At 44.2% G+C, this 57,671-nt stretch carries 53 protein-coding genes and 1 tRNA gene (2 of these 54 running past the window's edge); 47 read left to right on the top strand and 7 right to left on the bottom strand.

Going from position 1 to position 57,671, the window contains the following annotated elements; all coding sequences use genetic code 11:
- Positions 1–266 carry the 3' end of an alkaline phosphatase D family protein gene (locus NXZ84_RS11900; protein ID WP_258840548.1) on the top strand. The gene continues 1,693 nt to the left of window position 1, outside the view, so 266 of the gene's 1,959 nt are visible here — the last part of the coding sequence; its start codon lies beyond the left edge, outside the window; the stop codon is at positions 264–266.
- A gap of 220 nt (positions 267–486) precedes the next feature.
- The gene (locus tag NXZ84_RS11895) at positions 487–2,493 is read left to right on the top strand and encodes an alkaline phosphatase D family protein (protein ID WP_258840547.1); all 2,007 of its coding nucleotides are present in this window, start codon (positions 487–489) and stop codon (positions 2,491–2,493) included.
- Here the strand turns inward: NXZ84_RS11895 and NXZ84_RS11890 are convergent.
- The 3 genes from NXZ84_RS11890 to NXZ84_RS11880 form a co-directional block, all read right to left on the bottom strand.
- Positions 2,490–3,548, bottom strand: a complete 1,059-nt coding sequence (locus NXZ84_RS11890) for an LCP family glycopolymer transferase (RefSeq protein ID WP_258840546.1) — start codon at positions 3,546–3,548, stop codon at positions 2,490–2,492. The two genes, NXZ84_RS11895 and NXZ84_RS11890, sit on opposite strands and share 4 nt — an antisense overlap.
- 90 nt (positions 3,549–3,638) lie before the next feature.
- Entirely contained in the window at positions 3,639–4,298 is a 660-nt protein-coding gene (locus tag NXZ84_RS11885; protein ID WP_258840545.1) for a YigZ family protein, read from the bottom strand.
- Between the two features lie 102 nt (positions 4,299–4,400).
- Positions 4,401–5,510 (bottom strand): LCP family glycopolymer transferase, encoded by a 1,110-nt coding sequence (locus tag NXZ84_RS11880; RefSeq protein ID WP_258840544.1) that lies wholly within the window; start codon positions 5,508–5,510, stop codon positions 4,401–4,403.
- Between the two features lie 132 nt (positions 5,511–5,642).
- Here NXZ84_RS11880 and NXZ84_RS11875 point away from each other — a divergent pair, with 132 nt between their 5' ends.
- The 9 genes from NXZ84_RS11875 (at position 5,643) to NXZ84_RS11835 (ending at position 15,424) form a co-directional block, all read left to right on the top strand.
- Entirely contained in the window at positions 5,643–7,937 is a 2,295-nt protein-coding gene (locus NXZ84_RS11875; RefSeq protein ID WP_258840543.1) for a S8 family peptidase, read from the top strand.
- A 172-nt stretch (positions 7,938–8,109) separates the two neighbouring features.
- The gene (gene metK / locus NXZ84_RS11870; RefSeq protein WP_258840542.1) at positions 8,110–9,312 is read left to right on the top strand and encodes a methionine adenosyltransferase; all 1,203 of its coding nucleotides are present in this window, start codon (positions 8,110–8,112) and stop codon (positions 9,310–9,312) included.
- A 110-nt stretch (positions 9,313–9,422) separates the two neighbouring features.
- Positions 9,423–9,845 carry a hypothetical protein gene (locus tag NXZ84_RS11865; RefSeq protein WP_258840541.1) on the top strand — a complete coding sequence of 141 codons (423 nt, stop codon included), beginning with the start codon at positions 9,423–9,425 and terminating at the stop codon, positions 9,843–9,845.
- 79 nt (positions 9,846–9,924) lie between these two features.
- The gene (locus NXZ84_RS11860; protein ID WP_258840540.1) at positions 9,925–11,607 is read left to right on the top strand and encodes a hypothetical protein; all 1,683 of its coding nucleotides are present in this window, start codon (positions 9,925–9,927) and stop codon (positions 11,605–11,607) included.
- Positions 11,608–11,639: 32 nt separating this feature from the next.
- Positions 11,640–12,350 carry a ComFC family protein gene (locus NXZ84_RS11855; RefSeq protein ID WP_258840539.1) on the top strand — a complete coding sequence of 237 codons (711 nt, stop codon included), beginning with the start codon at positions 11,640–11,642 and terminating at the stop codon, positions 12,348–12,350.
- Between the two features lie 124 nt (positions 12,351–12,474).
- On the top strand, positions 12,475–12,750 hold the full coding sequence (locus NXZ84_RS11850; protein ID WP_258840538.1) for an HU family DNA-binding protein: 276 nt from the start codon (positions 12,475–12,477) through the stop codon (positions 12,748–12,750).
- Between the two features lie 251 nt (positions 12,751–13,001).
- The gene (locus tag NXZ84_RS11845; RefSeq protein ID WP_258840537.1) at positions 13,002–13,808 is read left to right on the top strand and encodes a basic amino acid ABC transporter substrate-binding protein; all 807 of its coding nucleotides are present in this window, start codon (positions 13,002–13,004) and stop codon (positions 13,806–13,808) included.
- Positions 13,809–13,958: 150 nt separating this feature from the next.
- Positions 13,959–14,651 carry an amino acid ABC transporter permease gene (locus NXZ84_RS11840; RefSeq protein ID WP_396654041.1) on the top strand — a complete coding sequence of 231 codons (693 nt, stop codon included), beginning with the start codon at positions 13,959–13,961 and terminating at the stop codon, positions 14,649–14,651.
- A 50-nt stretch (positions 14,652–14,701) separates the two neighbouring features.
- A complete protein-coding gene (locus tag NXZ84_RS11835) occupies positions 14,702–15,424 on the top strand; it encodes an amino acid ABC transporter ATP-binding protein (protein ID WP_258840534.1) in 723 nt (240 codons plus the stop codon).
- A gap of 17 nt (positions 15,425–15,441) precedes the next feature.
- On the opposite strand, the gene NXZ84_RS11830 is transcribed toward NXZ84_RS11835, so the two are convergent.
- A complete protein-coding gene (locus tag NXZ84_RS11830; protein ID WP_258840533.1) occupies positions 15,442–15,702 on the bottom strand; it encodes a hypothetical protein in 261 nt (86 codons plus the stop codon).
- A 137-nt stretch (positions 15,703–15,839) separates the two neighbouring features.
- Here NXZ84_RS11830 and NXZ84_RS11825 point away from each other — a divergent pair, with 137 nt between their 5' ends.
- The 21 genes from NXZ84_RS11825 (at position 15,840) to NXZ84_RS11725 (ending at position 41,084) form a co-directional block, all read left to right on the top strand.
- Complete coding sequence (locus NXZ84_RS11825; protein ID WP_258840662.1) at positions 15,840–16,040, top strand: cold shock domain-containing protein; 201 nt, start codon at positions 15,840–15,842, stop codon at positions 16,038–16,040.
- Between the two features lie 178 nt (positions 16,041–16,218).
- Positions 16,219–16,776, top strand: coding sequence for a ribosome hibernation-promoting factor, HPF/YfiA family (hpf, locus tag NXZ84_RS11820; RefSeq protein ID WP_258840532.1), 558 nt, complete (start codon positions 16,219–16,221; stop codon positions 16,774–16,776).
- A gap of 334 nt (positions 16,777–17,110) precedes the next feature.
- The gene (secA, locus tag NXZ84_RS11815; protein ID WP_258840531.1) at positions 17,111–19,630 is read left to right on the top strand and encodes a preprotein translocase subunit SecA; all 2,520 of its coding nucleotides are present in this window, start codon (positions 17,111–17,113) and stop codon (positions 19,628–19,630) included.
- Between the two features lie 47 nt (positions 19,631–19,677).
- Positions 19,678–20,785 (top strand): peptide chain release factor 2 gene (gene prfB / locus NXZ84_RS11810; RefSeq protein ID WP_258840530.1). Its coding sequence is split into 2 segments (ribosomal slippage): positions 19,678–19,749 and positions 19,751–20,785, totalling 1,107 coding nucleotides; the frame shifts between segments, so codons are not numbered across the junction.
- A gap of 29 nt (positions 20,786–20,814) precedes the next feature.
- Positions 20,815–21,597, top strand: a complete 783-nt coding sequence (locus NXZ84_RS11805) for an enoyl-CoA hydratase/isomerase family protein (RefSeq protein ID WP_258840529.1) — start codon at positions 20,815–20,817, stop codon at positions 21,595–21,597.
- 291 nt (positions 21,598–21,888) lie between these two features.
- Positions 21,889–22,218: a c-type cytochrome gene (locus NXZ84_RS11800; protein ID WP_258840528.1), complete on the top strand. Its 330-nt coding sequence runs from the start codon at positions 21,889–21,891 to the stop codon at positions 22,216–22,218.
- Between the two features lie 466 nt (positions 22,219–22,684).
- Positions 22,685–23,371 carry a cell division ATP-binding protein FtsE gene (ftsE, locus tag NXZ84_RS11795; protein ID WP_258840527.1) on the top strand — a complete coding sequence of 229 codons (687 nt, stop codon included), beginning with the start codon at positions 22,685–22,687 and terminating at the stop codon, positions 23,369–23,371.
- A complete protein-coding gene (gene ftsX, locus NXZ84_RS11790) occupies positions 23,361–24,263 on the top strand; it encodes a permease-like cell division protein FtsX (protein WP_258840526.1) in 903 nt (300 codons plus the stop codon). Before ftsE ends, ftsX begins: the two co-directional genes overlap by 11 nt.
- A 68-nt stretch (positions 24,264–24,331) precedes the next feature.
- Positions 24,332–25,438, top strand: a complete 1,107-nt coding sequence (locus tag NXZ84_RS11785; RefSeq protein WP_258840525.1) for a murein hydrolase activator EnvC family protein — start codon at positions 24,332–24,334, stop codon at positions 25,436–25,438.
- 207 nt (positions 25,439–25,645) lie between these two features.
- Positions 25,646–27,085, top strand: coding sequence for a S41 family peptidase (locus tag NXZ84_RS11780; protein WP_258840524.1), 1,440 nt, complete (start codon positions 25,646–25,648; stop codon positions 27,083–27,085).
- A 190-nt stretch (positions 27,086–27,275) separates the two neighbouring features.
- Positions 27,276–29,255 (top strand): excinuclease ABC subunit UvrB, encoded by a 1,980-nt coding sequence (gene uvrB, locus NXZ84_RS11775; protein WP_258840523.1) that lies wholly within the window; start codon positions 27,276–27,278, stop codon positions 29,253–29,255.
- Between the two features lie 4 nt (positions 29,256–29,259).
- Entirely contained in the window at positions 29,260–32,130 is a 2,871-nt protein-coding gene (gene uvrA / locus NXZ84_RS11770; RefSeq protein WP_258840522.1) for an excinuclease ABC subunit UvrA, read from the top strand.
- A 21-nt stretch (positions 32,131–32,151) separates the two neighbouring features.
- Positions 32,152–32,544 (top strand): phage holin family protein, encoded by a 393-nt coding sequence (locus tag NXZ84_RS11765; RefSeq protein WP_258840521.1) that lies wholly within the window; start codon positions 32,152–32,154, stop codon positions 32,542–32,544.
- Between the two features lie 77 nt (positions 32,545–32,621).
- Positions 32,622–33,557 carry an HPr(Ser) kinase/phosphatase gene (gene hprK / locus NXZ84_RS11760; protein ID WP_258840520.1) on the top strand — a complete coding sequence of 312 codons (936 nt, stop codon included), beginning with the start codon at positions 32,622–32,624 and terminating at the stop codon, positions 33,555–33,557.
- A gap of 73 nt (positions 33,558–33,630) precedes the next feature.
- A complete protein-coding gene (gene lgt, locus NXZ84_RS11755) occupies positions 33,631–34,662 on the top strand; it encodes a prolipoprotein diacylglyceryl transferase (RefSeq protein WP_396654040.1) in 1,032 nt (343 codons plus the stop codon).
- Positions 34,663–34,686: 24 nt separating this feature from the next.
- Positions 34,687–35,334 (top strand): HAD-IA family hydrolase, encoded by a 648-nt coding sequence (locus NXZ84_RS11750; RefSeq protein ID WP_258840518.1) that lies wholly within the window; start codon positions 34,687–34,689, stop codon positions 35,332–35,334.
- A complete protein-coding gene (locus NXZ84_RS11745; RefSeq protein ID WP_258840517.1) occupies positions 35,331–35,822 on the top strand; it encodes an acyltransferase in 492 nt (163 codons plus the stop codon). Before NXZ84_RS11750 ends, NXZ84_RS11745 begins: the two co-directional genes overlap by 4 nt.
- 70 nt (positions 35,823–35,892) lie before the next feature.
- Entirely contained in the window at positions 35,893–36,510 is a 618-nt protein-coding gene (locus NXZ84_RS11740; RefSeq protein WP_258840516.1) for a TetR/AcrR family transcriptional regulator, read from the top strand.
- A 142-nt stretch (positions 36,511–36,652) separates the two neighbouring features.
- Entirely contained in the window at positions 36,653–38,482 is a 1,830-nt protein-coding gene (locus tag NXZ84_RS11735; RefSeq protein WP_258840515.1) for a tetratricopeptide repeat-containing glycosyltransferase family 2 protein, read from the top strand.
- A gap of 56 nt (positions 38,483–38,538) precedes the next feature.
- Positions 38,539–40,377, top strand: a complete 1,839-nt coding sequence (locus NXZ84_RS11730; protein WP_258840514.1) for a glycosyltransferase — start codon at positions 38,539–38,541, stop codon at positions 40,375–40,377.
- A 20-nt stretch (positions 40,378–40,397) separates the two neighbouring features.
- Positions 40,398–41,084, top strand: a complete 687-nt coding sequence (locus tag NXZ84_RS11725) for a hypothetical protein (RefSeq protein ID WP_258840513.1) — start codon at positions 40,398–40,400, stop codon at positions 41,082–41,084.
- Positions 41,085–41,117: 33 nt separating this feature from the next.
- Here the strand turns inward: NXZ84_RS11725 and NXZ84_RS11720 are convergent, their stop codons facing one another.
- The gene (locus NXZ84_RS11720; RefSeq protein ID WP_309495874.1) at positions 41,118–42,230 is read right to left on the bottom strand and encodes a quinone-dependent dihydroorotate dehydrogenase; all 1,113 of its coding nucleotides are present in this window, start codon (positions 42,228–42,230) and stop codon (positions 41,118–41,120) included.
- A 197-nt stretch (positions 42,231–42,427) separates the two neighbouring features.
- On the opposite strand from NXZ84_RS11720, the gene NXZ84_RS11715 reads away from it, so the two are divergent.
- From NXZ84_RS11715 to NXZ84_RS11660, 12 genes are all read left to right on the top strand, one after another.
- On the top strand, positions 42,428–42,994 hold the full coding sequence (locus tag NXZ84_RS11715) for a non-canonical purine NTP pyrophosphatase (protein ID WP_258840512.1): 567 nt from the start codon (positions 42,428–42,430) through the stop codon (positions 42,992–42,994).
- On the top strand, positions 42,995–43,591 hold the full coding sequence (locus tag NXZ84_RS11710) for a type 1 glutamine amidotransferase family protein (protein ID WP_258840511.1): 597 nt from the start codon (positions 42,995–42,997) through the stop codon (positions 43,589–43,591). It begins immediately after the preceding gene.
- A 75-nt stretch (positions 43,592–43,666) separates the two neighbouring features.
- A complete protein-coding gene (locus NXZ84_RS11705; RefSeq protein WP_258840510.1) occupies positions 43,667–44,617 on the top strand; it encodes a ribose-phosphate diphosphokinase in 951 nt (316 codons plus the stop codon).
- Between the two features lie 60 nt (positions 44,618–44,677).
- Entirely contained in the window at positions 44,678–46,366 is a 1,689-nt protein-coding gene (locus NXZ84_RS11700; RefSeq protein ID WP_258840509.1) for a tetratricopeptide repeat protein, read from the top strand.
- A gap of 16 nt (positions 46,367–46,382) precedes the next feature.
- Positions 46,383–46,700 (top strand): thioredoxin family protein, encoded by a 318-nt coding sequence (locus NXZ84_RS11695; protein ID WP_258840508.1) that lies wholly within the window; start codon positions 46,383–46,385, stop codon positions 46,698–46,700.
- A gap of 128 nt (positions 46,701–46,828) precedes the next feature.
- Complete coding sequence (trxB, locus tag NXZ84_RS11690) at positions 46,829–47,797, top strand: thioredoxin-disulfide reductase (RefSeq protein ID WP_258840507.1); 969 nt, start codon at positions 46,829–46,831, stop codon at positions 47,795–47,797.
- Positions 47,798–47,843: 46 nt separating this feature from the next.
- Positions 47,844–48,335: a CBS domain-containing protein gene (locus tag NXZ84_RS11685; protein ID WP_258840506.1), complete on the top strand. Its 492-nt coding sequence runs from the start codon at positions 47,844–47,846 to the stop codon at positions 48,333–48,335.
- A 99-nt stretch (positions 48,336–48,434) separates the two neighbouring features.
- Positions 48,435–49,310, top strand: a complete 876-nt coding sequence (gene rapZ / locus NXZ84_RS11680) for an RNase adapter RapZ (protein WP_258840505.1) — start codon at positions 48,435–48,437, stop codon at positions 49,308–49,310.
- A gap of 15 nt (positions 49,311–49,325) precedes the next feature.
- On the top strand, positions 49,326–50,285 hold the full coding sequence (locus NXZ84_RS11675; RefSeq protein WP_258840504.1) for a gluconeogenesis factor YvcK family protein: 960 nt from the start codon (positions 49,326–49,328) through the stop codon (positions 50,283–50,285).
- 38 nt (positions 50,286–50,323) lie between these two features.
- On the top strand, positions 50,324–51,274 hold the full coding sequence (gene whiA / locus NXZ84_RS11670; RefSeq protein ID WP_258840503.1) for a DNA-binding protein WhiA: 951 nt from the start codon (positions 50,324–50,326) through the stop codon (positions 51,272–51,274).
- 34 nt (positions 51,275–51,308) lie between these two features.
- Entirely contained in the window at positions 51,309–51,572 is a 264-nt protein-coding gene (locus NXZ84_RS11665) for an HPr family phosphocarrier protein (RefSeq protein ID WP_258840502.1), read from the top strand.
- 323 nt (positions 51,573–51,895) lie between these two features.
- A complete protein-coding gene (locus tag NXZ84_RS11660) occupies positions 51,896–53,728 on the top strand; it encodes a monovalent cation:proton antiporter family protein (protein ID WP_258840501.1) in 1,833 nt (610 codons plus the stop codon).
- 54 nt (positions 53,729–53,782) lie between these two features.
- Here the strand turns inward: NXZ84_RS11660 and clpP are convergent, their stop codons facing one another.
- Positions 53,783–54,376 (bottom strand): ATP-dependent Clp endopeptidase proteolytic subunit ClpP, encoded by a 594-nt coding sequence (clpP, locus tag NXZ84_RS11655; RefSeq protein WP_258840500.1) that lies wholly within the window; start codon positions 54,374–54,376, stop codon positions 53,783–53,785.
- Between the two features lie 162 nt (positions 54,377–54,538).
- Positions 54,539–54,613: transfer RNA gene (locus NXZ84_RS11650), tRNA-Arg, on the bottom strand.
- Positions 54,614–54,869: 256 nt separating this feature from the next.
- Here NXZ84_RS11650 and rpoN point away from each other — a divergent pair.
- The 3 genes from rpoN to gap all read left to right on the top strand — a co-directional run.
- Positions 54,870–56,231, top strand: coding sequence for an RNA polymerase factor sigma-54 (gene rpoN / locus NXZ84_RS11645; RefSeq protein ID WP_258840499.1), 1,362 nt, complete (start codon positions 54,870–54,872; stop codon positions 56,229–56,231).
- 112 nt (positions 56,232–56,343) lie between these two features.
- Positions 56,344–57,387 (top strand): sugar-binding transcriptional regulator, encoded by a 1,044-nt coding sequence (locus NXZ84_RS11640; RefSeq protein ID WP_258840498.1) that lies wholly within the window; start codon positions 56,344–56,346, stop codon positions 57,385–57,387.
- 13 nt (positions 57,388–57,400) lie between these two features.
- Positions 57,401–57,671 carry the beginning of a type I glyceraldehyde-3-phosphate dehydrogenase gene (gap, locus tag NXZ84_RS11635; RefSeq protein ID WP_258840497.1) on the top strand. It continues 740 nt past the right edge of the window, so 271 of the gene's 1,011 nt are visible here — the first part of the coding sequence; the start codon lies at positions 57,401–57,403; the stop codon falls past the right edge of the window.

Genomic DNA, 57,671 nt, shown 5'->3' with positions numbered 1-57,671 from the left:
AAAAGATTTTTGGGACAGATTTCCTTACCACGGAATGGCTGATGAGAGAAGTGATCTCTGACAAAATTTATGATGAGAATCCATGGCTCAAGTTTTTCGATAGCACAACGCACGGTTATTGTATTATGGAAGTAAGCAAAAACAAAACGATTTGGTCTGCCTACCATGTGAAAAATATTCGCAAGCGCAGTGGCAATGAGAAAAAGTTATTATTCCAGTGTGAAGTACCGCGTGACCAAGCGGAAATACATGTGCTAAAAGATTGATGAACAAGTAAAGGACCCCTCCGCGGGGTCTTTTTTTTTGCAAAGAGACAAATATGTTTTCTAATTTTATAAAAAATTCACTTTTAAATATGAGGAACGGAGAGGAAATGGGGAGAAGTTTCTCGTACCTTTAAGGAGAGCTTATAAAAAATTTGCGTATATACGCATTAGAATTTACACTATTCTGCTAATCTATGCTAGTAACTTAAGGGGGGATTAGATGAATCGTCAAGAGAGTGTTAACCGTGGTAGGAGAGTCTTTCTTAAATCTTTATTAACCGGCTCGGCAATTGTTGTGGCACAAAGTATGGGTGGCGGGCTGTTGACACAAGTATTTGCTCAGACGGGTCAAGGGGGAGTAAAAAGGTATGATCTTCCGCAGTTTCAAGCACGTTTTATTGAAGGCGTAGGGTTTGAACAATCGGTTGCATCAGGTGATCCTACATCGAGCGGTGCCGTACTGTGGACGAGAGTAGATCCTGCTATCGCTGGTGGAGTGAGGGAGCGATCGTACGATGCGCAGTGGGTACAGTGGTTAGATCATTCATCTTCTCCACCGACGGAGACAATCAGAAATGCGATTATGGATGGGCAGTTCGTGCAACTTGAAGTATCGACACAACCATCGTTTTCACAGGTGGAGTTTCAGTGCTTTACTCCCATTTGGGGCGATTTTGACCAAGTGGTGAAAGTAGATGTGGATGGTCACCTCGATCCCAACCAAACGTATTATTATCGGTTTATCACAAAGTCTGGTCATGTAAGTCAGACTGGACGTTTTAAAACACTACCGCCAGAGGGTGCTTCACTTTCTTCCACTAAATTTGCGTATGTGAGTTGTCAGGATTATACCAGTGGGTATTATTACCCATATCGAATGCTAGCGGAGGAAGAATTGGATTTTGTCGTGCATCTAGGTGATTATATTTATGAATCAGTAAGTGATCCGTCATATCAAAACCCACTTCCAGATCGACAAATCCAGTTGCCTAGTGGAGAGGTAAAAGCCTACTCCTTGGAGGACTATCGTACAGTTTATCGCACAATGCGTGCAGATAATGATCTCCAGCGTTTGCATGAGCAACATGCGATGATAGCAATCTGGGATGATCATGAGTTTGCTAATAACTCTTATTTTCCAGCAGTTGCCCCTGATGATGAGTCTTCTTCAAATCCAACGCGGCGCCGTTGTGCAAACCAGGCTTGGTTTGAATATATGCCTGCTCGTGTTACTTTTGAGATGGAGCGTAACTTTTCGGATTTTCGTATCTATCGTTCATTTAAAGTAGGGGATCTTCTTGAGTTGATCTTAACGGATCAGCGTCTCTTTCGCAGTGCTCTACCTTGTGGGAATGATGTGTTAGATATCCACTTTACACGTGGATGTGAACAAATTTTTGCAGAGGATCAAAGTATGTTAGGGCATCCTCACAGTGGACAGCGAGATTGGTTTTTACAACAGATGATAACTTCAAAGAGGGTGTGGAAGGTATGGGCGAACGAAGTTCAGTTTACTCCACTTAAGCTGTTAGGACGCTATCTCAATCTGGATGCTTGGGATGGTTATAGTAGTGAACGAGAGTATATCACTTCTGAGATCAAGCGAGCGGGTGTGAAAAACTGGATTACGATCACGGGAGATCTGCATACTTATGAAGCGGGATTGATCAAGGAAGATTATAAGCATGATCACGATCGAGATGCCGTCGGGGTTGAGTTTATGGTAGGCTCTATCACCTCCTATCATTTAGCGGATATCGTGACGTTGATTCTTCCCAATTGGAAGAGGCTCTTTGAATTACTAAGAGGAAAGAAGGGGAGTAAGAAGTATTCACCAGCCTCTAGTCCTCTTCCTCTGACAGTGGTTGAAGAGATTTTAGTACAACCGGAGATGAGAAAAGAGATTGAAGATGAGATTGAAGATCAACGCAAACGAGCGATGAAAGAAGGGCGGGAACAAATTTTTGGAGAGGAGTTTTTAGAGAAAATTATTCGTTTTATCGTCAAAAGAATATTGGCAGGAGCAATATATGCAGCTAATCCATGGATCAAATGGTTTGATAGTACGACACATGGATATGCCATCTTGGAGCTGAGCCATCGGAAGGCAACGTGGTCCGCATATGGAGTGGAAGATGTACGAAAAAAGAAGAGCCCAAGGAAGAAGCTCCTCTTTCAATGTGAAGTTCCACGGGATCAAGTGAAACTAGATGTGCTAAAAGATTAATCGTCAACAGCAACTTCCTCCCTTTCAACTTCTCCGGTCGCTGTTCCCTCGACAGATTGGGCAGGGAGCTGGAGATGGGAACGGAGGAGGTTGCTTACACGTTGACGCTCTTCTAAGGCCACGACAAAGTAATCATAAGGACGTGCTTTGCCTGGAAGCTGAAGGGTCTGATTACTCCCTTGCAATTGCAAAGTCTCCTTTTTGTTATCGGGAATATCTTGATAGACTCCTTGGATTTCAAGGAGTTCACTTGCAGAAAACTGCATCCGTACATTGTCACCCACTGCACTCAACATATTATCTATTTTTGATAGTTGATTAAACTGTGACATCTTGCTCACCATGACATCAATCACTTGTTGCTGACGTTTGTTACGACCAGCATCTTGGTCTGGGTCCTCTTTGCGCATACGCACATAGGCGAGTGCTTCTTCTCCGTTGAGATGAACAGGTTGTCCAGCAGTAAAAGTGTGGGTTTTTCCAAATTGAGTAATGCTGAAACTAAGTAATGGGTTTACTTCAATACCATCAATAGCATCAATGGTGTCGACAAAACCCTGGAAATTAACAGTGGCATAGTAATCAATAGGGATATTCAGGTATTGTTGTACGGTTTCAACTGCATTCTTGGTGCGGGCATTGTCGTCGGAGAGATCCTCAACGCCATACGTGACAGAGGAATTGATTTTGTCGCGATGGCCATCTGTATTTGCGATATCGACGACCGTATCGCGAGGAATGCTTAACATTTTCATACTTTGCCCCTGTGGGTCGATCGAGGCGACGAGGATCACATCAGCCAGTCCTGCTTCTGCATCTTTACCAAGGAGTAAAACGGTGAAGGGCTCATCTAATGTTGCTTTCTCTTCTCGGAGATCTGACTTTTCCCATAAAGGTTCATGGGCTTCATTTACAGCATCAAATAATACATAGAGGGAGTAGAGAGCAAACGCAATGACTGCTAGCAGAAAAAGAGAAGAAGCGAGGAGGATTATTCGCTTACGCTTCTCTTTTTTTATACGATTTCCACGGCTGTGATCCCTTGAGTCCGGCATTTAGATCCCTCCTCTAACAATGGTTGGCGAATAAATGGGATATGATGAATTATACCCTTTTTTATCTCGATAGAATCCTAGAAGAGAGGATTAGTCAGTAGATGGGGAGTGAGATGGACGATATTTAATTTCACCCCAGGTAATGTGAGCCTGTCCGTTGGTATGTTGTGAGAGTTGGTCAAGTAACGGTCTTTCCTTCCCACAGGGAATCCAGACATTCCATGTAACCGCTGCCGCAAAGGCAGGAGCAGAAACTTCAAAAGGGGATCGGTGTAAGTCATATTCTATTTTTCCCATCTGTTCGTAGGAAACAGTAATAGTAAGACATTGCTGAAGTGTGAAGTGGCTAATACCAGCTGTCTGTATTACTGCTGATGCGGTTTGACCGTATGCTCGTACCAATCCACCAGAGCCCAACTTGACGCCTCCGAAGTAGCGCGTGACGACAATGACGGTATCCCAGAGGTGATGGGCATGGATGGTTTCTAAGATAGGTTTTCCTGCTGTTCCTGCTGGCTCACCATCGTCAGAAGCTTTTTGCGCTTCAGGTCCGCCGCCCTCTTTCGTTAGGTAGTAGGCGAAGCAATTATGGGAAGCACTCCAATGGTTCTTTCTGATCTTTTCAATAAACAGTTGCGCTTCTCCTTCTGTTTCCACTCGAGTGGCATACCCAATAAAACGAGATTTTTGAATGATGAGTTCTGTTTCCGCATAGCCACTGACGGTCCAGTATGACTGGGCTGATTTCATGTGTGGTTCTCTCCTTCATGTAAAAGAGGTCGACTGGTGTAGTCGACCTGGTTGGTTTGTTTACGTTTTTAGCTTGCGAGGGGTGCTAACGTTAACCTTCCCTTAAGGTGATGTCGTATTGGCTCCGTTGGTATCGCCGGGGGTGTTGGTACCACTGCTCCCGCTGGGGTCGTTCATTTCAGGTTCTGTTTCTTCTGGTTTCGGTTGTCCATCTACGGTTTGCGGTTCTTCGTTGAGATGATCTCGGAAGTTATCGCTGACGCGCTGTCGCTCTTCCTCTGATACGATGTAGTAGTAAATGTACTGTCCATATAGGTTTAGTTTTTGATTTTTCCCTTTTAATTCTAAGGTTTCTTTCTGAGTGTCGGGAATTGAGCTATATATCTCCTTTAGTTTAGGGATATCTTTTATTGCGATATCTCTTTGGAAATTATTCCCTATAGAACTTATGATATCATCAGCTTTAGTAACACTTTCAAACGAGGTTAGTTTGTCTACTAGTTGGTCTAAGACTTCTTGTTGTCGTCTGTTTCTTCCCGCATCTCCATCAGGGTCTTGTTTGCGCATACGTACATAGGCAAGGGCTTCTTCCCCATTTAGTTGTGTAGGAACACCCTCAGTATAGGTGTGATATTTACCGAACTGCTTAATACTGAAGGAGAATGATGGGTTAACTTCGACCCCTCCAAGCTTATCAACAACATCGACAAATCCCTGGAAGTTGATAAAGGAGTAGTAATAGATAGGTACGTTAAAGTAATTTTCTACGGTTTCAATGGTGTTTTGAATCGGATCTACATTATTTTGCGTGCCATATACGGCAGCGTGATTAATTTTATCTTTGCCATTGGTATTGGCGATATCCACCAGTGTATCGCGTGGGATACTAAGTGTTTTCATTGTTTTCTTTTCCGGATTAACGGTGATCAGCATGAGGACGTCAGGGCGCCAACTCTTCTCCATGCTTTTTACATCGGCACCGATAAGCAAGATGCTAAAGGGTTCTTTCATTTCTTTTGCTTCTTCTTTATGATCGGACGTATCGCGCTCAAGCGGCACAAAGCTCTTGTTTACCGCATTGGCTAAGGTGATGCCATAATAGGTAGCACCTATGATGAGCACCAAGGAAATAACAGCAACGATACGTATAATTCTTTTTTTTCGTTTTTTCTTTTTTACTCTATCAATACGAGATTGATCGATTTTATCCATAGATGAATCCCCTAACTCGATCCTATTTTTCGACAATCAATTTCGACGAATTTCCCTTTCACCATAGTATCATTTTCTGACAGCTTGTACAAGGTCGTTGTATTCAGTATAATGCGTGGGTATAATTGTGGTATGAAGCTATTAAATAATCGTTGGTTGGCCTTTTTTCTGATTTCATTTATGGCTGTCTTGGGGATGATTGTCTCGCCGGAAGGAAAGACAGATCAAGATTATAATCCATCAGTCCCGTTAAAATCGTATGAAGAAAAGCAGTGGGTGATTAAATGGAAAGGGAGGGTGGATCCTGAATTTTTGGAAACGGTAGAGGTAATGAATCAACAACCCGCAGATGGGAGTACCCAAACTTTATTGGTGCGGCTAGATAATAAGGTAGAGGAAGAGGGTTGGGTGAAGCGGTGGTCTGCTCACCGCAATGTACTCTTTCTCGAGCCCAATCACAAATATAAGGTAGAGGAGCGTGGGCAACGAGTTCCTGATCCACGCTCGAAGACCAATTTTCTCCCACGGATCGGTGCTGAACATGCATTCGAGTATCTTCCGCACGATGCTCGTTATAAACAAGAGATTACAGTGGCGGTGGTTGATACGGGGGTTGATTTAAGTCATTCGTTTTTAAAGCCGTATCTCGTTCCGGGAGTCAATATTAAGTCTACCGGGGAATCAACTCAGGATCGAATGGGGCACGGGACACAAGTAGCGGGTGTCCTTGCCTCTGTTTGGCGCGGGACCGCCAAGCAGGATCCGTATAAGGACACGTTTCATATTATGCCGATCAAGGTGATGGACGATGGAAAAGATGGAGATGTATTTCATACAGCTGAAGGAATACGGAAGGCGATAGAGAGACGAGCAGATGTGATTGTGTTGTCACAGGGGAGTTGGACATATTCTGATACGATTGCAGATGCGTGTCAGGCTGCTGAAAAGGCAGGTGTGGTCGTAGTAGGAGCAGCAGGGAATGCAATGCATGATGAAGAGGGCAATATTTTATATAGCTATCCTCTTTACTATCCGGCTGCCCTTCCAACCGTACTAGGTGTGGGATCAGTTAATGAACAAGGAAAGCATGAAATCACATCCAACTATGGTCCTGGTATTGATGTTGTAGCACCAGGAGAATCCATTCGTTCTACCAAATTGGAGGGCGGCTATGTCTACGATTCAGGAACCTCATTTGCTGCCCCTCAAGTAGCGGCAGGTGCTGCACTCATTTTGAAAATGTACCCTGATTGGTCCCCGGAGCAGGTTAGAAACTTAATTCGGCAAACAGCCACTCCGATGGAAGAACGTTGGAACGAGGCGGATGGATTTGGAATTTTCAATATTCGTGATGCATTGACCAAAACATTAGTAGAAGATATTTTTGAACCTAATAATACGGAAGATACGGTAATGCCATTATCGCTGGATCAGCAAGTAACAGCTGTTTTAGCGGGGGAAGAAGATGTGGATGGCTTCCGTATCGATGTGCCTAATGAAGGTACGTTGAAACTGTCAATGGACCATATTAGTCCAGCACTTTCCCGCGTCACCGTTAAAATAGGTGACAGTGAGGAGAAATCGTATCGTGTCGAATCAAAGCGGACGATCTACGTGACGGTTCCTAGAGGTTCGGTGCAGGTGAAGATTTCTTCGTTGGAAAAGGGAGATCGTCAAACACCCTATACTTTTAGCAATAGCTTTCAACCGATGCCCGACCAGTATGAAAATAACGATTATCAATGGAATGCGTATCAGGTAGAAGTAGTGGACGCATATACTGTGATCAAAGGATCTTTCCATAAAAACCAAGATGTTGATTGGTACCAAGTGGAAATCCCTCGGACGGGAAAGCTCACCATACATGCCAATGTATTTACACCACGTGCAGATCCAGTGCTCTATGTCCAGCGCGAAGGAGGAGCGAAAGGGATCAAGGTGGATGAGGCCTCCTATGGTAGGGATGAAACTTATCAGTTTAAAGAGGTCGATGGAACACTACATCTACGTATTAGTGATTATGGTGCAAACCAAGTAGCAGGTACATACCAGCTTCTTCTTGAGTATGAACCTATATTAGAGGATGAGTATGAACCTAATAATCATTCAAAGCAAGCAGCACCACTTAAAGCTAATGAAGAAGTAGTGGGTGCAGTTGATTACCCCTTTGATGTTGACTGGTACGAGTTTGAGGTTTCGGACAGGCAAGAACTGAGTACGATCTATTTTAAAACGGATGGAGAGAAGGCCCCCTTATCCGTCATCATATATGATCAACGTTTGGATACAGTCATGCAGTGGAAATGGAAAGGGGAAAAAAGAGAGAAGTTAAAGCCAGCGCTTTCTCCTGGGAAATACTACATTCGTGTGCGACCGCCCGATGATCAGAGTGGACGAAATTACCGTCTGCGGATGGGCTGGCGTTAGTAAAGAGAGTTGGATGTGTAACGCGTAGTGTTGCTTTGAATAAACGACATTCGTTTCGTTGCAATCTAAGTGTGATTAAGGTATTCTATTCACTATCGACTATGATTTGATAGCCGTCGTGCGAGTGCCGCACGTGATATTTTTTGTTTGTTTAGGAGAAGGAGGAGTCGCTATGTCATCCGAACAACGCCACCTCTTCACATCAGAGTCAGTTACTGCAGGTCACCCAGATAAAGTGTGTGACCAAGTTTCCGATGCCATTCTTGATGCTATTCTTGAGCAAGATCCGAATGGGCGCGTGGCATGTGAAACAACTGTAACGACCGGACTGGTGCTGGTAACAGGTGAAATCTCAACCAATTGCTATGTCGATATTCCAAAAATCGTTCGTGAGACGATTCAAGATATAGGGTATACCAGAGCGAAATATGGCTTTGATGCAGCTACTTGTGCGGTATTAACCTCAATCGATGAGCAATCATCCGACATTGCAGCGGGTGTGGACGAGGCTTTGGAAAAGCGGGAAGGATCGTATTCTGAACAGGAATTGGAAGCGATTGGAGCAGGAGATCAAGGGATTATGTTTGGGTATGCTTGTACAGAAACCCCTGAATTGATGCCATTGCCGATTTCGCTATCCCATCGCTTATCCCGACGACTACATGAAGTGCGCGTCAATGGTACCTTACCGTATTTACGTCCAGACGGTAAGACTCAGGTTACAATTGAGTATGATGGGGATCGTCCTGTGCGTGTCGATGCGATTGTGATCTCCACTCAGCATGCTGAAGAGATCACATTGGAACAAGTACAGGCTGATATTATGAAAGAAGTGATTATGCCTGTTGTTGCAGATGATATGTTAGATAGTGAAACAAAGTATTTTATCAATCCAACAGGACGCTTTGTGATTGGTGGACCGATGGGAGATGCCGGTTTGACCGGTCGCAAAATTATTGTCGACACTTATGGAGGTTATGCTCGTCACGGTGGAGGAGCATTTTCCGGTAAGGATCCGACAAAAGTGGATCGCTCAGCCGCTTATGCAGCCCGTTATGTAGCTAAAAATATTGTTGCAGCTGGTTTAGCTGAACAGTGTGAAGTACAATTAGCATATGCGATTGGGGTGGCTCACCCTGTCTCCATCCGTGTCGAGGCCTTTGGTACAAGCAATTTAGCTGAGCATGAACTGGTGCAATTGGTACGAGATAATTTCGATTTACGCCCAGCAGCAATTATTCGTGACCTTGATCTTAAACGCCCACTTTATAAGCAGACAGCCGCCTATGGGCACTTCGGTCGTACGGACATCGAATTGCCATGGGAGCAAACAAATAAAGCCGATATCCTTCGTCAAGCGGCGAGGGGAGCTTAAAACAGTAAATACCCGGTTCTCCTATAAGGAAACCGGGTATTTTGTTTCAATCGTAGCGATGAACTCCATTCCCTGAAGGCGCATATACTGGGGAAAAGGAGGGGGGATGAATGGAGCAGTGGGTATTGTCACTTTTGGCAATGTATGGGTTGTTTGAGCTACTGCTTACTCTTTCTCGACTTTGTTGGTTTCAAGTGGAACAGCCAGAGGCGGATCATCTGGTATTGATAACAGAAAATAGCCAACATTCTGTTGAGTGGATGATACGCTCTTTTTATACAATGAATCGTCTCCAGGGAAGGTCATGTGGGGTAACCTGTGTTCACTATCCCTCAACAGACGATACCCTAGATATTATCAGAAGATTAGATCTAAAACATTCTTCACTTACGTATAAACTGGTAGAAAAGTCGCTGATAAAAGAGATAGAAGAAGAGTGTCAGCGCGTGTGGAAAGAAGAGAAGCGAACGTTGGTTTTAGATTTACGTATCTCTAACGAAGGAAAAGATCCCCCACGCCTGTTTGCGCAGTGATGGAAAGTTCGGGCAGTCATTTCTCTCAACTGTATGCACATGGGAGAGAGAAGTGACTGCCCGTAAAGGAGCTGAGACGATGAAGGTGGCAGTATATCGATTGCAGAAAAAAAGAGGGAGCTCCTATTTTTCACTAGCTATGGAACTAGATTATGCATATTGGGAGGAACATCAGATAGAGATAAGGGATGTTCGTACATATGCTTCTTTTGGACAAGCTTTGGTGAGTGAGTCACACCTAACGACAAGCGTAGATTTTATTTCTGCTCAGTCTTTTACCCACTCTTCAATATGGGATGTTTGGCGGCCATCGGCCTTGCGGTTGTGGCAACGGGCACAAGGGCGATCGCTGCTGTGGCATGAACTTTCTTCTTTGCTCACCTATTATCAATGTACCGAGGAACAAAAACAGATGAGAAAGGTAGTGCAGGCATTATATTGTGCTGGGAAGGTCGAGGTTTTGCCTGCGATAACGTTATACAGCCAGGTTAGAGGAATGTGTAACCGCTGCTTTCACGATGGAAAAGAGTTGCAGCAAGTGTATTGTGCTTCTTGCAAAAAGGATTGCCTGATGTGTCGTGCTTGCTTACATATGGGAAAATCCATTTCTTGTCAGTTGCTGCTCCGTTTTCCGACGGGAAAAGTGGAGGAACGGTGGGAGAGCGGGCAACCAGCAAATAAAGTATGGATTGAGGTTGGGCAGTCCCAGTGGGGAAGTGTGGAGCGTGCAGGAGCAGAGCAGTGCAGACAATTTATAGCAGCAACCCAAACTAAGTTGTTGGTGTGGACAGTTGCAGGGAACCACAATATTAAGTTATTGGCACCTGCAATGAGAGAGGTAGTGGGTAGCGGAGGTCGAGTACTGTGGCTATCCTCCTACAGAGGGAATGTAGAGGGGATTGCTGCTGAGCTGGCTCAGTATTTTCCCCAGACCAGGGTTGTTCATTTGGTAGGTGAAAGGTCTCAAGTGTGGGAGCAGGGGGAGATCATGGTTGCTACAGTGGCACAACTGCTTCGGTTTTGTCAGTTTTTTACCCTTGTTATTATGGACGAAAGAGAGAGCGTGGGGCTAGAAGAGGTTGCTTTAAGGGAAAGAAAGATGGATAGGGTAACACGCCCCGGAGGAAAGCAAGTGATCTTGTCGCTCACCCCTGCACCATACTGGCAAGCTCGTGTTCAGCAAGGGAAAATGGCTTCTCTTATTATTCCAGTTCGTCACCATCAGCACCCCCTAGCGGTTCCGCGCATATCTCGAAAGCATGGGTTGTGGGAGCACATGCGAGCGGGAAGGAAGGTAGCGGGTATCAGCCGCTTTTTAGAGAGAGTGCGAGCTACAGAGGGACAAGCGCTTATATTGGTTCCGCGAATAAGCGCAGCCTATAATTTACGAAAGTGGATGATGCGAAGGATGGATGTGAATGAAGATGAACTTGGGATTGTTGTAACCTCCCATTTAGAAGAAGATATTGAGGTGGAACACTTTAGGGAGGGGAAAAGACGCATTTTATTGACGACCCGGCTGTTGGGACGAGCAATCACCTTGCCAAAAGTACATGTATTAGTCGTAGGCGCAGATGATCCACAATATGATTGGTGCACATTGGTACATGCAGCCGAACATGTGGGGCATTCATCTAGCTACCGGCAGGGTGAGGTGTGTTTTATCGTGGCAGAACATAGTTGGCAGGTAAGAAGAGCGAGGAATACGATCAACTCACTTAATCGACTTGCTCAGAAAAGAGGTGTCATCTCTTCTTTATAATGACAGCGAAAAGTAGAGGGAGCGTGGAACCGTTGAAGTGGGAATCAGTCTTTTATCGAGGAAGGACGTGTTGGTTCTGTCCAGCGATAGTGGCTGGACATCGCTTTTCGTCGGTATGGGAGCAAGTGTGTCGACGCTGTCAAGGACGAATGAAGAGGATCACGCCCCCATCCTGCTGGCGCTGTGGTCGTGCAATGGGGCATGGGGAAATATGTGGGGAGTGTAAACGCCGTAGCAAAAATCGCACATTTGTGCGAAACCGAAGTGTAACGCAGTATCAAGGATGGGCGAAGCACATCATACGTATGTATAAGTTTCAAGGAAAAAGAGAGTGGGCAACACCTTTGGGCGAAATGATGGCAGAGCTCTTGTGGGAGCATCAGAAGCTCATAGACCTGATTACCTATGTTCCACTATCCCCGGCAAGGTGGGAAATGCGTGGCTATAACCAAGCAGAGCTGTTAGCTCAGGTGATAGCGCGGCGCTTACGTGTGCCTATGGTTTCCACTTTACGGCGTTTACACTCAGAACAGGTACAAAGTTCACGTTCCCGTTATGCGCGCTTACAAGGATCGGGACATCTTTATTCGTTATACTCTGGACGAGTGCAAGATAAGTTAAAACAGAAACGAATTGTGATTGTAGATGATGTGTATACCACGGGAGCTACATTGCACGCTTGTGCTCAGACTATAGCAGCGTGTGATCCGAAGAAGATGGAGTCAGTTACATTTGCACGGTAAGGGGGATTTTTACTAACCAACGTTGTATAGTAGATAATGATAGAGACAAAAAGGAGTATAAAAGGAATAAAAACGGGCAACAGTGGGGATAAAGAAAGCTAAATGAGCTAAGGAGTGATCTGGAATGAATAAGAGTGAATTGGTAGAGAAGGTAGCAACATCGACAGATACCACAAAAAAAGAGGCAACATTATTTGTAGATGCAGTCTTAGACGCAATTTCAGGAGCTTTGCGTAATGGAGAAAAGGTTTCGTTAATTGGGTTTGGAAACTTTGAGGTACGCGAACGTGCAGCTAGACAAGGTAGAAATCCACAGACTGGGGAAGCAATTGAAATTAAGGCAAGTCGGATTCCCGCATTTAAGCCGGGTAAACAATTGAAAGAAGCAGTGAATAAGTAAAGTTGTCTTAAAAGATGTTCAATTAATTAGCCTAAAGAGAAGCTTTTCGTGCACGTTAGGAGAGGATCTTCCTATGTGCCGTTTGATATAGAACCCCCTTGCCATATTGCTGCAGGGGGTTCCTTAGTGTGTAGATGTTGTATGAAGAGTGGTGAAAAGCAGGAATTAAGCTAGTAGATTTAGAATAAATACAATATATATATGATGATTCAGAATGGTATGTTTTAGAAAATTAAGGGAGGTTGTTTTGAGTGAAGAAGCAAGTACTAACCTTTTGGGGCGTAATGGCCCTCTTCTGTTTGCTATTGGTTGCTTGCGGGACAGATGCAGATACAAAGAAAGAGAGTGGGTCAGACTCTGCTGATGAGGCGAAGAAAGCCAAATGGGTGGTTGCGACGGATGCTGCATACCCCCCATTTGAAAAGCAAGAGGGTTCTGGAGATATTACAGGTTTTGATGTGGATGTGATAAAGGCGATTGCTGAGGTGAATGATGCTGAGGTGGAAATGAAACATACAGGCTGGGACCCTCTTTTTGAAGCAATCAAAAATGGGAGCGCTGATGTTGCTATTTCTGCTATCACAATTACAGATGAACGCAAAGAATTGTACGATTTTTCCGACCCTTACTTTGATGCGAAACAATTTATTCTTGTACCTGAAGGCTCTAATATATCTTCTTTTAAAGATCTAAAAGACAAAAAGATTGGTGTGCAAGCGGGTACGACGGGGGAGGAAGCTGTAAAAGAGGAGTACGGTACGACTTACAGTGGTTTGAAATCTTACGATGATACACCTGCTGCAATGGATGATTTGGTAAATGGGCGTGTGGATGCTGTGGTTGCCGATAATGCAGTAGTGTTGGAGTATATCAAAACGTTATCCGAGGATAAATTTAAAAAGATTGAAGATCCTCACTTTGCTCCTGAACAATACGGGATTATGGTGAAGAAGGGAAACGGGGAAACATTAGAGCAGGTTAATGAAGGATTAAAGAAAATCAAAGAAAACGGAACGTACGATGAGATATTCGCAAAATACTTTGGAGAGTCCAAATAAACGGATATGTGCCTAGACGTGTAAATGGGGACGGTGAATAAATAGCCGCCCCTTTTTTTGCCTGAAAGACGCTGGTGTGAAAAAGTGTACAAGCTCTCGACATTGAAAGAGCGATGACCGATAGTAAGTAGTGTATAAAGGAGTGAAGTGTTGGTGGAATGGAAATGGAGTGTCTTGTGGGAATACCGCGAGTTTTTTATCCAAGGTGTGATTAATAGCGCACTACTTACCATTGTAGGGATTACCTTTGGGACAATACTAGGCTTAATACTGGGTTTGCTAAAGATTTCACGCAAAAAGATTTTTACAATCCCAGCTACGCTCTATATTGATGTATTTCGTGGGACGCCCCTTATGTTGCAGATCTTATTTATTCATTTTGTTATTATTCCGACTCTTGTGATTGATGTGCTGGGGTTTTCGCAAGCTCCAGGAGCCCTCTTCTCCGGTTTTGTAGCCTTATCCCTTAATGCGGGAGCATATATAGCTGAAATTTTTCGCGGTGGAATTCAATCAATCGAGAAGGGGCAGATGGAAGCTGCACGTTCATTAGGGATGAGCTACGGTATGGCGATGCGAGAAGTGATTTTGCCGCAAGCGTTTAAGCGCATGTTACCTCCATTGGGAAATGAGTTTATTGCTTTGCTTAAGGACTCCTCTCTGCTAGCTATTATCGCGGTAAATGATATTACGTATGGGGCTTTTAGTGTGGCTAAAAGTACATTTGTCCGCTTTCCGCCCTATATATTAGGTGCGGTTTTATACTTATTTCTTACTTATCTACTATCCCGACTGGTGTTCTATTTAGAAAAACGTGTTCGTACCTCAACTGAACATTCATAGGGAGCAGGGGCGCCATGAGGATCTTGATGAAGGGAATGTGAAATAGACCTATGATTAAAGTAGAGAATCTGTATAAAAACTTTGGCAAAATAGAGGTTTTGAAGGGGATTACTACATCGATAGCGGAAAAAGAAGTGGTTAGTGTGATTGGACCGAGTGGATCGGGAAAGAGCACTTTTTTACGCTGTCTCAACCTGTTGGAACCTGTTACGAGCGGTAGTGTGAGGATTGGTGAACATGATTTAACTGATCCGCGAACCAATATTGATCATGTGCGGACAGAGGTAGGGATGGTTTTTCAACAATTTAATTTATTTCCGCATCGCCGGGTGATAGATAATATCACGATGGCTCCAATTAAGGTATTGAAGAAAACGCGAACGGAAGCGGAAGAAGAAGCTCGTCAACTCCTTAAGAAAGTGGGATTGGAGGAGAAGGAATCCGCTTATCCAGAACAGCTGTCGGGAGGGCAAATGCAGCGGGTAGCAATTGCGCGAGCATTGGCAATGGGCCCTAAGGTTATGTTGTTTGATGAACCCACTTCCGCTTTGGATCCGGAGATGGTAGGAGAAGTGTTGACGGTAATGCGTAACTTAGCGGAAGAAGGGATGACCATGGTAATCGTTACACATGAGATGGGCTTCGCACGTGAAGTGTGTCAACGGGTACTTTTTATGGATTTTGGTGAGATCGTGGAAGAAGGGAAGCCGCAGCAGCTGTTCCAAGCCCCTCGAGAAGAGCGCACTCAAAACTTCTTAGGCAAGGTGTTATAAGCGAGCTTTTTACGCACCTATCGGGGTAAAGTGGTCATGTAGCGCTGCGCTTGTTCAGCGTTGACTTCCTTTTTTTCAAATGATATAGTGACTTTAACCAATTCGGTGTTGCAAACTCCCATTTCATCCAAATAGATGGGTGTGAGCAAAAAGTCGTGTGAAGCTAGACTAACACAGTGCTTTAACACAAATTGCTGTGCATAGGATAGGCAGTTATACCGATGGTTAGATCCTCTCACCTCTTCTGAGAAGGATGGGGTAAGGTGTAGATTCATCATGGGATGTCTCCTTCCCTAAAGTTGGATCCCTCGTCAATCCCTCCTAAGGATGAGAGAGTATCGCCTAAGGCACTAGGCCTGATATTCGCTCTTTTAATGAGCGAGTCGTTATCTTTACTATGAAAGGGTTGTATGATATGCAAGGGAATGTTAAGTGGTTCAATGCAGAAAAAGGCTATGGTTTTATCGAGCGCGAAGAAGGAGACGATGTATTCGTTCACTACTCCGCTATTCAAGATGAGGGCTTTAAAACCTTAGATGAAGGGCAAAGCGTAGAGTTTGAAATTGTGGACGGTGCGCGTGGACCACAAGCGGCTAATGTAGTTAAATTAGGTTAATAACAAAAACGTCTTTCCCCTCCTTTTGGAGGGGTTTTCATTTATTTTTGTACAGATCGAGGTTTCATTTGCATAAATAAGTGGTAAAAGAATTGTATAGAAGTTGAAGGCATTTTCGCTTCTTTGTACGTTGGCTAAAGGTAAGAAGATGATCATGACGTTAGGGAGGGTTCACTTGATGCATTTTCACATTCGCGGACAAAACATTGAAGTTACAGATGCGTTGAAACAGTATACAGAGAAGAAGATTGGGCGTTTGGAGAAATATTTCGAAACCACTCCGAAAACTGAGGTTCATGCTGTCTTAAGTGTGTTTGGTGATGATCACAAGGTTGAGGTAACCATTCCTTTTCCAGAATTACTTGTACGAGCAGAGGAAACCACGACCGATATGTATACGTCGATCAGTAAAGTGGAGGAGAAACTCGAACGCCAAATCCGTAAATATAAAACGAAAGTGAACCGGAAATTCCGTCAAGACGCTAGCTTGCAACCAGCGTTAAACGGGAATGGCTCCTCTTTGTTAGTTGAAGAAGACGAGTTAGACGATGATGATCGTTTTGAAGTGGTACGTACAAAGCGTTTTAGCTTTAAACCGATGGACGTAGAAGAGGCGATTCTGCAGATGAATATGTTGGGACATAATTTTTTCGTCTTTGCCAATGCGAATAGCGATCAAACAAGTGTTGTATATAAACGACATGACGGTCGCTATGGCTTGATTGAACCCGAGTAAAGATAGTAACTAACGACGGCAGGTTAGAATATGAATCATATTTTAAAGCTAAATATAGATATAGAAGCAGTGGGTGAGACTTTCATCCACTGCTTTCTGTCGAGGCAAAATGTTATCATTATACATAAGTGTATGAAAACAAGATGACCTTATTATATAGAAGGATCACTTCCTCGAAAACTCTTCTTTTAGGTTTTTTCCCGATGAAGTGAAAATATCGCGCTGTTTTTGTTAAACTAGAAGATAAGAGACTGTTTATTAACCTGCCATGGGTGGGTGTAAGCAATGTAAAGCGCTTCGATAGAATGCGTCTTAGGAAAAGGAGATGACGCGCATGTTAAAAATGCTTCGCCAATGGATGCCCGATTCTAATGAGCGCCAACTACGCAAATTGTTCCGCGTTGCGGATCAAGTAGAAGAGTTAGAACCGCAGGTATCTAAGCTAACGGATAATGAATTGCGAGCAAAGACGGAAGAGTTTAAAAATCGATTGCAAGAAAGTTGTCTGGACGAGTTATTACCAGAAGCATTTGCAGTTGTTAGAGAAGCAGGGAAACGAGTTCTGGGGATGCGCCATTTCCGTGTACAATTGGTGGGTGGGGTGGCACTTCATCGGGGAGAAATCGCTGAGATGCGTACGGGTGAAGGGAAGACCCTGGTCTCCACATTACCAGCATATCTGAATGCATTAAGCGGTAAAGGTGTTCATGTCATCACCGTGAATGATTACTTAGCAAAACGTGACCGTGAATGGATGGGACAGCTGTTTGAATTTCTTGGCTTAACGGTGGGGCTTAATTTATCGGGGATGTCACCGGAAGAGAAGAAACAAGCTTATGCTGCTGATATTACCTTCGGTACAAATAACGAATTCGGTTTTGACTATTTGCGCGATAATATGGCACTTTACCCTGAGCAAATGGCTCAGCGCATTCATTATGCCATTATTGACGAAGTGGATAGTATCTTGATCGATGAAGCACGTACCCCACTTATTATTAGTGGACAAGCAAACAAAGCGACAGATCTTTATTATGCAGCCGATAAAATGGTGCGGCGTTTACGTGCAGAAGATGATTACACTCTAGATGAAAAGACAAAAGCGGTTTCCTTGACAGAAGAAGGTGTCGATAAGGTGGAATCCTTCTTTGGTATTGAAAACGTATATGATGCGAAGCATATTACCTTAAATCATCATGTGCAACAAGCGTTAAAAGCACACGTGACAATGAAGCGCGACTCCGACTATGTAGTAAATGAAGAAGGAGTTGTTATTGTAGACGAATTTACAGGACGATTAATGACAGGCAGACGCTATTCGGATGGTTTGCACCAAGCGATTGAAGCAAAGGAAGGGTTGCAAGTTCAGCGTGAAAGCATGACGTTAGCTACGGTTACCCTTCAAAATTATTTCCGTATGTACGACAAGCTAGCTGGCATGACAGGGACGGCAAAAACGGAAGAAGAAGAGTTTCGCAAAATTTATGGGATGGACGTTGTACAAATTCCAACGAACAAACCTATGGTTCGTCAAGATATGTCTGATATTCTCTATAAGACAGAAGAGGCAAAGTTTCGCCGTGTGGTAAGCGAAATTAAGGAGAAGCATCGTACGGGTCAACCTATTCTTGTAGGTACGGTTTCGATTGAAAGGTCAGAAATATTATCTCGCATGTTAAAAAAAGAGGGAATCACGCATCAAGTTCTTAATGCGAAAAACCATGAGCGTGAAGCAGAAATTATTTCGCAGGCAGGGCAAAAGAATGCGGTGACAATTGCTACCAATATGGCAGGGCGGGGAACCGACATCGTTTTAGGAGAAGGCGTCGACAAGCTTGGCGGTCTCCATGTAATTGGAACGGAACGACATGAGAGCAGACGAATTGATAATCAGTTGCGTGGACGTTCGGGTCGACAAGGAGATCCTGGTTCCTCTCAGTTTTTCCTTTCTTTTCAAGATGAATTAATGCGCCGTTTTGGTTCGGATAATTTGAGCTCTATGATGGAACGACTTGGTTTGGAAGATGATCAACCGATTGAAGGAAAGTTTTTTTCGAAAGCAGTTGCAAATGCACAGAAGAAGGTGGAAGGCAATAACTTTGACGCTCGTCGATGGGTATTGCAATACGACGATGTATTAAATCAACAGCGTGAAATTATTTATAAGCAGCGCCGCGATGTGATCTTAAGTGATGATTTGCGTGATGTGATCTTGCTCATGGCAAAAGAGCTGATGGAGCGGTTGGTCGATGCCCATATTGATAAAGAGGAAATGCCAGAAGAGTGGGATCTTACGTCCCTGCTAGAGTACGTAACCGCTAACTTTGTGCCAGCGGAGCGAATTGACGAAGAGCATGTGGAGCAATTAGAATCTGCTACAGCAATAAGCGCTTATCTTTATGAGCAATTAGCGCAGTATTATGATGAGCGCCGTGCGCAGATCGGAGAAGAGCGTCTGCATGAATTTAGTAAGACGATTACGCTGCGCACAGTGGACCGTAAGTGGATGGATCATATTGATGCGATGGAACACTTGCGTCAAGGAATTCACTTACGGGCATATGGTCAGATTAATCCGTTGCGGGAGTATCAATTTGAGGGCTTTGAAATGTTTTCAGAGCTCGTAGCGGAAATCCAAGAGGAAGTAGTTAAGTATGTGTTGCAATCGGAGATAGGAGAAGGCGAAGAGCTTAAGCGTGAACAAGTAGCGGTGCGTCAAACTGCTACCTCCGGTGGAACGGATAAAGAAGAGAAAAAGAAGCAGCCCTTGCGGCGTAATGATAAAATTGGACGTAATGAGCCTTGTCCGTGTGGAAGTGGGAAGAAGTATAAGAATTGTTGTGCCCATAGCTAACTAGTGTCCCATGGGGATAAAGAGATAATAACGATGGAGTGAAGGTTATGGAAGTAAACGAAATGCGACAAGAAAGTGCAAATACAGCCCAACGATTGGCTGATATCAGGGGGTCTCTTTGACCTCGACCAAAAGAAAGTTCGTATCCAAGAACTAGAAGAGAAGATGTCTTCACCCGGATTTTGGGACGATCAAGAGACGGCCCAAAAAGTAATCCAAGAAGTGAATGGGTTAAAAGACGTGGTTCACTTCATGGAAGAGTTAGAGGAAGAGAATGAAGAATTGGATGTTCTGTTGGAGCTGATGGTAGAAGAAGGCGAGGATTCATTAGAAGCAGAAGCGCAAGTTGCGCTTAAAAAGCTAAAAAATCGTCTGGATACCTTTGAACTCCAATTATTATTGGATGAGCCGTACGATCGCAATAATGCGATCTTGGAGCTTCATCCAGGTGCAGGTGGAACGGAGTCGCAAGACTGGGCTGAAATGCTTTTACGGATGTATACGCGTTGGGCAGAGCGTCAAGGTTTTAAAGTGGAGACATTGGACTATCTTCCAGGTGATGAAGCTGGGGTAAAAAGTGTTACTCTACTTATCAGCGGGCGCAACGCATATGGTTATCTCAAAGCGGAAAAAGGTGTGCACCGCTTGGTGAGGATCTCTCCTTTTGATTCTTCCGGTCGTCGTCATACTTCCTTCGTCTCTACAAATGTGATGCCGGAGATTACAGATGACGTAGAGGTAGATATTAAGCAGGATGATCTCAAAATTGATACCTATCGTTCTAGTGGTGCAGGCGGTCAACATGTTAATACGACCGATTCTGCTGTTCGTATTACCCATTTGCCGACCAATATCGTCGTTACGTGCCAATCAGAACGGTCGCAGATTAAAAACAGAGAAAAAGCGATGAAGATATTGAAAGCGCGTATCTTGGAGAAGCGCTTAGAAGAGCGTCAACAAAAGCTAGCTGAAATCCAAGGAGAGCAGGCGGATATTGGTTGGGGCAGTCAAATTCGTTCCTATGTGTTCCATCCATACTCGATGGCAAAAGATCACCGTACCAATGTTGAAGTGGGCAATATTCAAGCTGTGATGGATGGTGAGATCACTTCCTTCATCGATGCATACTTGCGCTTTAAAATGAATCAAAAATAACGGTCATCACCCAAGGGAGGGGCTTATTGATGGATAAGATTGTACAGGTAGAAAGGCATGAGGGTTATGTTATATTAACTCTGACAAGACCCCAAGCGCTCAACGCTCTTAATCGTGATCTCCTAGCGGAATTAGAAGAGGCGCTAAACTGGGTAGAACAACAAAGTGATGTTCGTGCCCTCATCTTGACTGGGGCTGGGGAAAAGGCATTTGTTGCTGGAGCCGATATTAAAGAATTGCGCGAAGTGGCTACTGCAAGTCAAGCAGAACGACTAGCTAAGCGAGGTCAGCGTTTGTTTACCAGGTTAGAAGAACTTCCAATCCCCGTCATCATGGCAGTAAACGGGTTTGCACTTGGTGGGGGCTGTGAACTGGCGATGAGTGGTGATGTTATTTTAGCTTCAGAACAAGCGAAGTTTGGCCAACCAGAAGTAAATCTAGGAGTGATTCCTGGCTATGGTGGCACGCAACGTCTTGCCCGTCGTATTGGGAATGGACGAGCCAAGTTACTCTGTTTCACAGGTGAGATAATTACAGCGGAGCAAGCCTTACAAATAGGACTTGTTGAAAAGGTAGTACCACACACCGACTTATTGGATGAGGCGAAAAAGTTAGCGCATATGTTAGCTCAGAAAGCTCCTTTAGCATTAAATTACATTAAGCAAGCTGTAAATCAAGGAACGGAGTCTGATCTTCACAGTGGTCTCCTCCTGGAAGCTTCTTATTTCGGACTTTCTTTCGATTCTAACGATCGGATGGAAGGCATGGATGCCTTTATTGAAAAACGAAAACCGCAATTCCGCGGTGAATAAGGAAGATAGGGTTAAAAAGCACCGGAGAACTCTCTCCGGTGCTTTTTGTATTTTCTTTGATATAGAAGGGTGCTTTCATCATGTTAGTGGAATAGAGCAGACATTTGTCGTTTCCCGGGAAATGATGAATGGGAAAATCGAAAATTGCGCTCTCATGCAATTCATGTCCATTCACCGCAGATATGATCAACCCATGACACATTCTGCTCTTTATTGCAGATCGGGTAGTAAATGAGGTAAAGTGAGAATGGAAATAACGGGTTGATAGAACGAAAGGATCGGTGTAGCAACATGATGACTTGGCGTCGTACGCTTATAGCCGTCGCAATAACCATTCTCTTCATACTAGCAGGTTGCGCAGAGACAAATACAGACACGAGTGGTAATAAAGAAGAAGTGGACCCAGCGCGGAAAGTATACCTTGATAACTGCTCTTCTTGCCACGGGCGTTCTTTTGGTGGTGGCTTTGGACCCTCCCTGCAAAATGTCGGTTTAACCTATTCGGAAGAAGAGGTGCAAAAAGTGATTACCGATGGTGTGGGTAGAATGCCAGCACAAAAGCAAGTGAAAGAGGAGGATCGTAAAGAGCTAGCGAAGTGGCTAATAGAGAAAACGAAATAGCCCTTTGCTTGTAGGATACCTTTGCTTGTAGGATAGACGAATATAGTCGTAATTGTCTAAGGCAGAGAGGTGGAGGGTGGAATGAAACAAACCTTCCGCCTCTTTCGTTCAAGTAGGTGTGGATAAGAGAGAGAAACTTGGCTACTAAAGAGGAAAGAATGCTTTAGGTTTAGTAAGTTTAACCATATGAAAAAGAGCGTAAAGCACGGATTGAGCGCTCTATCTTAAATGGGATCGGTTATTCTGGCATATGCGACAACGGTGGCAATGGAGAGATCGCTGTCAGAATATCGACATTTTCCGTTAATTTTATTGGGAAATTCATATTTGACATGTTATAATAACAATGCAAGTTATACGATATTTTCTATCACAGTCATCTAATTTGAGTATCGTTCGCAGGTTCCTCATCGTATATAAGTTTCTCATAGAGTATAAATAAAGACAGACATTGGAGGGTGATGGCATGATCGAAATGCACGACGTGTGTAAAGTATATAGCAATGGCGTCGAAGCGCTTAGGGGAGTAGACGTCAAAATAGACCAAGGAGAATTCGTTTATGTCGTGGGCCCTAGTGGTGCAGGGAAAAGTACCTTTATTAAACTTATGTATCGTGAAGAGCAAGCGACAAGCGGCATTATTCTTATTAATGGTGTCAATATTAAAAGGGTGCGTGACTGGAAGATTCCGTTTTTGCGTCGCACCATCGGCATTGTATTTCAAGATTATAAACTATTACCCAATATGACCGCATATGAAAACGTCGCTTTCGCCATGGAAGCGATCGAAGAGACACCACGTAAAATTGAACGGCGTGTACAAGAAGTACTAGAATTGGTTGGGCTGCATGATCGTATGCATGCGTACCCGCGGCAACTATCAGGTGGGGAGCAACAACGTGTCTCTATTGCACGAGCAATCGTAAATAATCCTAAATTTATTATTGCCGATGAGCCTACGGGTAACTTGGATCCAGAAAACTCATGGGATATTATGTATCTATTAGAGGAGATTAATGCACGTGGAACGACCATCGTGATGGCAACACATGATAAAGAAATTGTAAACACGATGAGAAAGCGTGTATTGCAAGTAGAGCGGGGAACCATTGTGCGTGATCAAGAGCAGGGGGAATACATCTATGAAGATTAACGTCATGATTCGCCACCTGAAAGAGGCGATTAAGAGCTTAAAACGAAATACATGGATGACGTTTGCAGCAAGCAGTGCTGTTGGAGTAACCCTCTTGATCTTTGGTATTTTTCTGATCTTCAGCTTTAATATTCTTCATCTAGCAGAAGAGCTGGACAAGCAAATGGCAATTCGAGTCTCTTTGCAGGCGGGAGCATCAGCTGATGCGATCGAAGATATGGAGAAGAAGGTAGAAAAGGATCCGAGAGTAAACGAAGTGACGTTTATATCAAAGGAAGACGGATTGAAAGAGTTGAAGAGTAAACTGGGTGCGGATTCAGACTTTCTCAAAGGGTTGGAAGACGGGGAAAATCCATTGCCAGATATGTTGAAAGTGGAACCATCCAATTCACAAGAAATTCAAGGGTTAGTAAAAGATTTGGAAGAAAAGTATAACCTGACGGAGAGCGTGGAGTACGGTAAAGGTGTTGCCGACCAGTTGATTAAGTTTTCCACCTGGATCTCGGTTGTCGTTTTCTTCTTTGGAACAGGGCTTGCGGTATTAGCCGCCTTCCTGATCTCCAATACGATTAAATTAACTGTGTTTGCGCGTCGAGGTGAAATCGAAATTATGCGCCTTGTGGGCGCGAGTAACTGGTTTATTCGTTGGCCGTTTTTGATTGAAGGAGCCGTTATCGGAGTGATTGGTGCGATTGTGCCTGTTTCGATCGTCCTGATAACTTATGCAGCGGTGATTGATATCCTTGATATGGGGACATCATCATTTAGCTTCCTTAATTTCCTCGATGTTTGGCCGCTTGCTTTATATGTTGCTTCGATTACGATTATGCTAGGTGCTTTTATCGGAGTATGGGGAAGTGTAATGTCGATTCGTCGTTTCTTACGTGTATAACGAATAGGGGGGAGCATTTGCCCCCTCTTATTTAAAAATAAATGTAATATGAGGAGGAGTCGGAATTAATGAGAAAAATATCGTTTGTTTTAATACTTACCGCAATTCTCACTCTTTCATCAGCGGTTCCCCCTCTTTCCCTGCTGGTACAGGCTGAGGGGACAGTGGATGAGAAAAAGAAAGATGTAAAGGAACGGGATAAGGAAATTCAAGAAAAGGAAAAAGAAGCGGAACAGCAGAAAGAAGCATTAAAAAAAGTGGAAGAGGATTTGAAGAAGGAAAAAGCGAAGCTGGATACATTAACGGATACGATTGCTACCCAAACGAAGGAGATTGAAAAGAGCGAAAAGAAGATCGAGGAGCTCGAAAAATCAATCAGCAAAAAAAAGGTAGCTTATCATAAGCAACTACAACGTGTATATAAGCAAGGAGATATGTTTTACTTGCGTACCTTGATCGAGGCGAATGATTTAAGTGAATTCTTTGCTACATTAGAAGGAATTCAAGCGTTGGCAGAAAGTAATCATAAAATCGCAACTGGATACGAAAAAGACCAACAGAAGCTAAAAGAAGAGACGGAAGAGTTGAAACCGAAGTTAGAGAAGAATAAAGAGCAACAAAAAGATGCGAATAAATTGTACAAAAAAGTGATGGAAAAGTATAAGGAGAATGAGAAGGAACTGAAAGCGATTGAGAAAGAGAAGGATCATCTCGAAGAGATTAATGAAAAAGAGAGCCAAGAGATTCGTGAAATGATCGCCCGCGAGACGGCAAAGGACCAATATGAAGGAACACCTTCTAGTAGTGGTTGGACATGGCCCGTTCCTAGTAAGAGGATTAACTCTCCATTTGGACCGCGTAGCGGTGGCATGCATAAAGGATTAGATATTGGCGGTAATTTGGGAGATCCCATTTTTGCTGCTAATGATGGGAAAGTGATTGCTTCACGAGCTTCAAGTGGGTATGGACATATTGTGGTATTATCACATGGCAGTGGATTAACCACCTTATATGCACATATGTATCCAGGAGATGTAACAGTAAAAGTAGGGCAGACCGTTCGTGCAGGGCAAATGATTGCGAAAATTGGATTGTACGGGCAAACTACTGGACCTCACCTCCACTTTGAACTATTGAAAAACGGGGTTGCACAAAACCCGATGAATTATTACTGAGCAATCAAGGTTAGTAAATATAAGACATAGAGAAGTCGAAAGGGAAGGTCGACCGAAACGACAATCTCCTTTTCGGCGTTTCTTTTGTATGAGGGTATAACTTGTTTTCCCAATATGGTTTTGCTAGAGTGAGTTTATAGCAGAGGACGACTATCGAGCAATAGCCTGTCATATATATGATGAACAGTTGGTGAAGGTGGTGTCAAAATGTATTTACGTGGTCGTACAGTTACCTTAATCGTTATTGTGGCTGTCTTATTTAGTAGCTTGACGACAGTGATGCTGGCAGGAGATGGGGGGATTCTGGCACGTGTTGTTGGGGTCGCTACAGGTCAGGGATCCAATATTGAAATGGAGAATCAGAGTAAGATCGAGCAAGCATACTCGATGATAAAATCGCAATACATCGGCGATGTAAAGGATGAAGCACTTGTAGATGGTGCGATCGAGGGTATGGTGGGAGCGCTGGATGACCCTTATTCTGCCTATATGGACAAAGAAGCGGCGCAACAGTTCCATTCCAGTTTAGATTCCTCTTTTGAAGGAATCGGTGCAGAAGTGACGATGAAAAACGGTCTTGTTACCATCGTTTCACCGATTAAGGGATCGCCAGCAGAAAAAGCCGGTCTGCGGCCAGAAGATCAAATTTTAAAGGTGAATGGCGAGAGTCTAGAAGGATTAGACTTGCGCGGTGCAGTTGAAAAAATTCGCGGACCTAAAGGAAGTAAAGCTAAACTTGCGATTATGCGCCCAGGTCAGTCAGAACTGATGACTGTAACCGTTGTTCGTGATGAGATTCCTATCGAAACCATTCACTCTGAAATGATGTCAGGAAAAATTGGACGGATAGAAATTACGCAGTTCTCACAAGAGACAGCGACCGATTTTACAAAAGCATTGGATCAGTTAGAAAAGGATGGGATGAAAGGCCTCGTTATTGATGTGCGTGGCAATCCCGGCGGACTTTTAAATGTGGTTGAAGAAATCGGTAACCAGCTGATACCGAACGAGAAGACCATTGTGATGAAACAAGATAAAGAGGGGAATACACAGGAAACCAAGTCGACGATGAAAGGGAAGAAAGAGTACCCGATAGCCATCCTTATAGATAAAGGGAGTGCAAGTGCTTCGGAAATCCTGGCGGCAGCTTTGAAAGAATCGGGTGGCTACCTCGTGATTGGTGAGAACTCATACGGGAAAGGCACGGTTCAGACGGCACGTGACTTTTCAGATGGTAGTAACTTAAAGTTGACGATTGCCAAATGGTTAACACCAAATGGGAAGTGGATCCATAAGAAAGGGGTAAAACCAGATATTGAGGTGAAACGCCCTGATTACTATCAAGTGGTTCCGCCTCAACCGGAAAAGCCTCTACAACGTGATACGGCTTCTACGGAAGTGAAAAATGTGCAACTTATACTAAAAACACTTGGGTATAGACCGGACCGCGTGGATGGCTATTATAGCGATCAAACCGAAACAGCAGTGAAGGCATTTCAAAAGCTTCAAGATCTAAAAGTGACAGGTGAAGTAGATGAAAAGACGGCAGCCGCTTTGCAAGAAGCGTTTATAGAGCATCTGAAAGAACCGGATAATGATGTCCAACTACAGACAGCAATTGAAACCTTGAAAAAGAAAGCTAAATAAGTTGATGAAAAGAAAAGGTCCCCTCTTCGTAGGGGGCCTTTTCTTTTCATAAAGTGTAAAAGATGATGAAAAGGGAATATCTAGGGAGGGAAAGAAGTGTTCCATCCCTTCATTAGAAACGTGTGTTCGTTTTGATGAGAAGATATGTTATAATTGAATGGAAGATAGAAGAAGTGAGAGGTGATCACGTGTGGATCGATTTACTTTAGTGTCGGAATATCAACCGCAAGGGGATCAACCGAAGGCGATTGAACAACTAGTGAGTGGTATCGATGCGGGCAAACGAATGCAGACGTTATTGGGTGCAACAGGAACGGGCAAAACGTTTACCATCGCCCATACCATAGCGAAGACAAATCGACCTACGCTCGTCATCGCTCCGAATAAAACCTTGGCAGCACAGTTATGTGGAGAATTGAAAGAATTTTTTCCTGATCATGCCGTCGAGTATTTTGTAAGTTATTATGACTACTATCAACCGGAGGCGTATTTGCCGCAATCAGATACGTTTATTGAAAAAGATTCATCTATCAATGATGAGATAGATAAACTGCGACATTCGGCTACCAGCTCTTTATTTGAACGTAAAGATGTGATTGTGGTCGCTAGTGTTTCTTGTATATATGGGTTAGGTTCTCCACAAGAGTACCGTGACTTGGTTTTATCCTTACGAGTTGGAATGGAAAAGGATCGTAATGAGATTTTGCGTAAGCTAGTTGATATTCAATATGAGCGGAATGATATCAACTTTACACGGGGCACGTTTCGTGTTCGTGGTGATGTAGTGGAGATATTTCCGGTCTCACGTAGCGAACAAGCGGTACGGGTTGAATTTTTTGGTGACGAAATCGAACGGATTCGTGAAGTGGACACCTTGACCGGGGAAATCTTAGGGGAACGGGAGCATGTGGCCGTCTTTCCTGCTTCTCATTATGTGACACGCGAAGCAGTGTTGCAGCGTGCACTGGAGAGCATTGAGGCGGAGTTAGAAGGGAGACTAAAAGAGTTCGAGGCAGAAAGTAAGCTAGTGGAAGCGCAACGTTTGGAGCAGCGAACCCGATACGATATGGAGATGATGCGCGAGGTTGGGTTTTGTTCAGGGATTGAAAATTACTCGCGCCATTTGGTGGGCAACAAGGAGGGAGATCCTCCGTTCACGTTATTAGATTATTTTCCTGATGACTATTTGATTGTGGTGGATGAATCTCACATCACTATTCCGCAGATCGGAGCGATGTATAACGGAGACCAAGCTCGTAAAAAGGTGTTAGTTGAGCACGGTTTTCGCTTGCCTTCAGCTAAAGATAATCGTCCCTTAACGTTTACTGAGTTTGAAGAACGTGTCAATCAGATGGTTCTTGTATCGGCTACACCCGGACCGTATGAATTGGAGCATGCCCCTGAAGTTGTCGAGCAAATTATTCGTCCTACAGGGTTACTTGATCCAAAGATTCACGTCCGTCCGATTCAAGGTCAAATCGATGATTTGATCGGTGAAATCAATCAGCGTCTCAAGCGAAACGAGCGGGTACTTGTCACCACTCTAACCAAAAAAATGTCGGAGGACTTAACCGATTATTTGAAAGAAGTAGGGATCAGCGTTCGCTATCTGCACTCTGACATCAAGACAATCGAACGGATGCAAATATTACGCGATCTTCGTTTGGGAGAGTTTGATGTATTGATTGGGATCAATCTATTACGAGAAGGGTTAGATTTACCAGAGGTTTCATTGGTAGCAATCTTGGATGCAGATAAAGAAGGGTTTTTGCGTGCAGAACGTTCTCTTATTCAAACCATCGGTCGTGCTGCGCGTAATGCGAACGGGGAAGTTGTCATGTATGCTGATCGCATCACAAAATCGATGGCAAAAGCGATTGAAGAAACAGAACGTCGTCGTGCTGTGCAAATGGCTTACAATGAAAAGCATGGGATTACACCTCAAACAGTTAGAAAAGCCGTACGGGAAGTGATTGAGGCAACGAAAGTTGCAGAAGAAAATGAAGAGTATGGAGTAGCTGCTGGCGCTAAAAGTTTAACGAAGAAGGAACGTAAAGCACTAGCTGAGAAATTGGAAAAAGAGATGAAAGATGCTGCTAGAGAGTTAAACTTTGAACGAGCGGCACAATTGCGCGATATGATTATTGAGATTAAAGCAGAGGGAGTATAACGACATGCCGCAAAACCATATTGTGATTCGTGGAGCACGTGTTCATAACTTAAAAAACATTGATATTACGATTCCTCGCGATCAGTTTGTTGTGCTTACAGGGTTGTCTGGGTCAGGGAAATCATCGCTCGCCTTTGATACGATTTATGCCGAAGGGCAAAGGCGGTACGTGGAGTCTCTTTCTGCTTATGCTCGTCAATTTCTTGGGCAGATGGATAAACCAGATGTGGATCGGATTGAAGGTTTATCTCCTGCCATCTCGATCGATCAGAAAACGACAAGTCGTAATCCCCGCTCTACTGTAGGAACCGTAACGGAAATCTATGATTATTTGCGTTTGCTTTACGCCCGGGTTGGCCGTGCATACTGTCCTAAGCACGGCACTGAAATTTCGGCGCAAACCGTACAACACATGACGGACCATATACTGCAGTTACCTGTGCGGACCCGTATTCAAGTGTTGGCACCGCTTGTCAGTGGTCGGAAGGGTACGCATGTAAAAGTGATCGAAGAAGCTCGTCAGCAAGGGTATGTGCGTGCGCGTATCGATGGGGAAGTACAAGATCTGAGTGACGATATCCAGTTGGAGAAAAATAAGAAGCATTCCATTGATGTGATTGTTGATCGCTTATTAGTAAAACCAGGGATTGAAGCTCGTTTGACGGATTCGTTAGAGACCGCATTAGGGTTAGCGGATGGCAATGTGATTATTGATGTAATTAATGGTGAAGAACTTCTCTTTAGTCAAAATTTAGCATGTCCGCAATGTGGTTATAGTATCGAAGAGCTTTCCCCACGAATGTTTTCTTTTAATAGCCCCTTCGGTGCTTGTTCATCATGTGATGGGTTGGGCAGTCGTCAAGAAGTAGATGCGCAGCTGGTTGTGCCTAATCCGAGCCTCAGTCTGCGTGAAGGGGCGATTGAGCCTTGGTCCAACCCGACGTCCAACTACTATCCACAGCTGCTGCGCGCCGTTTGCGCTCATTTTGGAATCGATATGGAGGTTCCATTTTCTCAGTTAGCAAAATCAGAGCGCGAAACGCTTCTATATGGAAGTGATGTGCGCATCCCATTTCGCTATACAAGTGATCTTGGACAAGTGCGGGAGACAGAGACACGTTTTGAAGGAATTGTAAATAACTTGACTCGTCGTTATCGTGAGACGGGATCGGAAGCCGTGCGTGAACTTATTGAGTCGTATATGACCACGAGTGCTTGTCCAAGTTGTCAGGGAGCACGATTACGTGCGGAGTCGCTTCATGTGAAAGTGGATGGAAATACGATAGACGAAGTGACACGCTTGTCTATCCAAGACGCCTACACCCTTTTTGGCGAGATTAAGTTGAGTACAAAAGAGCAGACAATCGCACAACAAGTATTAAAAGAGATACGAGAGCGATTAGGGTTTCTCGTCAATGTAGGGCTTGATTATTTAACCTTAAACCGTTCTGCGGGTACGTTATCTGGGGGAGAGGCCCAACGGATTCGTTTGGCAACCCAAGTAGGCTCCAGTTTGATGGGGGTACTCTACATTTTGGATGAACCGAGTATTGGACTGCACCAACGAGACAACAACCGCTTGATCGAGACGTTGAAACGGATGCGTAACTTAGGAAACACCTTAATTGTGGTGGAGCATGATGAAGACACGATGCTAGCGGCTGACTATTTAATTGATATTGGGCCTGGAGCTGGTATACATGGGGGACAAGTAGTTGCCGCTGGGTCTCCGAATGCAATTATGCAAGATGAGAACTCACTGACGGGTAAATATTTGAGTGGGCGTAAAATGATTCCGCTACCAGAGGAACGGCGGGAGGCTAATGGTAAGTGGCTCCAGATTAAGGGTGCGGATGAAAACAATCTAAAAGGATTGGATGTGTCGATCCCATTAGGAGTATTTACTTGTGTCACAGGTGTTTCTGGTTCGGGGAAGAGTACGTTAGTAAATGAGATTCTTCATAAAGCGCTAGCTCGTGAATTAAATCGTAGTAAAGTGGTGCCTGGGTCACACGAAAGCTTGAGTGGGACAGAGCATTTAAAGAAAGTGATCGATATCGATCAATCACCGATTGGACGAACGCCACGTTCTAATCCAGCAACTTATACGGGAGTTTTTGATGATATTCGTGACGTGTTTGCCACTGTGCCCGAAGCGAAAGTTCGTGGCTACAAAAAAGGTCGCTTTAGCTTCAATGTAAAAGGTGGGCGGTGCGAGGCTTGTCGGGGGGATGGGATTATTAAAATCGAGATGCATTTTCTTCCTGATGTGTATGTCCCGTGTGAGGAGTGTGAAGGTAAGCGATATAATCGGGAAACATTAGATATCCTTTACAGAGGAAAAACGATCTCTGATATTTTAGAGATGACGGTGGAAGATGGATGCACCTTCTTTAAAAACATTCCTCGTATTAAGCGAAAGCTAGATACTCTCAACGATGTCGGGCTAGGTTATATTCGTTTGGGACAGCCGGCGACCACGTTATCAGGTGGGGAAGCACAGCGGGTGAAACTAGCGTCTGAACTGTATAAGCGGAGTCGTGGCCAGACGCTTTACATCCTCGACGAACCTACCACCGGTTTGCATATGGAAGATGTGTCCCGTCTGCTTCGTGTATTGACTCGCTTGGTAGAAAACGGAGACTCTGTACTCGTGATTGAACATAATTTAGATGTAATTAAAACAGCTGATTATATTATTGACCTGGGACCGGAAGGAGGGAGCGGTGGAGGTACCCTCGTAGCTTCCGGGACTCCAGAAGAGGTAGCACAGGTAGCAGACTCGTATACAGGGACTTATCTGCAACAAGTGCTGTTGCGTGATCGCGAGCGGATGGAGAAGTGGTTTAATGAGCTTGAACAAGTGGTAGAATAGAGATAGAGAAAGGTACGATTTTTGAATGAGGATCGTGCAGGTACTTATGAGGAGGAGAAAGAGATGATCGGTTGGATCGGAAGATTATTGCTGAATGGACTAGCTGTATTTTTAGCGGCACAATTGATCTCGTCCATTTCAATCACGGGATATGGAACGGCAATTTTGGTTGCAATTGTACTAGGATTAATCAACACCTTTATTCGTCCGATCTTAAAGTTGTTCGCTCTCCCGATTACAATTTTGACGCTTGGTTTGTTTACTTTCGTGATTAATGCACTCTTATTCTGGTTAACGGGAGCATTAGTGAGCGGTTTTGAAGTAGACGGCTTTGTGGCGGCATTGTTAGGTTCCATCGTAGTTAGTGTAATTGCCTGGATATTAGAAGGGATCTGGGGACGAATTGCCGATTAAACGATGCATAAAGAATGAAGAAGGCGACTTTATGTCGCCTTTTTTCTGCAGGTAAGGGATAAAGGGGTTATGAGCGAATGACGACAAAAGTGACGGTTAAAGAGTTGGTACAACAGTTTGATCTAGAAATTGTTTGTGGTTTTACGGGATTGGAACGAGAATTGGTTGTTAGTGACCTCTATCGCCCCGCAATCGAAATGTCTGGCTTCTTTACTTACTACCCGTCAGAGCGTTTACAGATGTTAGGACGGACAGAGACGACTTATGCAAGCCAACTTGAGCCAGAAGTGAGACAAGAGCGATTAGAGAAGCTGTGTCAAGAGCGTACGCCTTGTATTTGTATCACCCACGGTCTTAAAGTGCCTAGTGAACTGTTTAAGGCGGCAGATAGAGCGGGTATTCCTATATTGCGCACCTCCCTAGCATCGACTAAATTTGGTAGTAAAGTGACCAACTATTTAGAGAAGCGTTTGGCACCACGCACTACCATGCACGGGGTGCTGGTTGATATATATGGAGTCGGGGTATTGATTACGGGAACGAGCGGGATCGGAAAGAGTGAAACGGCATTGGAGTTAGTAAAGAGGGGTCACCGCCTGATTGCTGACGATGCAGTCGAATTGAGACAAACGGAGGAAGAAACACTGATTGGAAGTGCCCCAGAGTTGATTCGCCATCTGTTAGAAATACGCGGAGTAGGCATTATAAATGTGATGACTTTATTTGGGGCAGGAGCCGTACGCGATCATAAGAAAATCTCACTTGCTATTCGATTAGAATCGTGGGAAGAAAATCGCGCTTACGATCGTTTAGGGTTAGATGAAGAGCGCATCCCTGTTATTGATACCAGCTTGCCACAATTGACCATCCCCGTTCGACCAGGACGTAACTTAGCTGTCATCATTGAAGTAGCGGCGATGAACTTTCGTTTAAAAAGGATGGGCTTTGATGCGGTACAAGATTTCACCTCTAAATTAGGGGAAGCATTGGATGACCATGAAGACTGGGATTAAGGGAGAGAGATAGGAGGGTAGTTTGATTTCTATTCTCTTAAAGATCATGGTAAGATGGGAGTTAAAAGAGAGTATGAGGGAGGCGAGTGGAGTGTATTTATCACAAACAATTAATCCGGTTGCTTTTTCGCTCGGACCGATCAGTATCCACTGGTATGGGATCATATTGGGTACAGCTGCTTTAGTAGGGCTGTGGTTAGCGACACGGGAAGGTAAAAAGCATGGATTTGATAGCGATCTTTTCCTAGATATGATGATCTGGGTTTTGCCTGCGGCGATTGTGGGCGCGCGTCTATATTATGTTCTTTTTCAGTGGCAATGGTATGCTGAAGAGCCGTGGAAAGTGATTGCTGTTTGGGAAGGCGGTCTTGCTATTCACGGTGGTTTGATTGGGGCAGTAGTTGCGGGATACTTTTTTGTTCGGAAACGAGGAGTCCCTTTTATGCAGGTTGCAGATATAGTTGCTCCTAGTATTATCTTGGGACAAGCGATCGGAAGATGGGGAAACTTTATGAATCAAGAGGCTCACGGTTCAGAAGTGAGTCGCTCATTCTTAGAAGGTCTTTTTTTACCGGACTGGATTATCGAGCAAATGTACATTCAAGGAAGTTACTATCACCCCACCTTTTTATATGAATCATTGTGGAACATAGCAGGATTTGCACTCTTACTTGCGATACGACACTTTAATCCGCGTCGCGGTGAGATTTTTATTAGCTATGTGATTTGGTATTCACTCGGACGTTTCTATATCGAAGGGCTACGTACGGATAGTTTAGCTTTTCAAGGACCAGACTGGCTAGTTAGTGTGATGGAGATATGTTGGTTGCCGATGGCGACGATCTTTGAACCAGGAGCGATGGTGGATGGCAACGTGCGGATTGCACAATTGATGAGCCTGATTTTAGTTTTTGCGGGTATCATATTATTGGCGGTACGCAGAGGAAAAGGGTATGCCGATGTCCCTTATCTCACTGTAGAACCACATGGCATAACCGTGACAGAGAGCCATGCGCAGAAGAAGGCCGAAGTAGTTAGTGATAAAGAGCAAGACGATAAAAACAGCAAAGAAGAGATCGCAGAAGAGGGTAAGGAAAGCAGCTAATAGTTAGAAAAGAGGAGACCGAATATGCGTTATGAAGCAATTTTATTTGATCTAGATGGTACACTCATTAACACAAACAAGCTGATTCTTTCTTCCTTTCGGCATGCTTTAGATGTGCATGGTCTACAGCACGTTACTGATGAAGAAATTCTTGCCCGTTTAGGGGAGCCATTGTGGAAACAGATGGAGAAATTTGATTCCACACAGGCGAATAAAATGGTGGAGACGTATCGTCGCTATAATTTGTATCACCATGATCGTGAGGTGACTGCTTTTCCTTATGTGGAAGAAGTGATGGAGGATTTAGCGACTCAAGGAATGAGGATGGCGGTTGTAACAAATAAGTATCGTAAGTCAGCTGAGAAAGGGTTACGCTTATTTCGATTGGAACAATACCTGACAACAGCTGTTTTTGTTGAAGATGCAGAGCCCAAGCCAGATCCTGCTTTATTGCAGCTAGCCCTTCACAGGATGAATGTAACGCCGGATAAGGCGATTATGGTCGGGGATAGCGCTGCCGATATAGAGGCAGCGAAACAAGCAGGTGTAACAGCAGTTGGTGTAGAGTGGAGTATGCATGATATACATGCCTTTGCACCAGACTATGTGATTAAGGATGTGCGTGAACTTTATGCGATTTTACAATATGAGCCCCGGGTAAAACTTTCATGAGGAGAACGGAACGGTACCCTGTGAAGAATAGCAACTCGCTGTGGCAAATGTACCGCCTTGTTCCATTCTGGAAAGTATTTCGGAATGTTTGCGTCAATTTAATTGCCCGCTTTACGCCTTCCCTGCGTGTAAAAAATAGCCTTTATCGTACGTTGTTAGGGATGAGAGTGGGTGATCAAAGTGCGGTCGCATTAATGGTTATGATGGATGTGCTCTATCCAGAGCGGATAACCATCGGAAAAAATACGATTATCGGTTTTCAGACGACCATTTTGACACATGAATATCTCATTGATGAATATCGCATTGGGGATGTTGTTATTGGTGATCATGTGATGGTAGGGGCAAACTCAACCATTTTGCCGGGTGTGACCATAGGAGACCATGCTATCATTGGTGCGGGGTCGCTTGTAAATAAAGATGTGCCAGCACATGCTTTTGTCGCTGGTAATCCGATTCGACTGGTTCGAACAGCGCGGGACAAATAAAAGTTTGTGTTCCTTTTGTGATGTCCGCGATCATGAGAATAGAAACATGATGGAAGGAGGGAAAAGAAGAATGCCGCGATCACCAGAGCAAAATAGCAAAATACGTACCAATCGAAAAACACAGATATTGGATGCAGCCATGCGTGTATACCGTGATTGGGGCTATTCAGGTGCAGAGATGGGCAAGATTGCACAGGAAGCAGGGTTGGGTCGTGGACTTATATATTATTATTTCAAAAACAAACAAAACCTTTTTTTAGAATTGATTGAGTATCGAATCGCTTTGTGGAAGGAACGCTCACAACCGATTGTAGAGATGAATGCTACCATCCCTGAAAAGCTATCTGCCTATTTGCGTGAAATTTGTCTGATGGCGATCGAACATCCAGATGTGATACATTTTCACCAAACCATTTCCCGTGACTTACATAAGTTGTTTCCGGAACGTGAGGAGTGGGTGACAAATAAATATGATCAAGGGATGTGGGAGCCAGTACGATCTTTGATTCACGAAGGGATTCGTACGGGCGAGTTGCGGACAATGAAACCAGAAATCGCAGAAAATCTCTATATCAGTGTATTGTTGGGGACATTAGGGATGGAACAAGAGTTACTCTTACAATCAATGGATCAGTTAATTGACGGGGTATTATATGGTTTAGTGGAGCGAGAAACCGTTAGAAGCTAATGAAGGAAAGAGTTTCGTTAGAGAGTCCACTGTTGCTGGATAGATGCAAAAGTGGACTCTCTTTCTGATCAGAACACCGGTGTATACTCTTTTTTTTGCTTCATATAATGGGGAAATGAAGGAGAGAGGGGAGTGAGAAGGTGTGGCGTTAAAAATAGTACTCGCATCGCTTATACGACAAGAAGCGGGTGTGTTACATGAGTTTTTACAATCATTATTTGAGTTGGATATAGATGAGGATGTAGAAAGAGAGTATCTGTTTATAGATGATAATGTGGAGCGGGAAGCCCAACGACTTTTATATAGAACCGCATATCAACATGAAAATATACAAATTATTCAACCTACTCAATTGCCATTGGCACAGGCTGTGCATAAACAGATTACTCCTTTAGGAGAAAAAAAACGAGTTGCCCTTCTTAAGGATCGTGTGATGCAGTATGTTCGAGATGAGCAGGCAGATTATTTGTTTTTGTCCGCTCCTCACTTTGTTCTTCCTGCTGATTTACTCACCACTCTCTTAACTGGGAAACGCGATGTTATGTCACCGTTATTTTGGGTGAGGCAGAAAGGGGAGAATCAGCCGTTAGCACAAGCGTGGCTGTGCAACCAGCAATTACTTCATCAATATGATAAACAGTTACAGGAACCGGGAGTATACGATGCGGAGGTAGTGAATGGAAGTTTTCTTTTTTCCTCACGTGCATTGGGGAGTCAGCTTTCTTTCTTTCACAGCGAGGGGGCGTGGGGTCTAGGGGAAGATGCGCTTATGTGTCAGCATGCACGGCGACTAGGACTAACTATAGCAGTGGATTCACGCGCTCCAGTGCTTCATCTGCAAGTACAAGATGATTTGGAAAGAATCAAGCCATTTAAGGAGAAGGCTCACTCGCCAGGGTTTAAGCGCAACGTAACAATCAGTCTCTGTATGATTGTAAGGGATGAGGAGGACGTATTAGAGCGCTGTCTCCAATCTGTGCAAGGAATTCCTGATGAATGGATCATTGTTGATACGGGTTCGTGTGATCGGACACAGGAGATCGCTGCTCGTTATACGGATCGTCTCTATCAATTTGACTGGGTAGATAATTTTGCTGCCGCTCGCAATTTTGCTTTTCAACAAGCGACACAAGAGTATATTTTATGGTTAGATGCCGACGATGTGTTGCCAGAGGAAGAGAGGGATAAGTTTCTGCAATTAAAGAAATCGTTAGACAGGAGGACGGATAGTGTAAGTATGTTATACCGTTCTACACCCACGACAGTTGTTCGTCGTAACCGTCTTCTTCGTCGTGAACGGGGGTTTTATTGGGAGGGACGTGTTCATGAGTATGTGAGGGTGAAGGGGCATTGTATTCATAGTGATATTATGGTTGTTCATCAGAAAGAAAAAGAAGTAGGAACACGTAATTTGAGGATTTATCGGAAGCAACTTCAGGAAGAAGGAGAATTACCACAACGGGATTGGTTTTATTTTGGAAACGAGTTACAAGCTCATCACGAGTATGAAGAAGCGATTGAAGCATTTCAGACGTACTTACATACAAGAGGTCCAGAAGAAGATAGTATTGCTGCCTGCTTGCGTGTAGCGGAATGTTTTGCGAAGTTACATGAGTGGGAGCAAGCGCTTCACTATGTTGTGATGACCTTTCGCTATGACGTTCCCCGAGCGGAAGCCTGTTGCTATATAGGGGAGCTAGTACGAGAGATGGGGGAACAGGAACAATCTATTTTTTGGTTCACCTGTGCGACGCAAGTTCCCATCCCTACAAATCCGTACGCAAATAGAGAGGAAAGCTTATGGACGTGGTACCCGCACCTCCAATTGGGAAATGAGTATGTGCGCTGTGAAAAATGGCGTGAAGCCCTTCATCATTATAAACGGGTGGACGAGATTTATCCCGATCATCCACAGCTACAGCGCAACAAAGCGGCAGTAGAGGCGAAACTGGCTATCTTGTCACAATCATAAATATGAAACACCATCATAATATAGAAGTTGAGACCCTAAGTTATGGAGGCGTGAAGATGACGGTACCGCATGTCTTAGTGGCAAGTCCGATTGATCAGCATGTAGAAGTATTGCGAGAATTTTTGCTCTCACTGTTAGAATTAGAGGAAACAAATGTAGAAGTTAGCTATCTATTTTACGATAATAACCGTGATCGTAACGCGAGTCAGTTGCTGTGGGAGTTTTATAAGAAAAAGGCAGATCGAGTTAGCATTGTGCAGGCACAATCCCCATTAGCACATCCACGTTGGATCGGCACACAGTTGTCTACAGAGGAACAAATGGCACAGGCGGCAAGAATGAAAAATGATCTGTTAGAAATTGCTCGAGATCAAGAAGTGGATTATGTCCTCTTGGTTAATCCCAATTTAATTTTGCATCCGCAGACGATCTCCTTGTTGTTGGAGACGAAGAAGGAAATCATCTCGCCTCTCTTTTGGGTGGAATGGGAGGTGGGTGCTGCTCGCGTGCCACAAGTTTGGCGTGAGACAGCTACCGCTGATTTTACAACACAACTACAACAACCAGGAATATATCAAGTAGATGGAGTAGGGGGATGCATTTGGATTTCATATTCCGCTCTAGCAAAAGGTGTTCATTTTCCGGAAATGAATGTTTCCCAAGGGGAGGATCTCGGCTTTAGTCAACAAGCAAAAACATTAGGCTATTCCCTCTATGTGGATACAAGGGCTCCTCTGTATCATATTCATCGTATACATGATTTGAAGGGAATTATTGATTATAAGCGTGCTAGTAGGCAAAAGAAGGGTGAGGGAAATGAGCCTATTACGATTAGTCTCTGTATGATTGTAAAAAATGAAGAGAGCGTATTGGAGCGCTGTCTTCGTTCGGTTGAAGGAATTGTGGATGAAATCATCATCGTTGATACTGGCTCTACTGACGCAACAAAAGAGATTGCTAGCCAGTTTACTGATCGAATCATAGATTTCAAGTGGATTGATGACTTTGCTGCAGCAAGAAATGAGTCCTTTCGTCATGCAACCCAAGAATATATTTTATGGCTAGATGCTGACGATGTGTTAAGGGAGGAAGATCGTAGTACCTTTCTCACTTTGAAGAACAGTTTAGATCGCTCAGTAGATAGTGTTAGCATGGCATATCACCTGTATTTTGACAGTCATGGCAAAGTAAATACAGTTTTAAGACGTAACCGTTTGGTGCGCCGTTCATGTGGATTTCATTGGGAAGGTGTGGTACATGAAAACTTGTTGGTAGCAGGTAATGTGTACCATAGTGAAATTGCCATTGTGCACAAAAAAGCGAAACAGCGAACGGATCGAAACTTGCGTATCTTTGAAAAACAAATGGAAAATGGGAGCCCGCTGTCAGCACGCGACCTCTTTTTTTATGCTAATGAGCTAAGAGATAAAGAGCGTTACGAAGAGGCTGTCCGCTTTTATCAGCAATATTTGCAGTGTAAGGACGGAGATCGTTCCAATCAGATCTATGCGTGTTTACGGATGGCAGAAAGTTATTACTTGATGCATGAGCGGGAGCAAGCCTTATACTACGCTTTAAAAACATTAGAATACGACCTCCCGCAAGGAGAGGCGTGCAGTCGGATCGCCCACTTTTTCTTTGCGGAAAATCGCTATGCAGAAGCTGCCTTCTGGTATGAGATGGTAACTAAGCTTCCACAACCGGAAGATAGTTATGCCAACGTGGAAGTTGATTTATGGACGTGGTACCCACATCTACAATTGTGTGCCTGTTATGAACGTCTAGGAGATCTTAAAAAAGCCAAATTCCATAATGATGCTGCTCATTCATATCATCCGGATCACCCCGCAATTGTGCAGAACAAGCAAGCATTTGAACGATTGGGTATACAGTAGAGAGACGAGGAGGGTGTATTATGCTGGTAAAAGAAATCGAACCGCTGATAAGTCAATTCGAACAGAGTAATTGGGCAAAAGATGATATGCAGCTTAGTCAAAGTGCGTTGGTTCACATTTGTCGGCGATTGGAAAAGAGGGAAGAACCTTATCAGTTTTTGGAGCTGGGGGGAGGAGCATCGACGCTCTTTTGGAAAACGATATGTGAAGATGGCAGTATCCCAGTAAGAGTGACTACCATGGATCATCGCCGTGAATGGGCGAGCTTGCTAGCACAAAATACGGCTTATCGAGAAGAGATACAAATCAAATGGTGCGCCTTAAAGCAGGTAAATGAAGAGGAGTGGGAGGAGCTATTTTCCCAGCCGCAGAGGGCAGAAGAGAAGTGGAGAGAGTGCGGACATCCGCTAAAAGCTTCTCGCTATGATTTTGTTACTATTAACAATACTTTTTATCAGGAGATCCCACTATCTTGTGACAGGATCGATGTCTTGATTGTTAATGGTCCCCATGGTAATGGGCGTTCACTTGCGTTCCCGTTGTTATATTCGAAACTCGATGCAGGTAGCTTAATCTTGATAAATGATTTTGATCGTCACCCGTATTTGCAAGATTTAGAACGGTTATATCGTTACGAGGAGATTTATCGGGATGTGCGCCGATATAACCGCTGGGTCTTGGTGCGTATTGAAGATCGGAAGCAATAGCATAGTTAAGAGCCATCCCTGAGGGATGGCTCTCTATCTTATATCTGCTCCAATGGCCTCATTGATCGAAGAGAGTCCATCTCTGGCTATGAGTGTGAGTAATTCTTGATTAATGAGGCGTGCGATCGTGGGGCCTCTATAAATCATACTCGTATATACTTGTACGAGGTGAGCCCCAGCACGGATTTTATCATAAGCGTCTTGTCCCGTGAAAATTCCACCTACACCAATGATGGGAACGCGGCCTTCACTCTGCTGTGCGATTGCACGAATCATTTTCGTTGAGCGCTCAGCTAATGGACGACCGCTAAGTCCCCCCTGTTCCGACCGTAATGGGTGGGTGATGTGGCTACGATCTAGGGTAGTGTTAGTAGCAATATAGCCGTCAATACCTAGTTCAAGACTGGTCTCAATGACGCTAGGAAGTAGCTCTTCGGCAATATCAGGTGATAATTTTAATAAAATAGGTCTTTTTTCCCCGCAACCTTCCATAAGCTCTGTTCGTTCCGCCATAATACGGGTAAGTAGTTGGCGTAACGCATGAGTTTGATGTAGGTCACGTAGACCTGCCGTATTGGGGGAACTAATATTAATGACAAAATAATCACCGAAGCGGTAAAGTGCTCTTAAACCCGTACAATAATCTTCCGCAGCATCCTCATTAGAGGTATCTTTATTTTTACCCAAATTTATTCCAATGGGGGTATTGGGACGGGGAAGGTGTTCAAAATGACGAGTTGCCTGTTCTACCCCATCGTTATTAAAGCCCATCCGGTTAATAATCGCTTCTTCTTCTGGGAGGCGAAACAAACGAGGGATGGGATTCCCTGGTTGAGGGCGGGGTGTTAGTGTCCCAACCTCAACAAACCCATAACCGAGGGCGGCTAAGGCTGGATAGATGTTTGCATGCTTATCAAAGCCAGCAGCCAACCCAACTGGATTGGGGAAAGATTGCTGAAAGCAATGAACATGTAGGCGTGGGTCCTCGACCGCAAAGTAGCGATGGAGCGATGATAACAAGAGCGAAGAGGTTTGTAAATGTGCCAAATTCTTGACGGTCCAATGGTGTGCTTTTTCTGGATCTAAGCGAAAGATCCATTTTTGGAGAGATGTATACACGAATTTTTTGGTTCCTTTCGTGAACATTCTTTTTTATTATGTGTTAAATTATATCACATATTTCCATGCAAAGTGACTTACCCCAGCTGATTAAGTAGGGTAACTATCTTACCTTATTTGTCTGGTGTTCTTATCATATCATGTAGAACAACGGAAAACGAGCGACGAAAAAGTTTCCTTCCTGTAATGAAATAGTATAATGAGGAGAGAAAGGGGAGGCTGAGATGCAGATAACGTTTGTAACACAAAATGAAGAAAAATTGAAGGAAGCCAGCCATGCTCTGCGTCCATACGGAATAGAAGTTTGTTCTCATCCTCTTCCGTTAGTCGAGCCAGATTTAGAAACGGTGGAAGAAGTGGCACAAGAAAAATTACGCCAGGTGCAAACAGCTGGATTGAATAGAGCAATTGTAGATGATGCGGGTATCTTTTTTGCCGCCTACAATCAATTTCCAGGAGTATTGACAAAGAGAGTGTTTCAGCGCATTGGGTATAAAGGGATTGTGCAGTTGCTTCATAATCAATCACGGGAAGCGTACTTTCTCGGTTCCGTGGCTGTTGTATGGGATAGTGAAACCGCTATTTTTACGGGGCGCACGAATGGAGAGATTGTAGAGATTGATCCTCACCTCTTACCGGAAGTATCCGATTTTCCGTTTGATCCAATTTTTATTCCCACAGGGGAAAAGCAGACATTAGCACAGCTTAGTATCGAGAGTAAGTTGAGCCATTCTTATCGACGCAAGGCACTAGATCAGTTAGCTACATGGTTGAAAGAGAGGGAAATTTAAATGATCGTCTGGTTGGATATCGGCTTGGGTGAATCAGAGCAACGTTTGCTGCAACATGCAGATTGGGCAGCAGAAGTAAGGGTGAGTAAGGAATTGAAATGGGTGGAACGAGCCGAATCCATCATATTATCTCCCCAGCTTCCATTTGCGGAAGTGATGAAAGAGCTAGCTCGCCATAAATTAACCAATCATCTGCGTCAATGTGATCGTAATACGCAATCGTTGTTAGCTGTGGGTGTTGGAATGGAAGTGCTCTTTTCACATGGCGGTGAGTATAACGATCAACGGGGGCTCCATCTTTTTGCCGGAGAAGTGCAACATAAGGAAGGTTTAAACGAACCCAGCTGGCATTCTCTTAAGCTGCTTGATCCTGATCCGATGCTATGGGGATTGCAAGAAAAACAGATCTATCGCAGCCTTAGGCATCAGGTATTCCCGGCAAATCGTGAGGATATTGTGGCTGTATGGGATCAGGGAGAACAGAGTGCTGCGGTGGTACGGCGCCGGCAGATTTGGGGAATTCAACCTACTTTACAGCAGGGAGAGTTTAGCACGCTTTTTGTTGCTCGCTTTATTAATCAATGCAAAGTTGGGTGAAGATGTGGAAAAAGGCAGACAACACCACCTGAATAATGATAAAATGTTATAAATATTCCGTTTGGAGGGGTCGTGATGGATGGGCACCGGGCTATGATTTTTACTGGAACGTCCAATCCGGAATTGGCGAGTGCAATCGCTGATCAATTAGGGACCACATTGGGAGATGCCCGGATTGACCGCTTTCAAAGCGGAGAAGTATATGTTCATTACGAAGAGAGTGTGCGTAACGCAGATGTTTATTTGGTTCAAACGATGTCTCACCCCATCAACGATATTTTGATGGAGCTACTTATAATGGCGGATGCTGCAAGACGTGCTTCTGCAGGGAGTGTAAATGCTGTTATCCCTTATTTCGGGTATGCGCGGCAGGAGAAAAAGGATGCCCCGCGGGAGCCGATCTCTGCCAAAGTTGTTGCGGACTTATTACATACAGTGGGCATTGATCGTGTCATTACGATTGATCTTCATGCCCCGGCTATTCAAGGTTTTTTTCATATACCGGTCGATCACTTAACAGCATTGGGTCAGATTACTACTTACCTGCGTCAAAAACGGATTGACCACCCTGTAGTCGTCTCCCCTGATGCGGGGCGGGTCAAGACAGCTGAAAAACTGGCGACCTCTTTAGATGCTCCTTTCGCGGTTATGCTTAAAAAGAGGCCTAGTCATCATGTTGCCAGTATTACACATGTGATAGGGGAAGTGAAAGGACATACACCTATCATCATCGAGGATATGATCGATACGGGTGGAACGATCGTCAATGTAGTGGATCACTTACGAGAAAAAGGGGCAAAGAAGGCGGTTGTCTGCGCTTCTCACCCTATTTTTTCGGGAATGGCGCATCAGCGATTGGATCATCACTGGATTGAAAAAGTTGTAATTACAGATACTCTCCCTCTTCGGCATTTGTCATTAGGGGATCGCTTCAAAGTATTATCGGTCGCGCCGATGTTAAGTGAAGCGATTCGGCTTATTCAGACGGGGGGATCGCTCAGTACGATGTTTCGTTCTGGGATGTGATTAAAAAAAAAGTGTGGTATACTTTTGCAAAGTACTTTACCACCGAGAGGTGGGTTACATGTGAAGAGACAACCTCTAAAATGGGATGAGAACAAGACGAATGTGGTGCGGCTTCGTTTGGATGCGGCGTTCTTTTTCGAACGCGCTGTCCGCTCGTTGGATAAACACCATTATGATAAAGCATTAAAATATTTTCGTTTGGCAGTGGAGAAAGAACCGCAAAATGCTGTGAATCACTGTAATTTAGCAGGGATATTATCTGAAGTGGGACGGTATCGGGAATCTAATGAAGTGTTGCAGACAGTGCTCGCTGATGTAGACTCGACTTTATATGAGTGTCACTTTTATATGGCCAATAATGCTGCGAATATGGATCATTTTGAGGAAGCAGAAGAGCATCTGCTCTCATATTTGGAAGAAGATCCAGATGGTGAGTTTGCAGAGGAAGCAGAAGAGATGTTGGATATGCTCAGCTTTGAGCTAGGACGGCAAGCGCGACAGCCCCAGATGACACGTGAAGATTGGGTGAAGCGGCATGAAGAAGCAAGATTGGACTTAGAAGAAGGACGATTTGCCAAAGCGATTGCGGTGCTTAAGGATATTGTGTGCGATTATCCAGAATTTTTGGCTGCACGAAATAACCTAGCGTTAGCATATTATTATATGGGAAAGCTTGAAGACGCGATTCAAACGGTGGAGGCAGTATTGGCGATAGATGCTTCCAATCTACATGCACTTTGCAACCTCGCTGTCTTATATGAACAAGCTAGAGAGGGAGAACAACAAAAGCAGCTTATTGCCTCCCTCAAGAAGATCGTCCCTCTACACAAGGAACATATGTACAAACTAGCTACCACCATGGGGGTATTGGGCGAGCACGATATTGCTTACCGAGAATTTCGTCGGCTCGTACGGGTGGAGAGCGATCCTGAGCCCAGTTTATATCATTACGCCGCTGTTGCAGCTTATCATCTCGGAGAGATAGAGAAAGCTCGTCAATATTGGACGCACTTATTGTCGGTGGATAATAATTCCAAGGTTGCGCGCTTCTATTTGCAGATGCTTTCGCAATGGACAAAGGAAAGAAAGAAGAGACCACACATCGAGTATCACTATCAGCTTCCATTTATGGAGTTGATATATAAGTCCTTTGATACTCTTCCGATGGCGATAGCAGAACTTCCATTATTCCGAGCAATGGCAGCATGGCTGCTTTACAACGGTGAAGAAGATGAGCGTCTGCGGATTATTCGCCTGTATGGATGGATGGGAGATGAAGAAGCGGAGCACATATTGCGAAAGTTTCTTATCAGCAGAGAAGAAAATATGTTATTAAAACAGACAGCGTTGCTTGCCCTTACTCAAGGGGGAGCAGCTGCCCCATATCGTGTATGGAATAAAGGCGAAGAACATATCGTTGATTCACTACCGATGGCCAAAGCTTCCTATCAGTGGGAAAAAGTACTCGATTGTTGCTTATCCCGCATGAAAAATGACTATACAAAGCGCCAAATCCGTGATGCTCAAGTGCTTTGGTTTACTCTTATACAATACCATGACCCTCTGCCACCTATCCGTAAAGAAGAAGGATGGGCAGCAGCGATTGAATATCTAGTTGCTAAAAAGCATGGGATACCGGCAACACAAATTCAACTGGCACAAAAATACCGAATTTCTTCCTCTACGATCAGTAAAAAAGTTCAAGTGATAGAGCGTGATGTACCAATAGATGGAGGGGTATTCACATAAGGAGATGATGGGCGGGATGGAGAGGGTAGATCATCATACGCTGGCTACTGTAGTGGCGGCTGATCCTGTTGTTGTTGAATTTAAAGCGGATTGGTGCGTTGATTGTAAACGGCTGGCTCCTGCCATGTCTGTGTTGACAGAAGAGTACCGTCATGCTTATCGCTTTGCGGAAATTGATGTGGATGAATCAAGGCAGATTGCAGAAAAATATAAAGTGAAGGGTATTCCTACTTTTATTATTTTTAAAGCTGGAAAAGAGGTGGCTCGCCTCACCAGTCGTGAGGCGAAAACCCAAGAGGAAGTAGCATTGTTCCTAGAAAAATATAGTGAATAGGGGAAGCCATGTGCTTCCTTTTCTTTTCGAATGTAGAGGATTTATCTCTCGCTAGAACGGGAAGTAAAGGTAGAGGAATGTAAACGTCTACTTTTAGAAATGATTTGTTAGTTGGAAGGGTGACATTGATGAGTGAACAACAAATATATGATGTGGTGATCATTGGCGCAGGCCCAGCGGGGATGACTGCGGCTGTATATACAGCACGAGCCAACATGAGTACTGTGATGATCGAACGTGGCATGCCGGGAGGACAGATGGCCAATACCGAGGATATTGAAAACTATCCGGGCTTTGATCATATTTTAGGTCCTGATCTGTCCAATAAAATGTTGGAGCATGCAAAGAAGTTTGGGGCGAAGTATCAATATGGTGCTGTTACTAAGATTGAGGAAGAAGGCCCTTATAAACGTGTAGTGGCAGGCAAGAAGAGTTACTTGGCAAAGTCGATTATTGTCGCTTCCGGTGCCGAGCACAAGAAGCTGGGGGTAGAAGGTGAAGATCGCTTGTCAGGTAGAGGTGTTTCCTACTGTGCGGTGTGTGACGGTGCTTTCTTCAAGGAGAAACATGTATTTGTCATTGGCGGTGGGGATTCCGCTGTAGAAGAAGGAGCGTTTCTTACCAAATTTGCTTCTAAAGTGACAATCGTCCACCGGCGATCAACCTTGCGTGCTCAAAAGATTTTACAAGATCGTGCCATGCAAAATGAAAAGATCGACTTCATATGGAATACAGTCGTGGAAGAGATACAGGGCGCAGATAAAGTGGAATCGTTGCAACTACGCAATATTGAAACAGGCAAGACGAGTGAAGTCTCAGCTGATGGTGTTTTTATCTATATTGGAATGGACCCACTTACTGACTGGGCGCAGGACTTGGGTATTACGAATGAAGCTGGTTATATTGAGACGAACGAGCGTATGCATACACGGTTGCAGGGAGTTTTCGCCGCTGGCGATGTGCGGGAGAAAACGTTGCGTCAAGTCGTCACAGCTACGGGAGATGGTAGCATTGCTGCGATGGAGGCACAACATTATGTCGAGGAATTAGAAGAGCAAATAAAAGGGCAGACGGAATCTACCTCTACGACGACGTAAAGGGCATGTCCATTCTTTTGTGTAAGCAGGAAAAGGGGTTTGTATGATGATCGAAGATGCTCGCTATCTGTTCTCCCAAGAGATCGCTCCCCTGGTAACAAGCAAAGAGCAAGCAGTAACAGTACGACCGGAGTGGAGCTTGGATCGTGCATTGTTAGTGTTGACGAGAAGAGGGTATTCCTCAGTTCCTGTCATCAGTGCAGCTGGTACAGTGGAGGGGATAATAAGTAAAACTCATATCCTCGACTTTATGTTGACCAACCATGAGATTGATTTTTCGATGCTAAAACAACATGCTGTCCATGAGGCGATGGATATAAATCATGGGGCAATCTTACCCAACTCTATCTTCTCATTCGCATTTGAGGTATTGACAGATCGATCGTATATTCCTGTGACCGATATTCACCACCAGTTTATAGGGGTATTGACGCGTAAAGCAGTGATGCAACAAGTAACCGATTACTTTCAGAAAGAGTTCTTGCGAGCGGTTACTGGATCGGAGGTATCTCACAAAGTGACGGGGTCGTCGTTATAAAGCGACCCCAGGTGAGGATTAAAGGGCTAAAGCAGAAACAGACTAGGGTGAATGCTTGAGATTTTTTAAGGGATGGTCGGAAAGTGGGTGCAGTAGGGGATGGATAATGGTCGAGATATTCATTTAGTTGTTATCACAGGTATGTCAGGTGCAGGTAAAACAGTTGCCGTGCAAAGTCTTGAGGATATCGGCTTCTTTTGTATCGATAATTTACCATCGGTATTACTGCCTAAGTTTGTCGATTTGATAGAGCAATCTGGGGGACAATTACGTCGGGCCGCTCTGGTTATCGATATGCGTGGGCGCGATTTTTTCTCATCCTTACTTGAGACGTTGGACACTTTAGGTGGGCATGAGGGAATCAAGTATCACATCCTCTTTCTCGACGCAGATGATGCTTCACTCGTTGCTCGCTACAAAGAAACGAGGAGACTTCATCCTCTTTCACCTGATGGGACGCCGTTAGAAGGGATTAATCGAGAACGCAAGTTACTGGATGAAATTAAAGGGAGAGCAGACTCTGTGATAGACACGAGTCGGTTAAAGCCGGTAGCCCTAAAGGAGAAGCTGGTAAAACAATTTAGCCAGGAACCATCGCAACTTTCGGTTACATTTCTTTCCTTTGGTTTTAAACACGGGTTGCCACTAGATGTAGACTTGGTATTTGATGTTCGGTTTTTGCCCAATCCTCATTATGTGCACTCCTTGCGCCCTCACACGGGACAAGATGAGGAAGTGTACGAATATGTGATGAAGTGGCCAGAGACGCAACAGTTTATCGCGAAGTTAGAGGATTTACTATCGTTTCTCCTACCTCATTATCTCCGTGAAGGGAAATCGCAATTGGTTGTAGGGATTGGTTGTACAGGTGGTCAGCATCGCTCGGTTGCTATTGCTGAATACCTTTATCGCCACTTTAATGAGAAACAGCGATGTCAAGTATCCCATCGGGATGCGAAAAAGGGTCAGCAGTAAAGAGAGGTGTTGGAGATGGGAGGAGAGCGCCAGCCACATGTGGTAGTGATCGGTGGCGGAACAGGGTTGGGTGTGTTGCTACGAGGGATGAAGCACCACCCCCTGGAACTGACAGCCATCGTCACCGTCGCTGATGATGGTGGTAGCTCCGGGAGGTTGCGTACTGATTTACAGATGCCTCCACCAGGAGATATTCGCAATGTTTTGCTTGCATTGGCCGACGCAGAACCATTACTAAAATCTATATTTGAGTACCGTTTTCAAAATGGAGATGGATTGCGTGGTCATGCCGTAGGAAATTTGATTTTAGCAGCGATGAAAGATATTACGGGGGATTTTACACAAGCGATAAAAGAGCTGAGTCGAGTGCTGGCGGTGAGAGGACGTGTATTGCCAGCAAGTGAACAAGATGTTGTTTTAGTTGCAGAAATGACAGATGGAACGATTGTGCGCGGGGAATCGCAGATTCCAAAGTCAGGCAAAAAAATTCGTAAAGTTTATCTGGAGCCACCCAATCCTCGTCCGCTAGAAGAGGCGATTCAGGCAATAGAAGATGCTGATTTAATTGTGATTGGACCAGGGAGTTTGTATACCAGTGTTATTCCTAATCTCTTAGTAAAAGGAATGGCGGAGGCGATTCGCAGCAGTCGTGCAGAGAAAGTCTACATTGGGAATGTGATGACCCAACCTGGTGAAACCTGTGGGTATACAGCGCACGATCATTTAGCCGTGATCGAACAACATATGGGTGGAAGAATTATTGATACAGTCCTCCTCAATAGTGAAATTCCCGAAGTTTCGATTTTAAAACCGTATGCAGAGGAAGGATCCGAACCTGTCTTTCCTGATTGCGAGCGTTTAATAGAGAGTGGCTACCACGTGATTGCGGATAATTTTATTCAATATCAAGATCAGGTGATTAGGCATAATGCTCAGCGTTTAAGTCAACATCTCTTACGAATTGTGCGAGCTTAAAAATTAATATGGTGGATGGAAGAGAGTAGGAATGAGTGATGTCCTTTACGGGTAGGATGAAAAACGAACTGAGTCGCATCGATGTAAAACCCTCTAGTGCACGTGCTGAACTCTCAGCAATTGTGCGTATTGTAGGTTCGCTTTCTATCTACGATAAGCGTCCAGTGCTGGACCTTCATACTGAAAATGCCTCGATTGCACGCAGGATCTTCAGCCTCTTTAAACTGTTGTATGCGGTTCAACCTGAAGTAATGGTGCGGAAAAAAGCGCGTTTAAAGAAAAATAATGTGTATATTATACGTGTGCTTGACAAAACAGAGTCGATCTTAGAGCATTTATGTATTATGAGAGTCGGGCTTCATCGCATCGAAGGTATCTCTTCGGAGTTGATTGGAGAGGAGTATTGTCGTCGCTCCTATCTTCGAGGTGCTTTTTTAGCAGGAGGATCGGTCAATAATCCTGATAGTGGATCGTATCACTTAGAAATTATCTCAACTTATCATGATCATGCTGAACATCTGTGCGAGTTGTTACAAAAATATCACCTGCATGCAAAACTGATTGAGCGTAAGAAAGGATATGTGGTTTACTTAAAGGAAGCAGATAAAATAGGTGAACTCCTCAACCTGATGGGTGCGCACCAATCACTTCTTCATTTTGAAGATGTTCGCATCATGAAAGATATGCGCAACTCGGTAAATCGCCTCGTTAATTGTGAAACAGCTAATCTAAACAAGACGATTCAGGCTAGTATGCGCCAGGTGGAAAATATTAGACTGATCGAAGCGGAGATGGGACTAGAAGAACTTCCGGAGCGATTGCGGGAAGTAGCAGAAGCACGTATTCGCTACCCTGATGTAAGCCTAACTGAATTAGGGCAACTATTACCTGGGGAAGTAAGTAAATCGGCCGTCAATCATCGTCTCCGCAAAATTAATGAATTGGCTCATCGGATTCGTAAAATGTCAGGTGAGGATGAAACTTCATAAATGATTAAATGGGGACAGGAAGGGGGAGCGCAAGATGACAGAAAAAGAAGTAGTGATTCGCTTAGATACGGGGTTACACGCTCGTCCAGCGGCGCGCTTTGTACAAGAAGCTAATAAATTTGCGGCAGAAATTTTTGTTTCGAAAGACGGAAAGAAAGTAAATGCAAAAAGCATCATGGGAATTATGAGTTTGGCGGTTGCCAAAGGGGCTGCGATGACCATCATTGCAGATGGCACAGACGAAGAGGAAGCGGTTCGCCGTCTAGAGAATTTGATTAGTCGGGAGAGCTTAAAATAGTGAAGTCCCTTTCTCCAGCTGCCATATCATGGTGGCTTTTTCGTATCTTTGTGAGCAGATCCCTGTAGGTGTGTGCTTTTTAGGAAGTGTCTCTTCTCTATGGAGGAACATTTCCTACGATTTACTGGACAGTCTTTATACTTCTGGATATATTATTAACAGAGTGATTGAGGCTCTTGTAAATTGTCACCTTCCACAGCTTTTCTGTGTGATAAACGACAAGTAATCTGTAGTAGAAAATTTGACCGTCATTCATGATGTGTGCGAACGCGAACACGAGCACACAAATACATCAGAACATGTAGTGGCACAGGAGGCTTAGTATGGAGGGAACCCATTCTGTTACATCACTTATGGTTGTGGTGATTGTTGCATTTCTTATACCGATTGTCTTGCATCGACTAAAATTAAAATTTATTCCTGTGGTGGTTGCCGAAATTATAGCAGGGATCGTTCTGGGGCAAAGTGGGTTTCAAGTCATTCATGAAGATCAATTTCTTGAACTACTTTCTACCTTGGGGATCATCTATCTGATGTTTCTCAGTGGCTTGGAGATCGATTTTGACCTGATACAAAAAAGTAACAAAAAGAAAGATAAAAAAGCGGGTAATCCACTTATTATTAGCGTGGTTAGCTTTTTTACGATTTTATTTCTCTCTTTTGGCATGGCGTGGGGAATTCAAGCTCTCGGGTTTGTCGATGATGTCCTCTTTATGACACTGATCATCTCGACCATCTCAGTTAGTATCGCACTGCCTATATTGAAAGATAAAGGCTTTCTTGATACTACATATGGGCAAGCGATTTTATTGACGGCTGTGATCGCGGATTTCGTTACGATGCTGTTGTTAGCGATCCATATATCTTTAATACGGTCGGGAGAGAGTGTGTTTAACACTCTATGGTTATTACTGCTCTTCGTTGCATTCTTTGTTGTCTATCGTATGATTCAAATCTTTAAGCCCTTTAAATTGGTGGAAAAAATTAAATTAGAAACAATTTCGATCAGCACACGGGGTGTGTTTGCTCTGATATTGCTCTTTGTAGCCTTATCAGAAGGAGTAGGGGCAGAAAATATTTTAGGTGCCTTCTTAGCTGGGGTAATCCTGTCTCTGATGTATCCGAGCAAGCCGTTTGTAAAGCAGCTGAATGCGTTTGGCTATGGATTTCTCATTCCCATCTTCTTTGTGATGGTGGGGGCGGAGCTCGATCTAAAAGGGCTGTTACAAGAGCCTAGTGCACTGTTGATGCTCCCGATTCTCCTCTTTGCAGCTTATTTCTCGCGTGTGTTGGTGATCCTCTTATTCCGTCGATGGTTTAACATGAAGCAATCGATTGGAGCTGGGCTATTGCTAAGTTCGCAACTTAGTCTAGTGATTGCGGCGGCAGCGATTGGAATTGAGATGAAAATTATTGATGAGACGATGAATACTGCATTAGTGTTAGCAGCGGTGCTAACGACTTTGATCTCACCTATCTTATTCCAAAAGATCTTGCCAGATCGGGAAAAGGAACAGCGGCATACAGTGTCGTTAGTAGGGATTAATCTGGTTACTCTTACGTTAGCTCAAGATCTATTTGATGATAAGTATCAGGTGACGGTATATGGTTCCGACAAGTCCAACTTGGAGTCGGATAATGAACGTCCATATCCAATTGTCCAGCTACCTGTGATTGATGAAGAATCATTGGAAGCTGAAGGAGTGATAGATAGCGATATTGTTGTCTTCTTCACCAATGATGATGAGAAAAACGTTCGTTTGGCATGTTGGGCAGAAAAAGAAGGGGTAGAGCAAGTCATTGCACGGATGGAGGATAAGGCTAATCTGAAATTGCCGAAGGAGTCGGCCATTCATCTCTTCTCCTCATTTTCAGCCAATAAGACCTTGTTGCTCTCCTTGATTGAACATCCGTCGATGATAAAAATGGTATCGGATAAAGAATCTCATATGCAAGAAATACCCTTATGTAATGAGCGTTTCCATGAACGCCGCGTACGGGATTTGCCATTCTTAGGTGATACACTCATTATACGCGTTTTCCGGGGTGATGAAGTGATTTTACCTCATGGTGAGACACTTTTGTTGCTAGGGGATCGGCTAATTATTAGTGGAACACCAGAACATGTGCAACGATTGCGAGAGATGTTAAAATAAAACAGAACCCCCTCTCTTCTTATGTAGAAGAGAGGGGGTTCTGTTTTTAACAAATTATTTTGCTGCTGGCGGCCGTTCGATGACTTCATCGACCAAACCGTATTTCTTTGCTTCGTCAGCTTCGAGGAAGAAGTCGCGGTCAGTATCTTTTGCGATCTTCTCTAGCTTTTGTCCGGTTTGTTCTGCTAGAAGCTTATTAATCTTATCGCGCATGGCGAGAATGCGTTTAGCCCCAATTTCAATATCGGTCGCTTGTCCGCGTGCACCACCTAGAGGTTGGTGGATCATGACTTCACTGTTAGGAAGAGCATAACGCTTTCCTGGGGTTCCAGAAGAGAGTAGGAATGCGCCCATGGAAGCGGCCATACCAACACAGATGGTTTGCACATCACATTTGACCAAATTCATCGTATCGTAGATGGCGAAACCGGCAGTGATGGAGCCACCGGGGGAGTTGATGTATAGGTGAATATCTTTTTCAGGATCGTCTGCACTCAAAAAGAGAAGCTGTGCCACAATGGTATTGGCAACAGCATCATTAACCTCACTACCGAGAAAAATAATGCGATCTTTTAAGAGACGGGAGTAAATATCATAGGAACGTTCACCACGATTGGTTTGCTCTACTACATAAGGGACTAGATTCATGACGTAAGTTCCCTCCTTAAAGTGATTTGACAACTTAGTGTAATCATATACGAAAGGTCAACAAAGGTCAAATGTTTTTTGCCTGCCCTATCAATATATACCCAAGTACGAAAAAATACACTCTCACCTAGAAGGTGAGAGTGTATTCTGCAATAACTCTATTGGCGCGCCTACCAGGATTCGAACCTGGGCACCTGGTTCCGGAGACCAGTGCTCTATCCCCTGAGCTATAGGCGCATAAACGGTAACAATAATACCGACAAAGACCATTATATCGCATTGAATTGTGGAACGCAAGAGGAAGGAAGATAAACTGGGATGAGAAGAGAACTATTACTTGTAAAAAGAGGAACAGCCTTAACTTAGCCCCTCTCTATACCATACATATGATAAAATAAAAGATATGAAAAGAAAGTGGCATCCTTTAGCAGAACGCTCACATATAATAAAGAAATCGAAAAGCGGAGGTGAGTATCTGAAGATGACTCTCTCCATGGAGTTTGGGTTTAATCAAGAGCAGAAATTAAGCGTAACCATGACACCGCAGTTGCGGCAGGCACTTCATATTTTACAATTACCGGCATATGAGCTGCTCACCTTTCTGCAAGAAAAAATCATAGAGAACCCATTACTGGAATCCGAAGAACAGATAACGCCTACTGAACGGGAAATGGAAGCGTGGGCAAAGTTACAAAGTGAACGAGGAACAGCCTCCGTTCATATAGGAAATGAAAAGGAACATGTACTTGAGCGCCTCTCCTCTGCTGGGGACACATTAATGGTGGCTTTAGAAGCACAGTTGCGCGAATTAACATTAACTGCATATGAATACAAGGTCTGCCTCTATCTAGCGGGTAATCTGGATGAAAAAGGATATTTACAAGTGGAAGATGAAGCAATATGTAAGCGCTTTCATTTAAGTCGAGATGAATATGAAAATTGCATAACGATCGTTCAATCACTAGATCCGGCGGGCGTGGGTGCTCGATCCTTGGCGGAGTGTCTTGAGTTGCAGCTTCTTCGCCAGAATAAGGGTGAGGAAGCGAGGGAGGTTGCACTTGCCATTGTAAAAGATCATCTACATGATTTGGCGGCTCATCGACTCAAAAAGATTGCGACTGCACTCTCTGTTAAGTTGTTGTGTGTGCAACGAGCGCTAGACCTAATTTTGAAGTTGGATCCAAGACCGGGCGCGGTTTATGTGTCTGAGCCGGCACGATACCTTTTACCGGATGTTATAGTGGATTGGCAGGAAGGAGCGTATGAGGTTTCTATACATGATCCTTATATTCCACGCCTGCGCCTGAGTCCATATTATCATCAACTGATGCATCGGAAGGATGAAGGAGAAGGAGCAGCTCAGGCGACACGTTATTTAGAGAAACGGTTTCAAGCAGCCAAATGGTTAATTAAAAATGTGGAGCAACGTCGCTTAACCATGTATCGAGTGAGTGATTGCATCGTGCGAAGGCAGCGTGATTTCTTTGAAAATGGGAAAGGATTAATCAAGCCACTCACTTTACAACAAGTGGCAGATGAACTTTCACTGCATGAATCGACCGTGAGTCGAGCGACCCAACATAAGTATATGCAAACGCCTTATGGAATCTTTCCTTTTCGTTTTTTCTTCCAGACCAAAGTGACGACGCATGTGGGTGAAAATACTTCCACGTATCAAGTAAAAAGGTTGATTAACACGTTGATTGTGGAAGAAGATAAAGAAAAGCCGCTTTCCGATCAAAAAATATCTCAAGTGTTAATGGAGCGTGGGATTCGCATCTCGCGCCGGACAGTAGCCAAATATCGTGAGGAGATGAAAATTGCAGCTTCTACCCATAGACGACGCTATGTTTAAAGGTGTAGAATAGAAGGTAAGAGCATATTATACAATCTGCCTTCTTTTTTTACACCTTGCGGGACATAATATTTATAACGGGACATTATAAGTCCCTTGGAGGTGGTGGAATGTGGGTAGAGAACGCGAGCTGTTGCATTTGCAACAGGAATTGATGCCGGATCTGCTGGAGCGGATGCATTTACGGTACGAGATATTGCGCTACATCCATTGGAAACAACCGTTAGGAAGGCGGGGATTGGCGCAAGCGATGGGGATGACGGAGCGGACGCTTCGGGCAGAGGTAGAATATCTCCGTGATCTGGGTTTACTATATATGCAAACGAGTGGGATGGTGTTGGCTGAGAAAGGTAACAATTTAATTGCAGAGTTGGAACCGATGATGAAGGTGATCAGCGGTCGCTCCGAATTGGAAGAACAGCTGCGTTTTGCTCTACGGTTAAAACATGTGGTAATTGTGCCTGGAAATGCAGATGAGATGGACACGACTAAGCAAGAGATGGGACAGGCGGGCGCATATTTGGTACAGCGCTTTGCAAAAGAGCATGATGTCGTCGCTGTTGCTGGCGGTAGTACAGTGGCTGCGGTGGCAGAACGCATGACACCTTCTTCCATTTTCCGTAGCTTAACGTTTGTTCCTGCCCGCGGCGGATTGGGTGAAGCGGTAGAATTAGAGGCAAACTATATTGTGTCCCACATGGCAAATCACACGGGTGGAAATTACTCCTTAATGCATTTACCGGATCAGTTGAGTGAGGATGCGTACGAGGTGATTGCAAAAGAGCCTCATGTGGAAAAAGGATTAAAGAAGATTCGTTCTGCCAATATGGTGATTCATGGAGTAGGTGAGGCAGAAGCGATGGCAACCAGACGCAACCTTACTCCTGCCCACAAGGAAGCTTTGCTTTTAGCTGGTGCCGTAGGGGAAGCATTCGGCTACTATGTAGATGTTTCAGGTAAAGTCGTTTTTCGCAGTCGAACGATTGGCTTGCAAATTGAAGATTTACAACGGATGGATACCGTGATTGCCGTTGCTGGTGGTAATAGCAAAGCTGCTGCAATTGGAGCGATATGCGCTTCGATGGGAACAGATATGCTTGTCACGGACGAGGCGGCAGCACGATTAATAGTGGATCATCATAAACAACATTCCTGAGGAGGATAATGATATGACTAAAACAAAAATCGGTATTAATGGGTTTGGTCGGATTGGACGCAGTGTGTTTCGGGCGATGTTAGGTCATCCCAATGTTGAAGTGGTAGCGATTAATGATTTGACGGATGCCGAGAGCCTGGCTCATCTATTAAAGTACGATTCTGTACATGGTCGCTTAGATGCTAGCGTTGAAGCTGGTGAAAACGCGATTATGGTAAACGGGACTGCGATTAAAGTGTTTGCAGAACGTGACCCTGCTCTACTTCCATGGGGAGAAGAAGGTG

Source organism: Mechercharimyces sp. CAU 1602 (assembly GCF_024753565.1).
In the GTDB taxonomy this organism is placed as follows: Bacteria; Bacillota; Bacilli; order Thermoactinomycetales; family JANTPT01; genus Mechercharimyces.
Note: the sequence above shows the minus strand (reverse complement) of the source record. Positions and strands in the feature narration are given on the sequence as shown.

Excerpts from the sequence above, each read along its gene's own strand:
- NXZ84_RS11685 (WP_258840506.1), top strand. The coding sequence starts at position 47,844 with ATGATCGAAGATGCTCGCTATCTGTTCTCCCAAGAGATCGCTCCCCTG.
- NXZ84_RS11745 (WP_258840517.1), top strand. The coding sequence starts at position 35,331 with ATGAGGAGAACGGAACGGTACCCTGTGAAGAATAGCAACTCGCTGTGG.
- NXZ84_RS11720 (WP_309495874.1), bottom strand. The coding sequence starts at position 42,230 with ATGTTCACGAAAGGAACCAAAAAATTCGTGTATACATCTCTCCAAAAA.
- NXZ84_RS11695 (WP_258840508.1), top strand. The coding sequence starts at position 46,383 with ATGGAGAGGGTAGATCATCATACGCTGGCTACTGTAGTGGCGGCTGAT.
- NXZ84_RS11880 (WP_258840544.1), bottom strand. The coding sequence starts at position 5,510 with ATGGATAAAATCGATCAATCTCGTATTGATAGAGTAAAAAAGAAAAAA.
- NXZ84_RS11780 (WP_258840524.1), top strand. The coding sequence starts at position 25,646 with ATGTATTTACGTGGTCGTACAGTTACCTTAATCGTTATTGTGGCTGTC.
- NXZ84_RS11885 (WP_258840545.1), bottom strand. The coding sequence starts at position 4,298 with ATGAAATCAGCCCAGTCATACTGGACCGTCAGTGGCTATGCGGAAACA.
- NXZ84_RS11825 (WP_258840662.1), top strand. The coding sequence starts at position 15,840 with ATGCAAGGGAATGTTAAGTGGTTCAATGCAGAAAAAGGCTATGGTTTT.
- ftsX (WP_258840526.1), top strand. The coding sequence starts at position 23,361 with ATGAAGATTAACGTCATGATTCGCCACCTGAAAGAGGCGATTAAGAGC.
- NXZ84_RS11850 (WP_258840538.1), top strand. The coding sequence starts at position 12,475 with ATGAATAAGAGTGAATTGGTAGAGAAGGTAGCAACATCGACAGATACC.
- uvrA (WP_258840522.1), top strand. The coding sequence starts at position 29,260 with ATGCCGCAAAACCATATTGTGATTCGTGGAGCACGTGTTCATAACTTA.
- NXZ84_RS11865 (WP_258840541.1), top strand. The coding sequence starts at position 9,423 with ATGGAGCAGTGGGTATTGTCACTTTTGGCAATGTATGGGTTGTTTGAG.
- NXZ84_RS11750 (WP_258840518.1), top strand. The coding sequence starts at position 34,687 with ATGCGTTATGAAGCAATTTTATTTGATCTAGATGGTACACTCATTAAC.
- NXZ84_RS11705 (WP_258840510.1), top strand. The coding sequence starts at position 43,667 with ATGGATGGGCACCGGGCTATGATTTTTACTGGAACGTCCAATCCGGAA.
- NXZ84_RS11725 (WP_258840513.1), top strand. The coding sequence starts at position 40,398 with ATGCTGGTAAAAGAAATCGAACCGCTGATAAGTCAATTCGAACAGAGT.
- metK (WP_258840542.1), top strand. The coding sequence starts at position 8,110 with ATGTCATCCGAACAACGCCACCTCTTCACATCAGAGTCAGTTACTGCA.
- ftsE (WP_258840527.1), top strand. The coding sequence starts at position 22,685 with ATGATCGAAATGCACGACGTGTGTAAAGTATATAGCAATGGCGTCGAA.
- NXZ84_RS11740 (WP_258840516.1), top strand. The coding sequence starts at position 35,893 with ATGCCGCGATCACCAGAGCAAAATAGCAAAATACGTACCAATCGAAAA.
- secA (WP_258840531.1), top strand. The coding sequence starts at position 17,111 with ATGTTAAAAATGCTTCGCCAATGGATGCCCGATTCTAATGAGCGCCAA.
- clpP (WP_258840500.1), bottom strand. The coding sequence starts at position 54,376 with ATGAATCTAGTCCCTTATGTAGTAGAGCAAACCAATCGTGGTGAACGT.
- NXZ84_RS11660 (WP_258840501.1), top strand. The coding sequence starts at position 51,896 with ATGGAGGGAACCCATTCTGTTACATCACTTATGGTTGTGGTGATTGTT.
- NXZ84_RS11730 (WP_258840514.1), top strand. The coding sequence starts at position 38,539 with ATGACGGTACCGCATGTCTTAGTGGCAAGTCCGATTGATCAGCATGTA.
- NXZ84_RS11805 (WP_258840529.1), top strand. The coding sequence starts at position 20,815 with ATGGATAAGATTGTACAGGTAGAAAGGCATGAGGGTTATGTTATATTA.
- NXZ84_RS11715 (WP_258840512.1), top strand. The coding sequence starts at position 42,428 with ATGCAGATAACGTTTGTAACACAAAATGAAGAAAAATTGAAGGAAGCC.
- NXZ84_RS11785 (WP_258840525.1), top strand. The coding sequence starts at position 24,332 with ATGAGAAAAATATCGTTTGTTTTAATACTTACCGCAATTCTCACTCTT.
- NXZ84_RS11675 (WP_258840504.1), top strand. The coding sequence starts at position 49,326 with ATGGGAGGAGAGCGCCAGCCACATGTGGTAGTGATCGGTGGCGGAACA.
- NXZ84_RS11665 (WP_258840502.1), top strand. The coding sequence starts at position 51,309 with ATGACAGAAAAAGAAGTAGTGATTCGCTTAGATACGGGGTTACACGCT.
- NXZ84_RS11835 (WP_258840534.1), top strand. The coding sequence starts at position 14,702 with ATGATTAAAGTAGAGAATCTGTATAAAAACTTTGGCAAAATAGAGGTT.
- NXZ84_RS11890 (WP_258840546.1), bottom strand. The coding sequence starts at position 3,548 with ATGCCGGACTCAAGGGATCACAGCCGTGGAAATCGTATAAAAAAAGAG.
- NXZ84_RS11830 (WP_258840533.1), bottom strand. The coding sequence starts at position 15,702 with ATGATGAATCTACACCTTACCCCATCCTTCTCAGAAGAGGTGAGAGGA.
- rapZ (WP_258840505.1), top strand. The coding sequence starts at position 48,435 with ATGGATAATGGTCGAGATATTCATTTAGTTGTTATCACAGGTATGTCA.
- NXZ84_RS11860 (WP_258840540.1), top strand. The coding sequence starts at position 9,925 with ATGAAGGTGGCAGTATATCGATTGCAGAAAAAAAGAGGGAGCTCCTAT.
- NXZ84_RS11710 (WP_258840511.1), top strand. The coding sequence starts at position 42,995 with ATGATCGTCTGGTTGGATATCGGCTTGGGTGAATCAGAGCAACGTTTG.
- hprK (WP_258840520.1), top strand. The coding sequence starts at position 32,622 with ATGACGACAAAAGTGACGGTTAAAGAGTTGGTACAACAGTTTGATCTA.
- hpf (WP_258840532.1), top strand. The coding sequence starts at position 16,219 with ATGCATTTTCACATTCGCGGACAAAACATTGAAGTTACAGATGCGTTG.
- whiA (WP_258840503.1), top strand. The coding sequence starts at position 50,324 with ATGTCCTTTACGGGTAGGATGAAAAACGAACTGAGTCGCATCGATGTA.
- NXZ84_RS11800 (WP_258840528.1), top strand. The coding sequence starts at position 21,889 with ATGATGACTTGGCGTCGTACGCTTATAGCCGTCGCAATAACCATTCTC.
- trxB (WP_258840507.1), top strand. The coding sequence starts at position 46,829 with ATGAGTGAACAACAAATATATGATGTGGTGATCATTGGCGCAGGCCCA.
- rpoN (WP_258840499.1), top strand. The coding sequence starts at position 54,870 with ATGGAGTTTGGGTTTAATCAAGAGCAGAAATTAAGCGTAACCATGACA.
- lgt (WP_396654040.1), top strand. The coding sequence starts at position 33,631 with ATGAGGGAGGCGAGTGGAGTGTATTTATCACAAACAATTAATCCGGTT.
- NXZ84_RS11875 (WP_258840543.1), top strand. The coding sequence starts at position 5,643 with ATGAAGCTATTAAATAATCGTTGGTTGGCCTTTTTTCTGATTTCATTT.
- NXZ84_RS11895 (WP_258840547.1), top strand. The coding sequence starts at position 487 with ATGAATCGTCAAGAGAGTGTTAACCGTGGTAGGAGAGTCTTTCTTAAA.